The organism is Pseudomonas sp. 43A, assembly GCF_013363935.1.
Taxonomy (GTDB): domain Bacteria; phylum Pseudomonadota; class Gammaproteobacteria; order Pseudomonadales; family Pseudomonadaceae; genus Aquipseudomonas; species Aquipseudomonas crudilactis.
Window position 1 is genome coordinate 5,444,734 of sequence record NZ_CP054880.1, and the last position, 57,064, is coordinate 5,501,797.

General features: G+C 57.0%; 53 protein-coding genes and 1 pseudogene (2 of these 54 running past the window's edge). 22 read left to right on the forward strand and 32 right to left on the reverse strand.

Annotated features, from left to right (window positions below; genetic code table 11):
- On the reverse strand, positions 1 to 200 hold the 5' portion of the coding sequence (locus HUW52_RS23800) for a hypothetical protein (protein ID WP_157786318.1). Its footprint begins 139 nt before the window's first position; 200 of the gene's 339 nt are visible here — the first part of the coding sequence; it begins with the start codon at positions 198 to 200; its stop codon lies off the left edge, out of view.
- Positions 201 to 566: 366 nt separating this feature from the next.
- Here HUW52_RS23800 and HUW52_RS23805 point away from each other — a divergent pair, with 366 nt between their 5' ends.
- The 3 genes from HUW52_RS23805 to HUW52_RS23815 all read left to right on the forward strand — a co-directional run bounded on the left by HUW52_RS23805 (position 567) and on the right by HUW52_RS23815 (position 2,299).
- Positions 567 to 842, forward strand: a complete 276-nt coding sequence (locus HUW52_RS23805) for a hypothetical protein (RefSeq protein ID WP_016985949.1) — start codon at positions 567 to 569, stop codon at positions 840 to 842.
- A 260-nt stretch (positions 843 to 1,102) separates the two neighbouring features.
- Positions 1,103 to 1,687 carry a papain-like cysteine protease family protein gene (locus tag HUW52_RS23810; RefSeq protein ID WP_016985950.1) on the forward strand — a complete coding sequence of 195 codons (585 nt, stop codon included), beginning with the start codon at positions 1,103 to 1,105 and terminating at the stop codon, positions 1,685 to 1,687.
- 12 nt (positions 1,688 to 1,699) lie between these two features.
- Positions 1,700 to 2,299, forward strand: a complete 600-nt coding sequence (locus tag HUW52_RS23815) for a hypothetical protein (RefSeq protein WP_175555057.1) — start codon at positions 1,700 to 1,702, stop codon at positions 2,297 to 2,299.
- A gap of 51 nt (positions 2,300 to 2,350) precedes the next feature.
- On the opposite strand, the gene HUW52_RS23820 is transcribed toward HUW52_RS23815, so the two are convergent.
- Positions 2,351 to 3,691 (reverse strand): DEAD/DEAH box helicase, encoded by a 1,341-nt coding sequence (locus HUW52_RS23820; protein WP_007914470.1) that lies wholly within the window; start codon positions 3,689 to 3,691, stop codon positions 2,351 to 2,353.
- Between the two features lie 191 nt (positions 3,692 to 3,882).
- Here HUW52_RS23820 and HUW52_RS23825 point away from each other — a divergent pair, with 191 nt between their 5' ends.
- Positions 3,883 to 5,181, forward strand: a complete 1,299-nt coding sequence (locus tag HUW52_RS23825; RefSeq protein ID WP_175555058.1) for a mechanosensitive ion channel family protein — start codon at positions 3,883 to 3,885, stop codon at positions 5,179 to 5,181.
- 67 nt (positions 5,182 to 5,248) lie between these two features.
- Here HUW52_RS23825 and HUW52_RS23830 read toward each other — a convergent pair whose 3' ends face one another.
- From HUW52_RS23830 to HUW52_RS23880, 11 genes are all read right to left on the reverse strand, one after another.
- A complete protein-coding gene (locus HUW52_RS23830; RefSeq protein WP_175555059.1) occupies positions 5,249 to 6,712 on the reverse strand; it encodes a S41 family peptidase in 1,464 nt (487 codons plus the stop codon).
- Positions 6,713 to 6,740: 28 nt separating this feature from the next.
- On the reverse strand, positions 6,741 to 8,141 hold the full coding sequence (locus tag HUW52_RS23835) for a TolC family protein (protein WP_175555060.1): 1,401 nt from the start codon (positions 8,139 to 8,141) through the stop codon (positions 6,741 to 6,743).
- A 1-nt stretch (position 8,142) separates the two neighbouring features.
- Positions 8,143 to 10,233 (reverse strand): peptidase domain-containing ABC transporter, encoded by a 2,091-nt coding sequence (locus HUW52_RS23840; RefSeq protein WP_175555061.1) that lies wholly within the window; start codon positions 10,231 to 10,233, stop codon positions 8,143 to 8,145.
- Between the two features lie 12 nt (positions 10,234 to 10,245).
- A complete protein-coding gene (locus tag HUW52_RS23845; protein WP_102354168.1) occupies positions 10,246 to 11,496 on the reverse strand; it encodes an HlyD family secretion protein in 1,251 nt (416 codons plus the stop codon).
- 18 nt (positions 11,497 to 11,514) lie between these two features.
- Complete coding sequence (locus HUW52_RS23850) at positions 11,515 to 12,663, reverse strand: JmjC domain-containing protein (RefSeq protein ID WP_175555062.1); 1,149 nt, start codon at positions 12,661 to 12,663, stop codon at positions 11,515 to 11,517.
- A gap of 37 nt (positions 12,664 to 12,700) precedes the next feature.
- A complete protein-coding gene (locus HUW52_RS23855; protein WP_102354170.1) occupies positions 12,701 to 13,696 on the reverse strand; it encodes a radical SAM protein in 996 nt (331 codons plus the stop codon).
- 65 nt (positions 13,697 to 13,761) lie between these two features.
- Complete coding sequence (locus HUW52_RS23860) at positions 13,762 to 13,983, reverse strand: hypothetical protein (RefSeq protein WP_175555063.1); 222 nt, start codon at positions 13,981 to 13,983, stop codon at positions 13,762 to 13,764.
- A gap of 406 nt (positions 13,984 to 14,389) precedes the next feature.
- Positions 14,390 to 15,241 (reverse strand): GIN domain-containing protein, encoded by an 852-nt coding sequence (locus HUW52_RS23865; RefSeq protein WP_175555064.1) that lies wholly within the window; start codon positions 15,239 to 15,241, stop codon positions 14,390 to 14,392.
- 108 nt (positions 15,242 to 15,349) lie between these two features.
- Entirely contained in the window at positions 15,350 to 16,216 is an 867-nt protein-coding gene (locus HUW52_RS23870) for a carboxylate/amino acid/amine transporter (protein ID WP_016985954.1), read from the reverse strand.
- Positions 16,217 to 16,561: 345 nt separating this feature from the next.
- Positions 16,562 to 17,161, reverse strand: coding sequence for an FMN-dependent NADH-azoreductase (locus HUW52_RS23875; RefSeq protein WP_016985955.1), 600 nt, complete (start codon positions 17,159 to 17,161; stop codon positions 16,562 to 16,564).
- 230 nt (positions 17,162 to 17,391) lie between these two features.
- Entirely contained in the window at positions 17,392 to 17,706 is a 315-nt protein-coding gene (locus HUW52_RS23880) for a hypothetical protein (protein ID WP_016985956.1), read from the reverse strand.
- Between the two features lie 49 nt (positions 17,707 to 17,755).
- Between HUW52_RS23880 and HUW52_RS23885 the strand changes: the two genes are divergently transcribed.
- The 5 genes from HUW52_RS23885 to aqpZ all read left to right on the forward strand — a co-directional run bounded on the left by HUW52_RS23885 (position 17,756) and on the right by aqpZ (position 22,973).
- A complete protein-coding gene (locus HUW52_RS23885; RefSeq protein WP_007914443.1) occupies positions 17,756 to 18,679 on the forward strand; it encodes a LysR family transcriptional regulator in 924 nt (307 codons plus the stop codon).
- 14 nt (positions 18,680 to 18,693) lie between these two features.
- A complete protein-coding gene (locus tag HUW52_RS23890; protein ID WP_016985957.1) occupies positions 18,694 to 19,497 on the forward strand; it encodes an alpha/beta fold hydrolase in 804 nt (267 codons plus the stop codon).
- A 3-nt stretch (positions 19,498 to 19,500) separates the two neighbouring features.
- Positions 19,501 to 20,064, forward strand: coding sequence for a peptidylprolyl isomerase A (locus HUW52_RS23895; RefSeq protein ID WP_016985958.1), 564 nt, complete (start codon positions 19,501 to 19,503; stop codon positions 20,062 to 20,064).
- Between the two features lie 88 nt (positions 20,065 to 20,152).
- Positions 20,153 to 21,985 carry an ABC transporter ATP-binding protein gene (locus HUW52_RS23900; protein ID WP_175555065.1) on the forward strand — a complete coding sequence of 611 codons (1,833 nt, stop codon included), beginning with the start codon at positions 20,153 to 20,155 and terminating at the stop codon, positions 21,983 to 21,985.
- A 295-nt stretch (positions 21,986 to 22,280) separates the two neighbouring features.
- The gene (gene aqpZ, locus HUW52_RS23905) at positions 22,281 to 22,973 is read left to right on the forward strand and encodes an aquaporin Z (protein WP_175555066.1); all 693 of its coding nucleotides are present in this window, start codon (positions 22,281 to 22,283) and stop codon (positions 22,971 to 22,973) included.
- A 117-nt stretch (positions 22,974 to 23,090) separates the two neighbouring features.
- On the opposite strand, the gene HUW52_RS23910 is transcribed toward aqpZ, so the two are convergent.
- Positions 23,091 to 24,215, reverse strand: a complete 1,125-nt coding sequence (locus HUW52_RS23910) for a GNAT family N-acetyltransferase (protein WP_175555067.1) — start codon at positions 24,213 to 24,215, stop codon at positions 23,091 to 23,093.
- Positions 24,216 to 24,495: 280 nt separating this feature from the next.
- On the opposite strand from HUW52_RS23910, the gene HUW52_RS23915 reads away from it, so the two are divergent.
- Positions 24,496 to 25,818, forward strand: a complete 1,323-nt coding sequence (locus tag HUW52_RS23915; RefSeq protein WP_016985962.1) for a putative porin — start codon at positions 24,496 to 24,498, stop codon at positions 25,816 to 25,818.
- 153 nt (positions 25,819 to 25,971) lie between these two features.
- Here HUW52_RS23915 and HUW52_RS23920 read toward each other — a convergent pair whose 3' ends face one another.
- The 5 genes from HUW52_RS23920 to aceK form a co-directional block, all read right to left on the reverse strand.
- Entirely contained in the window at positions 25,972 to 26,211 is a 240-nt protein-coding gene (locus tag HUW52_RS23920; protein WP_175555068.1) for an anti-sigma factor, read from the reverse strand.
- Entirely contained in the window at positions 26,205 to 26,816 is a 612-nt protein-coding gene (locus HUW52_RS23925) for an RNA polymerase sigma factor (RefSeq protein ID WP_016986789.1), read from the reverse strand. The genes HUW52_RS23920 and HUW52_RS23925 overlap by 7 nt, the downstream gene beginning before the upstream one ends.
- Positions 26,817 to 26,951: 135 nt before the next feature.
- Complete coding sequence (locus HUW52_RS23930) at positions 26,952 to 28,073, reverse strand: beta-ketoacyl-ACP synthase III (protein WP_016986790.1); 1,122 nt, start codon at positions 28,071 to 28,073, stop codon at positions 26,952 to 26,954.
- Between the two features lie 328 nt (positions 28,074 to 28,401).
- Positions 28,402 to 32,313, reverse strand: coding sequence for an ATP-dependent RNA helicase HrpA (gene hrpA, locus HUW52_RS23935; RefSeq protein WP_175555069.1), 3,912 nt, complete (start codon positions 32,311 to 32,313; stop codon positions 28,402 to 28,404).
- Between the two features lie 269 nt (positions 32,314 to 32,582).
- Complete coding sequence (gene aceK / locus HUW52_RS23940; protein ID WP_016986792.1) at positions 32,583 to 34,304, reverse strand: bifunctional isocitrate dehydrogenase kinase/phosphatase; 1,722 nt, start codon at positions 34,302 to 34,304, stop codon at positions 32,583 to 32,585.
- A 398-nt stretch (positions 34,305 to 34,702) separates the two neighbouring features.
- On the opposite strand from aceK, the gene HUW52_RS23945 reads away from it, so the two are divergent.
- Positions 34,703 to 36,328, forward strand: coding sequence for a methyl-accepting chemotaxis protein (locus HUW52_RS23945; RefSeq protein ID WP_175555070.1), 1,626 nt, complete (start codon positions 34,703 to 34,705; stop codon positions 36,326 to 36,328).
- 85 nt (positions 36,329 to 36,413) lie between these two features.
- Positions 36,414 to 37,322 carry a DMT family transporter gene (locus HUW52_RS23950; RefSeq protein WP_175555071.1) on the forward strand — a complete coding sequence of 303 codons (909 nt, stop codon included), beginning with the start codon at positions 36,414 to 36,416 and terminating at the stop codon, positions 37,320 to 37,322.
- A gap of 121 nt (positions 37,323 to 37,443) precedes the next feature.
- Here HUW52_RS23950 and HUW52_RS23955 read toward each other — a convergent pair whose 3' ends face one another.
- Positions 37,444 to 38,307, reverse strand: a complete 864-nt coding sequence (locus HUW52_RS23955) for a DMT family transporter (RefSeq protein WP_175555072.1) — start codon at positions 38,305 to 38,307, stop codon at positions 37,444 to 37,446.
- 95 nt (positions 38,308 to 38,402) lie between these two features.
- Entirely contained in the window at positions 38,403 to 38,567 is a 165-nt protein-coding gene (locus HUW52_RS23960) for a hypothetical protein (protein ID WP_171057299.1), read from the reverse strand.
- 189 nt (positions 38,568 to 38,756) lie between these two features.
- On the opposite strand from HUW52_RS23960, the gene HUW52_RS23965 reads away from it, so the two are divergent.
- Positions 38,757 to 39,290, forward strand: a complete 534-nt coding sequence (locus HUW52_RS23965) for a hypothetical protein (RefSeq protein ID WP_016986796.1) — start codon at positions 38,757 to 38,759, stop codon at positions 39,288 to 39,290.
- A 273-nt stretch (positions 39,291 to 39,563) separates the two neighbouring features.
- Here HUW52_RS23965 and HUW52_RS23970 read toward each other — a convergent pair whose 3' ends face one another.
- A complete protein-coding gene (locus HUW52_RS23970; protein ID WP_093438167.1) occupies positions 39,564 to 40,502 on the reverse strand; it encodes an aspartyl/asparaginyl beta-hydroxylase domain-containing protein in 939 nt (312 codons plus the stop codon).
- Between the two features lie 184 nt (positions 40,503 to 40,686).
- Positions 40,687 to 41,661 carry a cysteine synthase A gene (gene cysK / locus HUW52_RS23975; protein ID WP_016986798.1) on the reverse strand — a complete coding sequence of 325 codons (975 nt, stop codon included), beginning with the start codon at positions 41,659 to 41,661 and terminating at the stop codon, positions 40,687 to 40,689.
- A gap of 127 nt (positions 41,662 to 41,788) precedes the next feature.
- On the opposite strand from cysK, the gene HUW52_RS23980 reads away from it, so the two are divergent.
- Positions 41,789 to 42,865: a DUF748 domain-containing protein gene (locus tag HUW52_RS23980; RefSeq protein ID WP_175555073.1), complete on the forward strand. Its 1,077-nt coding sequence runs from the start codon at positions 41,789 to 41,791 to the stop codon at positions 42,863 to 42,865.
- A 7-nt stretch (positions 42,866 to 42,872) separates the two neighbouring features.
- Here HUW52_RS23980 and HUW52_RS23985 read toward each other — a convergent pair.
- Positions 42,873 to 43,130, reverse strand: a pseudogene (locus tag HUW52_RS23985) (DUF2442 domain-containing protein); the annotation flags it as partial.
- Positions 43,131 to 43,409: 279 nt separating this feature from the next.
- Between HUW52_RS23985 and HUW52_RS23990 the strand changes: the two are divergent.
- Both HUW52_RS23990 and HUW52_RS23995 read left to right on the forward strand, forming a co-directional pair.
- The gene (locus HUW52_RS23990) at positions 43,410 to 44,255 is read left to right on the forward strand and encodes a MoxR family ATPase (protein WP_016986801.1); all 846 of its coding nucleotides are present in this window, start codon (positions 43,410 to 43,412) and stop codon (positions 44,253 to 44,255) included.
- A 12-nt stretch (positions 44,256 to 44,267) separates the two neighbouring features.
- A complete protein-coding gene (locus HUW52_RS23995) occupies positions 44,268 to 45,446 on the forward strand; it encodes a VWA domain-containing protein (protein ID WP_175555074.1) in 1,179 nt (392 codons plus the stop codon).
- A 92-nt stretch (positions 45,447 to 45,538) separates the two neighbouring features.
- On the opposite strand, the gene HUW52_RS24000 is transcribed toward HUW52_RS23995, so the two are convergent.
- The 4 genes from HUW52_RS24000 to HUW52_RS24015 form a co-directional block, all read right to left on the reverse strand.
- A complete protein-coding gene (locus HUW52_RS24000; RefSeq protein WP_175555075.1) occupies positions 45,539 to 46,462 on the reverse strand; it encodes a biotin-dependent carboxyltransferase family protein in 924 nt (307 codons plus the stop codon).
- A complete protein-coding gene (pxpB, locus tag HUW52_RS24005) occupies positions 46,459 to 47,163 on the reverse strand; it encodes a 5-oxoprolinase subunit PxpB (protein ID WP_175555076.1) in 705 nt (234 codons plus the stop codon). Before pxpB ends, HUW52_RS24000 begins: the two co-directional genes overlap by 4 nt.
- The gene (locus HUW52_RS24010; protein ID WP_175555077.1) at positions 47,160 to 47,912 is read right to left on the reverse strand and encodes a 5-oxoprolinase subunit PxpA; all 753 of its coding nucleotides are present in this window, start codon (positions 47,910 to 47,912) and stop codon (positions 47,160 to 47,162) included. The genes pxpB and HUW52_RS24010 overlap by 4 nt, the downstream gene beginning before the upstream one ends.
- Positions 47,913 to 47,974: 62 nt before the next feature.
- Positions 47,975 to 49,261 (reverse strand): MFS transporter, encoded by a 1,287-nt coding sequence (locus HUW52_RS24015; protein ID WP_175555078.1) that lies wholly within the window; start codon positions 49,259 to 49,261, stop codon positions 47,975 to 47,977.
- Between the two features lie 160 nt (positions 49,262 to 49,421).
- Between HUW52_RS24015 and HUW52_RS24020 the strand changes: the two genes are divergently transcribed.
- Positions 49,422 to 50,336 carry a LysR family transcriptional regulator gene (locus tag HUW52_RS24020; protein ID WP_175555079.1) on the forward strand — a complete coding sequence of 305 codons (915 nt, stop codon included), beginning with the start codon at positions 49,422 to 49,424 and terminating at the stop codon, positions 50,334 to 50,336.
- Between the two features lie 41 nt (positions 50,337 to 50,377).
- On the opposite strand, the gene HUW52_RS24025 is transcribed toward HUW52_RS24020, so the two are convergent.
- The 3 genes from HUW52_RS24025 to HUW52_RS24035 are packed head-to-tail and all read right to left on the reverse strand — an operon-like array spanning position 50,378 to position 52,222.
- Positions 50,378 to 50,920, reverse strand: coding sequence for a DUF2937 family protein (locus HUW52_RS24025; protein ID WP_016986807.1), 543 nt, complete (start codon positions 50,918 to 50,920; stop codon positions 50,378 to 50,380).
- 12 nt (positions 50,921 to 50,932) lie between these two features.
- On the reverse strand, positions 50,933 to 51,709 hold the full coding sequence (locus tag HUW52_RS24030) for a class II glutamine amidotransferase (protein WP_007911322.1): 777 nt from the start codon (positions 51,707 to 51,709) through the stop codon (positions 50,933 to 50,935).
- A gap of 15 nt (positions 51,710 to 51,724) precedes the next feature.
- Positions 51,725 to 52,222, reverse strand: a complete 498-nt coding sequence (locus HUW52_RS24035; RefSeq protein ID WP_016986808.1) for a hypothetical protein — start codon at positions 52,220 to 52,222, stop codon at positions 51,725 to 51,727.
- Positions 52,223 to 52,458: 236 nt separating this feature from the next.
- Between HUW52_RS24035 and HUW52_RS24040 the strand changes: the two genes are divergently transcribed.
- Complete coding sequence (locus HUW52_RS24040; protein WP_175555080.1) at positions 52,459 to 54,513, forward strand: S9 family peptidase; 2,055 nt, start codon at positions 52,459 to 52,461, stop codon at positions 54,511 to 54,513.
- 201 nt (positions 54,514 to 54,714) lie between these two features.
- Positions 54,715 to 55,188, forward strand: a complete 474-nt coding sequence (locus HUW52_RS24045) for a cyclic nucleotide-binding domain-containing protein (RefSeq protein ID WP_016984668.1) — start codon at positions 54,715 to 54,717, stop codon at positions 55,186 to 55,188.
- Here the strand turns inward: HUW52_RS24045 and HUW52_RS24050 are convergent.
- Positions 55,185 to 55,469: a hypothetical protein gene (locus HUW52_RS24050; protein ID WP_026000574.1), complete on the reverse strand. Its 285-nt coding sequence runs from the start codon at positions 55,467 to 55,469 to the stop codon at positions 55,185 to 55,187. The two genes, HUW52_RS24045 and HUW52_RS24050, sit on opposite strands and share 4 nt — an antisense overlap.
- Before the next feature lie 80 nt (positions 55,470 to 55,549).
- On the opposite strand from HUW52_RS24050, the gene HUW52_RS24055 reads away from it, so the two are divergent.
- The 3 genes from HUW52_RS24055 to HUW52_RS24065 all read left to right on the forward strand — a co-directional run.
- Positions 55,550 to 56,236: a spermidine synthase gene (locus tag HUW52_RS24055; RefSeq protein WP_007911335.1), complete on the forward strand. Its 687-nt coding sequence runs from the start codon at positions 55,550 to 55,552 to the stop codon at positions 56,234 to 56,236.
- A gap of 49 nt (positions 56,237 to 56,285) precedes the next feature.
- Positions 56,286 to 56,657, forward strand: coding sequence for a YajD family HNH nuclease (locus HUW52_RS24060; RefSeq protein WP_007911336.1), 372 nt, complete (start codon positions 56,286 to 56,288; stop codon positions 56,655 to 56,657).
- Between the two features lie 192 nt (positions 56,658 to 56,849).
- A protein-coding gene (locus HUW52_RS24065) for an RNA methyltransferase (protein WP_007911337.1) crosses the window boundary here: on the forward strand, positions 56,850 to 57,064 show its 5' portion. It continues 256 nt past the right edge of the window; only the first 215 of its 471 coding nucleotides appear in the window; it begins with the start codon at positions 56,850 to 56,852; its stop codon lies off the right edge, out of view.

Genomic DNA, 57,064 nt, shown 5'->3' on the forward strand with positions numbered 1-57,064 from the left:
ACATAGAAAACGTTAAAACAAAGCGCATCAACGTCTCGTAGTGAGATAAAACTCTGACCCTGTTCATCCAGCGTTTCATAAACTTTCAGCAGGCAATCGCTATCCTTCGCTGAACAACAAGCCCGGGTACTCTCGACGATGCAGTCAAACAACCCTCTGGTTAACGCCAACCCGAGACCATCTGCGATCGCTATGTACATCCCCATACATAACCTCAGAATTATGATTTTGTTTCAGAGGGGATAAATGCGCGCTTCGGCCAGAACGTCCAAAGCGATGCGAAAACGCCCACAGGGTAGCCTGCGAGAAGTCTGTTCGATCCCTCTATATCGATGTGAATGCGCGATGGTAGATTGCCATTATTCTAGCGTCAATAAGTCATACCGCAGCTTTTTCCACAACCGCTCTAAAGTGGACTTTTGCATCTCAATGCTGACGTTTCGCCGAAAAACGCTACCTGCTGATCGCATAAAGTGATGCCACTTCGGGCACTCGATACTGAACTTTTGGCTGCTTCAAACCCTCAACCGGTTAACCCGCCTTAACCGGAACTGAGGCCTGCCCCGATGAAAACCCTGATAAAGCTCACCCTCGCCGCCACGCTCGCCTGTGCCCTGCCCGTCTGGGCCTGCACGCCGGAAGAAGCCACCGCCAAACGCGAACAATTGGCCAAGGAAGTCTCGAAGCTGACCGAGCAGAATCCGGCCAAGGCCAAGGAGATCAATGCCGAATTGCAGAAGATGGATCTGGGCACGGCCAGCAAGGATCTGCCGGACAAGTGCCAGTTGATTGATCAGCGCTTGAAAGAACTGAATTCTGCCGAGAAGAAGACCGAGGGCTAACCAGCAAGATCAAAAGATCGCAGCCTGCGGCAGCTCCTGCACAAAACCCTGGAGCTGCCGCAGGCTGCGATCTTTTGCCACCGAAAATGCACTAGTGCATTTATCTATTTGCATTAACGCATATCACTGACTAGGGTTACATCGAGCAAGGAGATCGGAACCGGCCACAGAAGATGGCAACCGTTAAGCACCGATCGCTCAGCAACACCGCAACACCCACACAAGCTGGACGCTTGTTTTCACTCATGGAGGATTGAAAAATGTTAACCACAGCAGCAACACAACTCACCGGCGAATCACTGCCAAGGTGCCTGGCCAGTCACCTGCTCGACCCGCAACTCGCCGAAGTCGAAGCCGCTGAACAGCTCAGCGCCCGCGCCGCCGGCAGCCTCAACTTCAATATGCAGAAACAGACCCAGACCAACTGGTGCTGGGCCGCCGTGTCCGCCTCGGTCGGCAACTATTACGGCACCGGCAACTGGACGCAGTGCGGCGTGGCCAGCACGCAACTCGACCGCAATTGCTGCAATCAGCCGGGGCCGTGCAACGTCTACGGCTATCTGGATTCCGCCCTGCAAACCACCCGCAGCTATAACGGCATGAATCAGGGTTCGCTGCAGATGTCGGCCATTCGGAACCAGATCAGCATGGGCCGCCCGGTCGGTTTGCGCTGCGCCTGGTACGGCGGCGGTGCGCATTTCCTGACGATCTACGGCACCAATGGCGATTACCTGTTGGTGGCGGATTCGATTTATGGCTATTCGACCCGTGCACTGAACGCGTTCCCCCGTGCCTACAACGGCGGCGGCAACTGGACTCACACCTACTTCACCGTGAAAAACTAGGAGGGCGACATCATGCAACTGACTTATCCAAAGGCGCCTTCCAACGGCGTTCAGACTTTGCGCCCGGCGCTGCAAGCCGCACTGCAAACCCAAGGCTTTGGCGCTAATCGCCAATTCGCCAACGCAGCACCTGCGAAGATCAGCCTCAGTGAGGCCTATCGCGGCTACTCGTTGAACCTGGAGGACCTGAGCCAAGGCAAAGGTCTGCAAGACGCACGGATTGGCGACTGGCATTACCTGGTGTTTGCCGACGGCGTGACGATTGCCGATGCGCAATTGGCCGAGGTACGCGGGCATGTCGAGTTCGCCTCGTTGAACCACGGCGATCACGCCGCCGCTACGGTGGGCGCGCTGAAACTGGCGGAACAAGCGCCGCAACTTCGAGGCAAGACCGTTGAGTTGCGCGTGCTGTTTGTCTCGGCCCTGCATGTTGTGGCGATCTGGCTGCATGCCGACGGTGAGGACGTGCTGATCCCGATTGAGCCGAGCCCGAAAGAACTGGCGACCACTCGGTTGTACAGCGAGGGCGCCTTGCTCGCTGCGCTGAAACCGGCAGCGGATCAAGCCAAACGGCGCTTCGATGCCGACACCAGTGGCCAACTCGGCAACTGATGGCTAAAAAAAAACCGGACATTGTCCGGTTTTTTTATGCGCGTCTGAAGCTTACTCAGCCGCAGGTTCTGCTGGCTTGCGGCGCTTCAACGGGGCCATGCCGTCGCTGCTTACCAACGAGTCCGGCTTCGGACGGTTGGCGCTCTTGCGCTTGGTCGGCGTCTTGGCAGCGGTTTTCTTCTTGTCGCCCTTGGCGTCAGTCTTTTTCTTCTTCACGCCAACGGCTTTGCCCGAGGCCTTGACCTTTTTCGGCCCGCCGTAGGTGCCTTTGACTTCCTTGATGGTGCGGCGCTCGAAGCTTTGCTTCAGGTAGCGCTCAATGCTCGACATCAGGTTCCAGTCGCCGTGGCAGATCAGCGAGATCGCCAGACCGTCGTTACCGGCGCGGCCAGTACGGCCGATGCGGTGCACATATTCGTCGCCGCTGCGTGGCATGTCGAAGTTGATCACCAGATCCAGACCATCAACGTCCAGACCACGGGCCGCGACGTCAGTCGCAACCAGAATCTTCACGCCGCCCTGCTTCAGACGGTCGATCGCCAGTTTGCGATCCTTCTGGTCTTTCTCGCCGTGCAGCACGAACGCTTTGTATTCCTGAGCCACGAGGCGACCGTAGATGCGGTCGGCCATGGCGCGGGTGTTGGTGAAGACGATAGCCTTCTGATAGGTCTCGTTGGCCAGCAGCCAGTTCACAATCTGCTCTTTGTGCTGATTGTGGTCGGCGGTGATGATTTGCTGACGGGTGGTCGAGTTCAGTTGGCTGACCGCGTTGAGCTGCAAGTGCTCAGGGTTGTTCAGCACCTTGCCGATCATGTCGCGCAGGCCGGAACCACCGGTGGTGGCCGAGAACAGCATGGTCTGCTGACGGTTCGGGCATTCGTCGACCAGACGCTGCACGTCTTCGGCGAAACCCATGTCGAGCATGCGGTCGGCTTCGTCGAGTACCAGTACTTCAACTTCCTTCAAGTCGAGGTTTCCGGCGTTGAGTTGCTCGATCATCCGGCCCGGGGTGCCGATGAGGATGTCCGGCACTTTGCGCAGCATCGCCGCCTGGACCTTGAAGTCTTCACCACCGGTGATCAGGCCGGACTTGATGAAAGTGAACTGCGAAAAGCGTTCAACTTCCTTCAGCGTTTGCTGGGCCAGCTCACGGGTCGGCAGCAGGATCAGCGTCTTGATGCTGACGCGGACCTTGGCCGGGCCGATCAGGCGATTGAGGATTGGCAGAACGAAAGCGGCGGTTTTGCCGCTACCGGTTTGCGCCGTCACCCGCAGATCACGCCCTTGGAGCGCCAGCGGAATTGCCGCGGCTTGCACAGGCGTTGGCTCGACAAATTTCAGCTCGGCCACAGCTTTAAGCAGGCGTTCGTGCAGGGCGAATTGGGAAAACACGGGTGCTACCTCGAAGATATGCAAAAAAACAGCTGCATAGGTTACCGGTTTCGAGCGCTCAGGCCGAGTTTCTTTATACAAACGGACGCAATCAGTGGCTTTTTTGTTGCTCGATTTGTCTCCAACGGTAATACACGGCGGCTTAAATGCTCTAATCACCCATCGCGTCTTACAGAAGAATCGTTGCTCATATGGATTTCAAACAGCTCTGGCTCAACGCCCAGGACCTCTGGGGCACCCTCGAACAGCATCCGCTTTTGCAGGCGGGCCTCGCCCTGACGCTGCTGCTGGTGATCGCGCTGGTGCTCGGACGAGTGGCGCGATACCTGATCCTGCACGCCAGCCGCATGCTCGGCCGCCAGCCGGCGCTGCACTGGATCAATGACTTTCGACACAACAAGGTGTTTCAGCGCCTGGCGCAGATGACGCCATCGCTGGTGATCCAGTTCGGCCTGCATCTGGTGCCGGAACTGAGTAAAACCGCGATGACCTTTCTCGGCAATGTGGCGTTGTCGTTCACCATTCTGTTCCTGCTGCTGTCGGTCAGCGCCCTGCTCAATGCCCTGCTCGACATCTATGCACGCACCGAGCACGCCCGCACACGCTCGATCAAAGGCTACGTGCAACTGGCGAAAATGGTCTTGTACGTGTTCGGCGCGATCATCATCGTTGCCACACTGATCGACCGCTCACCGCTGTTACTGCTGTCCGGTCTGGGTGCGATGTCGGCGGTGATTCTGTTGGTCTACAAGGACACGCTGCTGTCGTTCGTCGCCAGCGTGCAACTGACCAGCAACGACATGCTGCGCGTCGGCGACTGGATCGAAATGCCGCAGGTAGGCGCCGATGGCGACGTGGTCGACATCACCCTGCACACGGTCAAGGTGCAGAATTTTGATAAAACCATCGTCTCGATCCCGACCTGGCGCCTGATGTCCGAGTCGTTCAAGAACTGGCGCGGCATGCAGCAATCCGGCGGACGGCGGATCAAGCGCAGCCTGTTCATCGATGCCAGCGGTGTGCGTTTCATCCGTGATGACGAGGAAGAAAAGCTCACCCAGGTGCACCTGCTCACCGACTACATGAGCCGCAAGAAAGCCGAACTCAAGGCGTGGAACGAGGCACAGGGCAATGTCGCGGCGATGTCGGCCAACCGCCGGCGTATGACCAACATCGGCACCTTTCGCGCCTATGCGCTGGCGTATCTGAAGAGCCATCCGGAGATTCAGCCGAACATGACCTGCATGGTCCGGCAGATGCAGACCACGGCGCAGGGCATTCCACTGGAGATCTACTGCTTCACCCGCACCACCGCGTGGGCCGATTACGAGCGGATTCAGGGGGATATTTTTGATTATCTGCTGGCGGTGCTGCCGGAGTTCGGGCTGAGTCTGTATCAGCAGCCGAGTGGTGGGGATTTGCGTTCCGGGTTGCTGCCGGCGGTGCTCGGCGCGGCAAGCATTCCAGAGCCGCAGAAACACCTGATGTAACCCCACAATCTCCTCCGGTAACGTCTGCCGAACTGTTGCGAGTTACCGGGGGCAAGGAACTGTCTGTTCAAAAATGACCAAGAACCCATTTTTGAACAGCAGCCGTGTCATTTATGTCGCCATCGAAAACATATCGCGGATCATAGCTTTGATTATTTCCCCGCACTCGACCTCTCCAGACTTTCAACGGCAACCAGAACTGGGCCCCGCTCGGTAGAACCTCAGCACCGATATCGATGTACACCGTGTCAGCACTCGTCGGTAACCCAAAGTGGATCGCTCCAGGAACAGCTAGAACGGTATCTGCAAAATCCAGACAAGCACTCGCACAGAACGAATCCGTCACCAGCACAAGTCGGCCCCTGAAATTCTTGTGGTTTGAATCTTTCGAACGGTCATGCTCGAGCGAAGACGTATCGGGCTGTTGCAACCACTCTCTCTTCTCAACCAGCGCAACGTTCATCGATTCACGCAAGCCTGCAACAAACGTGTAGGCATCGCTGCTCTTTCCGTAATCGCGTTCCGTACTGGCCAGGGCATTGTTGAGCGTTGAAAGTGCAAGAGGCGAAACTCGCCACATTGCATACGAACGGGAGGATCGATCCAGACTTTTGACATATTTGTCACCCAACAAAGCCGAGAGAATCCTGATCCCGACCAGGCTGTTGCCACCACGATTACCGCGCGTATCAAGTACAACCAACTGGGCATCATCGATTCTTTCGAGAGCCTCAAGCATTTTTTCGAGGGACGCATTCTCATCCGCCGAAGGTGCGAAATTCGACGCATGCACCCAATACCGTCCACCGCCGAGGTTCTGGACAGTCTGAGGCGGTTGAGGCTGAAGCAGAAAATCCGCCAATTGCCCGCTATCCTCCAGCCACAGCAGATCAAAGTTTTGCTTTAGTCCGCTCGGCAGAACAACTTGACAGTTGCTCGCCGGTTTTCTGCCCAGCACAGGATAGTCCGCATCATCAACAGTCAAATGCTTGGCCAAGTGATTCCAGGTAGATTTCAGATCCAGTCTGCGATCGACATAGGGTGATATCTCATCGGCCAATATTTCATGGAGCTCTTTCCCGTCACATGAGAGGACGCTGGAACCGATTGGAGGCAAGGAGGCTGGCCAGCCCTTTGCAACATGACTGACAACGAAGTCCTCCCCTCTCTTGTCCAGGATAAAACCGGCCCACGAAGATCTGCCTTTTTCAGAATGATAAATACCTACATGGCCATCCTTGAAGCCTGAAATATAAAAACCCAGAACAGCTTGAGCATCCCTTCTTGAGCTGACAAGCAGGCTGAGTTTCTTTGCTTGCAAATACCCGTATTCAACCCAGCCAGCAAAATTTGTATTTTCTTTATCTATGGCACCCGGATGAGAGGTGACTATAAGTTGGTGAACGGCAGAAAGGTCTCTGATTGCCGACTCTGCAAATCTATTCGTGCTCGCCTCATCAGCAACTACAGAACCCATAACACCGCCCCCCATCAGGACAACCGCCAGAACTCTATTCCATACATCAATCATGCAAATGCACCTAACCGAAGCAATATGATCACATGGAAATCCTCTGGTCATTGCGAACAAGGACACCAACACTCGCAGCCAATCGAATCCTGGCAGCTCTCCATCGAGCCAGCGACTGTACATACTGTTGGTTTGCGTTGGCGAGCGCTGTTTGAGCGTTCAACAACTCGATAATTGAGCCTACTCCCGCTCTGTACCGCCCTTTGGCTACTCCAGAAGATTCCTCGGCCGAACGCACCAGACTTTTCGCGATGTTGATGCTCTCGTTTTCTGTCTTGAGTTCCGAATAGTTGACCCATATAGAATTGGTAACATTCAGCTCAGCCTGTCTCAACAGTGCCTCCTGAAGCTGTATGTTTTCATACGCCTCGGAGATTCTGGAGTTATTACGGAAGCCTTCAAACAAAGGAAATGACAATTTCAGTCCGACTTCCATTGAGTTAAAGTCCTTGGCGTTCTCCTGGATATAGCGCTTCTCGGAATAGGAACTTACAAAAGACAGACTGGGTTTCCCCTCGGAGATGACGGTTTGCAGGTGAAACTTGCTTGCCTCCAATTGAGCTCTGGCAGAGCGAACGGATGGGTGCAGAGCAGTCGCCTCGCGAATCAGCAACTCCAGTGACTTATTCAAGTCATCAGAAAAAACAGACTCATCGAGGGTGTCAATTGTTATCTCAGCCCCCGGATCCACCCCTAGTGTATAAGCTAATTGCGCCACGGCCTTTTGGTAGTTCCCTTGTGCTCTCACGCGATCCAGGATGGCTTCAGAATGAGCTGTTTGAGCCTGCAGCAAATCTGCACGCGCGCCTACACCCGCAACATATTTAGCCTGAGCAGCCAGAAAACTTTCTTTTGCCGCTGATTCGTTGTTCAGGCTCGAGTCGATTACACCTTTGGCCGCCGCAACGGAAAAATAGTCTCTGGAAACATCTGACACCAGAGACAACGAATCTGCATCCTGAGCCAAAACTGCCGACAGTAATAAACTTCTATTCTCCTCAACACTACCGTGCCTTCCACCAAAATCCAGAAGAAGCCATGAGATATTCAACGAAGAGTCCCATGAGGATTTTTCATTTGAAGCAACCACATCCTTGAGTCCTTCACTGTTCAAATACAGTGTCGGCAAATAGGCAGACTTGGCCGCAGCCAGCTTATGCTTCTGGATTTGTACGTTTGCCCTCGCCTGTGACAACTTTGGATTCGCACAAAGCGCGAGCTCCAGTGCTTCGTCAATACTTAAGGATTCATCCCACTTACATCCAAAAGAAAAGTTTTCTTTTTTCTTTTCAGAGATACCGCTTCGCTTTGTTGAACCATCCAGATAGCCCACCTCTCCAGATCTTGAGAAATCGGAAACCTGTTCCGCACGACAAAACAAAGGCAGCAGAACAAGTACTGCCAATAATGGCGACAAATACTTGTACATATCAAGACCGCCTCATCTGAATCACACGATCAGCCGCTGCAATGGTATCAGGCCGATGAGCAACGATAATTCGCGTCATTTTCAAATTAGCCACAGCATTGTTTACTTCTTTTTCCTTCTCCAGATCGAGATGGCTCGTCGCTTCATCGAGCAAAAGAATCTTCGGACGCTTGTACAAGGCACGGGCCAAAAGGATCCTTTGCTTCTGACCACCGGACAGAACACTTCCCATATCACCAATAGACGTGTTGTATCCCATCGACATAGATTTGATGTCATCATCGATTGCCGCCATCCTCGCGCACGTCTCAATCCATTCTTGATCAGGTTGATGGTCGAAAAAACAAATATTATCGGCAATGGAGCCAGAGAATAGATCATCATCCTGAAGTACAGTACCGATCAATCCCCGCAGACGCTCGATTCCAACTTTGTTAATATCTACACCGCCAACCAGAACTTCTCCAGAAGTCGCCTTGAAAATACCAAGCAACAGATGCAGCAATGTTGTTTTACCACAACCAGATGGCCCGGTGATGGCTACAAATTCGCCCGGGCTGACCTTGAAACTGATATCGAACAGTACTTCCCTTTCATGGTCCCCATACTTGTAACTCAGTCCGGACACCTCAATACTGGGTTCAATAGTTTCACTATAGCCCCCGGCTTCTTCCATCATGTGCTCGGGTTTCGTCAGCACTATATCAGCAAGACGCTCCCCTTGAACCTGTAGCATCTTCACTTCGAAGCCTTTATTGATCAACGCAGTGAGCCGCAAGTTGAAAACTGACTTATAGGCAATGAACGCCATCAGGAAGCCGATAGAAAACTTTCCATCTATTACCATGCTGACACCGTAGTAAATGATCAATATGTTTTCTATACCGGTAATTACGCCTATCGCACCATGATATAAAATGTGAATCTGCTGGGTCTTCAAGTCCAGATTCACCTGACTGACAAGCATAGATAGCCAAGACGCCCTTCTGTCTTCCTGACGTTGAAATAACTTTATGGCACGTATACCCCTAGCCGTTTCCAGAAAGTGAGTTTCTTGCCGGGCAGAATGTATTATCTGCTGTTCTGTCGCCTTCTTCAAAGGCACAAACCATAAAAAGCGTATGGCCAGGTATAGTGCAAGCGCAGCAACGGAGATCGACGCGAGGAATACACTGTAGTAGAACATCATACAGACAATGGCTACCGACATTACACCATCAAGCAGAGCCTCCAACAGCGAGGTAGTCAGCGTCCTCTGAACTTGGTCAATGGAAGAGAACCTCGACGTTATATCACCCAGACTTCGCTTCTCAAAATATTCGATTGGCAAACTTATGAGATGCTTAAATACATTGGCCTTAAGCTGTATATTCAGGTGCGTACCAAAATACAAAAGCATTCTAGCTCTTATAAGCTTCATAAACTCCTGGGCCAACATCAGCCCCCCAAAACCAAGCGCCAGCATGACGAGTAGATCGACATCAAACGCCGGCAGGACATTGTCCAGAGTGAGCTGTAAAAACAACGGCGACATGAGTGACATAAGCTCTAAGGCTGACGCGACCGCCAGCACTTTTGCCGCCGATCGATAGGCGCCACGAACATTGCCGATGACCGAGCTTATGCCGACACGCGGCGGCTTTTCCTTTAGTTCAAAGCCTGGATTTGGCCACAGTTCAAGGGCTATGCCAGTGAAGAACTTTGAGACTTCTTCGTAGGTAACTGTACGCTTTCCGAGCGCAGGATCATGTATGACAAAACCCGTTTTTTTTATTTCAACCAAAACCACGAAATGGTCAAAATTCCAATGAAGAACACAAGGCAATTTGAGACTATTCAAACCGGCCATTTCCAGCTTTACAGGCCGGCTATTCAAATTCATCGCATTTGAAATCTTTACGAGCCCACGCAAAGTCAACCCTTGCTGGGAAACCGAAAACCGCTGACGGATTTCTCTTAGATCGGTGTGACATCCAAAATGGCTCGCTATCATCGCGACGCACACCAACCCGCACTCTGAACGCTCGGACTGATGAATGACAGGCGTACTGTTTCCGGAATGAAAATTTATTTTTCCAAGCAACTCTTTCATTGTCACTTCCAGTTATATCTTGCCTGTTATCGAATAGATTGGTTCTACAATCCACTCATATAACTTTCGCTTCTCGAGCATCACATCTGCGTCCAGCAGCATTCCTGCTCGCAAAGGAATGACATCGCCGTATGCTCTTACATATTGACGTTCAAGCTCAACCGTCACTCTATACATTGGTTCTTTACTGGACTCAGGATTCGCTATTGGCGGTATTTCTACAGGAAGAAGTGGAGCCTCGGATATTTCCAGAACTGTTCCTTTGGCCTGACCAAACTTCTGATAAGGAAAGGACTGGTATCTAACGCCTACTACTGCACCTTTACGGATAAAGCCTACTGCACGACTAGGAACATATAAATGAGCCTGAAACCTTGAATCACCGGGAACAATGGCAGCCAATGCCTCATCAACCTTTGCCGTCTGGCCAACGTTTCCTCTTATCGCTGTAACGATACCGTCGCTTGGGGCAGAGATGACCGTTTCATATTTAGCTTCATTTTCGACCATTTCCTGATCGACAACCTGTAAGCTTCGGGTAAGTTCTTCCCTGATATTCGATTGCGTAAGCGGTGTGCTTGAGATGTTTTGAACGACTGTCGCATATTTGTAATCAACATCTGCACGACTGCGCTCCAGGTCCTTCAGGCGTATTTTTTGTTCAAGCAACTCTTCTTGTTTCTGATCAAGTTGCTCTGGAGCAATGTAGCCTTGCTCCATCAAACCTTTGTAACGTTTTACCGAGCCTTCCGACAACGCCATCTTCTTGACAGCAAGCGATATCTGCTGATCAAGATTATCTCTTTCACGCGTCAACGTAGAGGCATTGTTACGTAATGCCTCCATCTCAAGTGCGTGAATATGCTCTGTTGTCTTGATTGCAGACGCCAAGCTACTTCGCTTGTCCTGAAGAGCCGCATTTATGGTTTCTTGTATGGCCTGCTTTTTTTGGCTTTTTCGATCACTGGACAAAACAAATAATGTGTCACCGGCTTTGACTTTCTGTCCTTCGCTGACAGATCGGCTCTTGATCAATCCGCTTTGGATTGCATAGACCTGGGTAACCCCGCTCTCCGGAATCAACTCCCCATGCGCTGTCACTCGTTTTGTGTAATACCCACCGAACAGAAACGCAGCTGTTACCAATGTACACACAACGGCAAAAACAGATATCAGCGTATGATTGATCGGACTGGCGAGGATAATTTCGCCGTAAACTTCATTTTTGCTCGCCTTGGCAATCAGAGCCTCTTTCCTGAACATAATATTACTCGTGGCGACTTACGCACTGGCGCGATACAGAACATCATGAAACATCAATGAGCTTACGATTTTTCTCATTGACGCAGGCGGAACTCGGAGTTTCACCGACAGTTCATCGATCGATAGACCACTCTGCTGCGAAAGCAGCTTTACTACTTTCCACTCAAGGCTATCGGCCGGTATTTTTATTCCGTTGACAACACAAGTTTCATCAATAACAGCTGCATAATGACTACTCAAACTCAACTTCTCACTACCGCACAGACCATCACCACGCCCGAACACATTCGCCGCTACATCAAACTTCGTGCTGGTCCGGCCTGAGGAAACGATTGTCTGTTTGAACAGACTGAAATTTTCCTCGCTCATGACTTCCTGCCTGACCCTTTCAAAGGCCGACTCGATATCATGTAAATCGGTTTCCGAAAAGCCAATTCTTTTACGGCATTCAAGATGTTTTTCAAGGAACTTGTTACACACCCATTCAACATAGGTACTTATATGTGTCGTATGCACCCCCACCGCAACATGGAACGTTGGCTCGCCCACGGCTATCGCACTGTGCCACCATCCGCGCGGCACATATAAAAGATCACCAGCCTCCAGCACCGTATCCAGGACGGGAGTTTCCGAACACTCACTCTTGAATTCCTTACTGGTCTGCCCCGGCATTGGGAGTTCGAAGGTGGGCGGGTATATCCTCCACCTTTTCCTTCCCACCAACTGAATGGCAAAAACATCATGACAATCCCAGTGGTTTCCGAAGGCAGCCTGCGGATTGAATGCCAGATAGCCGTTTCCCAGTGTCTCTTGACTCACCACACCGGCAATTTCCTTACAGAGGCTGTCAATATATAGAGAGCTTTTCTGCACCCTGTTTAGAATCAGCGTTGCCCCTTCCTGCATTAGTTTGTAGAACTTTGGCTTGATGATCGTCTTTCGCGGCTTTCCTACTTCGTTATAGGTAAAGACATACTCACTTTCCGGGATGAATGTTCCATTATGGAGATTGACACTGGGGGCTTCAGGTTCGATCGTACCCAGAATATTATCTATATCGGCGAGCGTGAAGGCATCGGTTTTGACCGCTCCGCGACGAAGGTAAAAGTTTTTTTCCTGAATTGTATTCAAGAAATACTCATTCGACACTCCAAGATCAATAAGCATTCAAATCTCTCAACTGCAACAGGATGACAATTATTGGTTAGCTGGCATTTACGACTGGAATCAGGTTCGGTATTTTTGGTAAACCGACAGCTGGACAACTTAGAGTTTTCTTGTCGTCAGAGTACCCCCTCATCCACAAGTTCATCCGCTCCGAATCAAGCTTGACGGTTCCGTTCTCGTTTATTTTGCCGACGGAATTCCTGTCATCTGAAAGCATCACGGTACACTTCTGTATCGTTCCATCCGCTCGTATCGCAAGGGAGTTAGGGCGCGATGCATAGCAAACGTAAAGGCCGTTATCGGATTTGCTGACCGTTTTCTCGTTCAACAACTCATTCAACTCTGCAAGCGTTGCGAGTCTTTCGTTTTTTGAAAGCAAAACGCCTGACGTGTCGTTCGGCCCGCCCAGGTTTTCAATTGTCTTCAGGAACACCTTGAATCTTCGATCAGACAAGAACGTTTTCTTTATTTCTTCAGCCAGTCGCTTTACGGACGAGACGTTTTCCTTGGTGAGATGAACCCGCAGGGTGACGTTGAAATCCAGGTTTGACCCCTTCAAAGCCAGGAGATTTGACCATATTCTGTTAAACGTGCCAGCGCCTGAAGCAAGTTTTCTGGTTTTGTCATGACCGCTCTCAAACCCGTCCAGCGAGATTTGATAGTTTCGCTGATTCAGGTCACAAAGCTTTTCTGCCAGATCAAGTGTCAGGAGATACCCATTGGTAGTCAGGGATCCACTGAAGTTAACACCGGCCTGATCGCAAGCTTTTTTTGCGAACTCGCTCAACTCAAGAACTAGATCTTTCGCTGCAAGTGGCTCGCCACCAAACCACTGGAGGTGAAGGTTATCCAGTTTCGGCAATCGCCTGGCGATGAGATTCCTTATGCCCTCCTGGGTTTTTTCATCCATTCGCCCTATCAGAAAATCTTCATAACAGTAGGTACACCTGAAGTTGCACTGCTCAGTGGGATAAAGAATGAGCTCGAGACTCTTCGGATTGAGTGTTGCCAGAATATTTTTATCTAGATCCATCTAACTTACTCATTCTATTTATGTGAGTGGAGTACCAGACTGGTACTCCACGTTCATCACATCAATCAACCATCCTGGTCATCACCACAACTCGAGTTGACAGGCGGCGAACCGCAACCGCCGTTCACGGGAGTGTCGCCACACTTGGCATTGACCGAGCCGCCGTTACAACCAATGTTGACTTCCCATCCGCCGGCTACAGCATCCAGTACTTCCAAGTCTTTAATTTCATACGATCCATACTCGTCAAACTCAACGAGCTCAGTACCACTGGCTTTATTTTCCACGGCTATTCCTTGCTGTCTTAATGTTGCGGGCACGCTTAAGCTTGGCTAAAACACGCCCATTTATTTCGTGAAAACAGTTCCACGAAAAACTTTTATATAGAGGTTGATTTCTGAACACAGGCAAACCGACTCATAGCATGTGCCTGGAGTCGGAATATGTGTGGTAGTTAGATATACTGAGAGGGAGTCATAGCCAATCCTTAGCTAATAGAGGTGTCGTTCAAGACGACTGGTCCGAGGCGCGGGATCATAATTGCGTTACAAGTCGAAGGCAATACCGCCCGATAGTAATTATTGCTAATTTTTTCAAGAACTAGTGATCGCTCACCTTCCACTCCTACAACGCCTAGCAAAGCCGACTGACCTTTAGCAAGCGTATTCGTTTAAAACCTCAAAAACTTACAATTTACTTTACACTTTTACTGACGAATCGATAGTTCCCCGATCCGTTCTTCGAACTTTGCAAGCTCACCGGGTTTCCCAAGACTGTAATGTCGCCCGAACCTTGTAGCGTCGACTGCAGTTGCTCCTTGACCGCGACAGTGACGTCACCCGATCCCTGAGAAAGGATCGAAACCCTGTCCGCCGGCATCTTCGTCGTGTTTAGATCACCCGAGCCATGAATCTGGATCATCAACGACTTAACCCTCCCATCGGCCGAAATGTTTCCAGAACCGTGGATGCTGAGAACGAGTTGCTCCTGACTCACGTTCATGACTTTTACATCGCCACTGCTCTCGACTTTGATTTCAGGGATTTTCCTGACACCGATCCTCACCAGCGGGCACGGAGCTGTCTTGCTTTCCCCTTGTGTATTGATAACCACAACCCCGCCTGTCAGATCCGTCGATGCAGAGGCGTTCCCGCACGAGAGCAATCGGGAATTGCCCCGCTTATGGCTGAGTATCAGGTTACCTTCTGCGTAGTCCGCTTTTATCGAGTCAATGAGCTCCTGACTTTCGCCCACGACCTCGAAAACAGCACTCTCGGATTGGAAAACTTCGACATCAACAATGGTTGCTACGGTTAACGACCTTACCGTCTGCAATAAACGGGCATCCATGATCCTGGAGGGGATCGCCATTGACCGGATTCGCGGGGTTTCTGGCGTTATTGCATTTCCGGCCGCCGATTGCCCCTCCTCAAACTCTGCCGAACTTGCCTTATTGCCTTGATGGATCACTCCTATATAGCCAAACCCCGTCAGGCTGCCCACGAGGGAAGCAGCCAAAATCACTTTGCAGTACGCAGATCTCACGCAGTCAATCCTTTAGTCCGGTTGTCCATGAATGCCCGCAAGGTTCGTAACCACCGGTTGTGGTGTTCCTTGGTCCATCAAAATCAAATCCTGCGCCAACGACGATGCCTACCTTGATTGAGGAACGTGCCTGTTCCCCAACCGGCTGATCCACACGGCTGCCAGTATCACGCTGCCGCCGAGAAACAACCGCCCCAATTCCTCATGCTGATTCCAGATCAGCAAGTTCAGCAGCAAGCCCACCGGCACATGCAGGTTGTTCATCACCGCCAGCGTGCCGCCGTTGACCATGCACGCGCCCTTGTTCCACCAGTACATGCCCAGCGCGGTCGAGACCAGGCCGAGGAACAGCAACACGCCCCATTGCAGCGGCGCTTCCGGGAGGAAGTTGGCTTTGCCGAACATCAGGAATGCCGGTAGCACCACCGCCAGCGCGCCGAGGTAGAAGAAGCCGAAACGGCGGTAATGCGGCAGGTCGCTCGGGTGTTTCGCCACCAGATGCTTGTACATCACCTGCCCGGCGGCGTAGGTGAAGTTGGCCAGTTGCAGCAGCAGGAAGCCCATGAAGAAGTCCGGACTGACGCTGTCGAAACGAATCACCGCCGCCCCGCTCACCGCCACCAGCGCAGCGATCAGCGCCCACGGGTTGAAGCGTCGGTTCAGCGCATCTTCGATCAGTGTCACGTGCAGCGGTGTGAGGATGGTGAACAGCAACACCTCGGGCACCGTCAGCACACGGAAGCTCAGATAGAGGCAAACGTAAGTCACACCGAACTGCAACGCGCCGATCACCAGCATGCCGCGCATGAACGAAGGTTCCACCGAACGCCAGCGGGTCAGCGGGATAAACACGAGCCCCGCCAGCACGACGCGCACCAGCACCGCGAAATAACTGTCGACGTGACCGGCGAGGTATTCGCCGATCAGGCTGAAGGAAAACGCCTGAATCAGCGTGACAAAAAGTAGATAGCCCATGCTCGCCTCGAAATCGAATGGCGGCGACGATAGCGGTTTTTGCGCAAGACCGCGAACCCTCGAACAACGCCGATTCCTGTGGGAGCGAGCTTGCTCGCGAAGAGGCCGTGTCAGTAAACATCGTTGCTGAATGAAATATCGCTTTCGCGAGCAAGCTCGCTCCCACAGGGATCTGATGACATTCAACGAATCGCAGGCAAAAAAAAGCCCGATCTCGCTAATGCGTTCAATCGGGCTACAGCACTCAGGAGCAACAAGTGCAAAGGGAGGTTCGATGCGCGTAGAGCCTTGAAGGGGTTGCGCCAGGTCACTTAAACAATCGGCGATTATCTGGCGATTAACATATCAAGCGACCTGGGACAGCTTGGCGTTGGCCTGATTCAGACCTTTCTCCTGGAAGTCGCCACCGAGATTCATGCCCTCGGCGTGAATGAACGTCACGTCGTTGATGCCGATGAAGCCCATGACCTGACGCAGGTACGGTTCCTGATGATCCGCCGGGCCGCCGGCGTAGATACCGCCGCGAGCGGTGAGTACGTAGGCACGCTTGCCGCTGAGCAGACCTTGCGGGCCGGTTTCGGTGTATTTGAAGGTCACACCGGCACGCAGCACGTGGTCGAGCCAGGCCTTGAGGGTGCTCGGGATGGCGAAGTTGTACATCGGCGCCGCCATCACCAGTACGTCGACGGCGAGCAACTCATCGGTCAATTCGTTGGAACGATCAAGCGACGATTGCTCGTTGGCGTTGCGCTGCTCGGCGGGTTTCATCCAGCCACCCAGCAGGTTGCTGTCCAGGTGTGGTACCGGGTTCGCGGCGAGGTCACGTACGGTGATCTGATCGTTGGGATGCGCCGCTTTCCACTGACTGATGAAGGTCTGGGTCAGTTGACGGGATACCGAGTCTTGCTGGCGGGCGCTGCTTTCGATGATCAGAACGCGGGACATGGTGTGTAGCCTCCATCCGAGAATGTTGTAAGTCGATGGAGTGAAGGTTAAACAGAGTTGAATCGATGAAAAAGCGCAAATAATTGCTGCAAAGTATCGAATAATTCGTTTACATGCTGAACCATGCTCTTGTAGGAGTGAGCCTGCTCGCGATAGCGGTGTGTCAGGCGATATTGATTTATCTGGGACACCGCTATCGCGAGCAGGCTCACTCCTACAGGAGGCGACTGTTATTTCGGGGTGCAGGTCAGTTTGATGCGCAGTTTGATGATCTCGCGGGTGAACTTGGCCGTGGCGTTTTTATGTTTGCCGGCTGCCACTTCGATGTTGCGGGTGCGCGGCGCCTCGGGGCCATTGGTGAAGACGGCCTTGCACACTGCGTCGACATCACCGTAGTTAGCCACCCGAATCGAGCCGATGTCGTTATCGGTGTCGAAGGTCTCGTAGTCGATCTTCATGCCGTTGAGGTCTTTCTGCACATCAATCGGGTACGCGAAAGCAGTCAACGGAAGCAGCGCCAGCAGCACACAACAGAATTTTTTCATTCGGCAGTCTCCATGAGGGACGGCCAGCTTAGGACAAGAGGAGCTATTGATGAAAGCGCCCCGCGTGACCCTTGATCAATGGCGAACATTGCAGGCCGTGGTCGACCACGGCGGATTCGCTCAGGCCGCCGAGGCCTTGCACCGTTCGCAATCGTCGGTGAGTTACACCGTCGCCCGCATGCAGGACCAGCTCGGCGTGCCGTTGCTGCGCATCGACGGGCGCAAAGCCGTGCTCACCGAAGCCGGCGGCGTGTTGCTGCGTCGTTCGCGGCAATTGGTGAAACAGGCCAGTCAACTGGAAGATCTTGCCCATCACATGGAGCAAGGCTGGGAAGCCGAAGTGCGGCTGGTGGTCGACGCCGCCTATCCAAGTGCGCGCATCGTCCGCGCGTTGACCGCGTTCATGCCACAGAGTCGCGGCTGCCGCGTGCGTCTGCGTGAGGAAGTATTGTCGGGTGTCGAAGAAGTGCTGCTTGAAGGCGTGGCTGATCTGGCCATCACCGGCCTGAGCATTCCCGGTTATCTCGGCGCGGAATTGAGTGACGTCGAGTTCGTCGCTGTCGCTCACCCCGATCACCCGCTGCATCGGCTCAATCGCGAACTGAGTTTTCAAGATCTGGAAACCCAGATGCAAGTGGTCATCCGCGACTCCGGCCGCCAGCAGCCACGGGATGTCGGCTGGCTCGGCGCCGAGCAGCGCTGGACCGTTGGCAGCCTCGCCACGGCGGCCACGTTCGTCAGCAGCGGCCTCGGTTTTGCCTGGCTGCCACGACATATGATCGAACGAGAACTGAAAGATGGTTCGCTCAAGCTGCTACCGTTGGACAGGGGCGGCAACCGCAACTCCAGCTTCTATCTGTATTCGAACAAGGACAAACCCTTGGGCCCGGCCACGCAAATCCTCATCGAACTGCTGCGCACCTTCGACACTTTGCCGCTGGACGCCCCGTTCGCCGCCCCTGAACAAGCCTGACACGGAGTTGACCGATGGCCTGGTTCGAGCACGAAGGTTGCAACCTGCACTACGAGGAATATGGCCACGGCACGCCGTTGCTGCTGGTTCACGGGCTCGGCTCGAGCACACTGGACTGGGAAATGCAGATCCCGGCGCTGGCCGAGCATTACCGGGTGATCGTCCCTGACGTACGCGGCCACGGGCGCTCGGACAAACCCCGTGAGCGCTACAGCATCGCCGGTTTCAGCGCCGACATGGTTGCGCTGATCGAGCACTTGAACCTCGGTCCGGTGCATTACGTCGGGCTGTCGATGGGCGGGATGATCGGCTTCCAGTTCGGCGTCGATCATCCGCAAATGCTCAAGAGCCTGACCATCGTCAACAGCGCGCCCGAAGTCAAACTGCGTAGCCGCGATGACTACTGGCAGTGGTTCAAGCGCTGGAGTCTGATGCGCGTGCTCAGCCTCGCCACCATCGGCAAAGCCCTGGGCGGCAAGCTTTTCCCTAAACCGGAACAAGCCGATCTGCGGCTGAAAATGGCCGAACGCTGGGCAAAAAACGACAAACGTGCTTATCTCGCCAGCTTCGATGCGATTGTGGGCTGGGGGGTTCAGGAACGACTTTCCCGGGTGACCTGTCCAACCCTCATCGTCAGCGCCGACCGTGACTACACACCTGTCGCGCTGAAAGAAACCTATGTAAAACTGCTGCCCAATGCGCGGCTGGTGGTGATCGACGATTCGCGCCACGCCACCCCGCTCGATCAACCAGAACGCTTCAATCAAACGCTGCTGGAGTTCCTCGCCGCAGCCGATATTCAATCTCAGGATCACTGACCCATGTTGAAAAAAATCGCCCTCGCCGCTGGTACTGTGCTGTTTGCCGCCAACCTGATGGCTGCCACGCCGGCCAAAGCACCGCACGTGCTGCTGGACACCACCAACGGCCAGATCGAAATCGAACTGGATCCGGTCAAGGCGCCGATCAGTACCAAGAATTTTCTGGATTACGTCAACAGCGGCTTCTACACCAACACCATTTTCCACCGTGTGATCCCGGGCTTCATGGCTCAGGGCGGCGGTTTCACCCAGCAGATGCAACAGAAAGACACCAAGGCACCGATCAAGAACGAAGCCAGCAACGGCCTGCACAACGTTCGCGGCACCTTGTCGATGGCACGCACCTCCAACCCGGATTCGGCCACCAGCCAGTTCTTCATCAACGTGGCTGACAACGCGTTCCTTGATCCGGGCCGTGACGCCGGTTACGCGGTGTTCGCCAAAGTGGTCAAGGGCATGGACGTGGTCGACATCATCGTCAACTCGCAAACCACCACCAAAAGCGGCATGCAAAACGTGCCTGTCGACCCTGTGATCATCAAGTCGGCCAAAGTCATCGACTAAGCTGCACAGGGCGTATCGAGCGGCGTGAATTCAACCTCACGCCGCTCACACCGATAAAAGGAGAGCCCGTACTCCGGGCGGTTATCTGATGCTCTATCGCCGTTTCGAACAACTGATCGACATATTCCGTGACGCCCCGACGGCGTCTCCGCCGGACCGCGTTCTCCCCTTCTACACCTATTACCTCAAGCAGGTCTGGCCGAGTTTTGCCGCCCTGCTCGTCGTTGGCCTGTTTGCCGCGCTGATCGAAGTGGCGCTGTTCAGTTATCTGAGCCGCATCATCGACCTGGCCCAAGGCACACCCAACCCGAATTTCTTCAGCGACCACGCCCTCGAACTGACGTGGATGCTGGTGGTTGCCCTCGTGCTGCGACCGATCTTCTTCGGCCTGCATGACTTGCTGGTGCACCAGACGTTGAGTCCCGGCATGACCAGCATGATCCGCTGGCAGAACCACAGCTACGTGCTCAAGCAGAGCCTGAATTTCTTCCAGAACGACTTCGCCGGACGCATCGCCCAGCGCATCATGCAGACCGGCAACTCTCTGCGTGACTCGGCAGTGCAAGCGGTGGATGCGCTTTGGCACGTGGTGATCTATGCGATCAGCTCGCTGGTGTTGTTCGCCGAGGCCGACTGGCGCCTGATGATCCCGCTGTTGACGTGGATCGTCGCCTACATCGGTGCGCTGTATTACTTCGTACCGCGGGTGAAAGACCGTTCCGTGGAAGCCTCCGACGCGCGCTCGAAGCTGATGGGGCGCATCGTCGACGGTTACACCAATATCGCCACGCTGAAGCTGTTCGCCCATACCAATTTCGAACAGCATTACGCCAAGGAAGCCATCGAGGAACAGACCGTCAAAGCACAAATGGCCGGCCGCGTCGTCACCAGCATGGACGTGGTAATCACCGCCATGAACGGCTTGTTGATCGTGGGCACCACAGCGCTGGCGCTTTGGTTGTGGACGCAGTCGTTGATTACCGTTGGTGCGATTGCCCTGGCCACCGGCCTGGTGATTCGCATCGTCAACATGTCCGGCTGGATCATGTGGGTGGTCACTGGCATTTTCGAAAACATCGGCATGGTCCAGGACGGTCTGCGCACCATTTCACAACCGGTCAGCGTCATCGATCACGAGCTGGCCAAACCGCTGGAAGTGGCTCGTGGCGAAGTGCGTTTCGAGCACGTGGATTTCCACTACGGCAAGAAGCGCGGGATCATCGGCGACCTCAACCTGAACATCAAACCGGGCGAAAAAATCGGCTTGATCGGGCCGTCCGGCGCAGGCAAATCGACGCTGGTCAACTTGCTGCTGCGCCTGTACGACGTCGAGGGCGGACGGATTATGATCGACGGCCAGAACATCGCCGAAGTCGGCCAGGAAAGCCTGCGTGCGCGCATCGGCATGATCACCCAGGACACCTCGCTACTGCACCGTTCGATCCGCGACAACTTGCTGTACGGCAAACCGGATGCGACCGACGCCGAGTTGTGGGATGCGGTACACAAGGCGCGCGCCGATGAGTTCATTCCGCTGCTGTCTGACGCTGAGGGCCGCACAGGCTTTGATGCGCATGTCGGTGAGCGCGGGGTCAAGCTCTCCGGCGGCCAGCGCCAGCGCATCGCTATTGCACGCGTGCTGCTCAAGGACGCGCCGATCCTGATCATGGACGAAGCCACCTCGGCACTGGATTCGGAAGTCGAAGCGGCGATTCAGGAAAGCCTGGAAACCCTGATGCAGGGCAAAACCGTGATCGCGATTGCGCACCGGCTCTCGACCATTGCGCGGATGGATCGGCTGGTGGTGCTGGAGAACGGCAAGATTGCCGAGAGCGGCACCCATGCTGAATTGCTTGCCCATCGCGGGTTGTATGCACGGTTGTGGGCGCATCAGACCGGGGGATTTGTCGGCATCGATTGATGCACTGGATTTCCCTGTGGGAGCGAGCTTGCTCGCGAAGGCGCCGTGTCAGTCGATAATTGCGTTGCTGATCCACCGCTTTCGCGAGCAAGCTCGCTCCCACAGTGGACATGCGACAACTCCAAAAACCGCCACAGCCCTTTAACCACGGGCGCTGGCGGTTTTTTTGTGGCTGCTGGAAATCCACCAAAACCCTGCTGTACTCAGCCAAGGTTCCGGAATGGAGCCTGTCGTAAGTCTGCAAGGACGCACAACTCGATGCAGTCTCGATAGCGAAGCTATCAAGGACGCTCTCATGTCTCTGTTCAAACGTTCAGTCACTGAGTTGTTGGGTACGTTCTGGTTGGTATTGGGTGGATGCGGCAGCGCGGTGATCGCCGCGTCTTCACCGCTGGGAATCGGCGTGCTGGGGGTGGCCCTGGCGTTTGGTCTGACGGTGCTGACCATGGCGTTTGCCATCGGCCACATCAGCGGCTGTCATCTCAACCCGGCCGTGTCGGTCGGTCTGTTCGTCGGCGGCCGGTTTCCGGCCAAAGAGCTACCCGCTTACATCATTGCCCAAGTACTCGGCGCGATTCTCGCGGCGGCGCTGATCGCCCACATCGCCAGCGGCAAGGAAGGTTTCGACATCGCCGCTGGCCTGGCGTCCAACGGTTATGGTGAGCATTCACCGGGCAAGTACTCAATGGTGGCGGGGTTTGTCACTGAGCTCGTGATGACCGCAATGTTTGTGATCATCATCCTCGGCGCCACCGATAAACGCGCACCGCCGGGACTGGCACCGATCGCCATCGGCCTGGGCCTGACGCTGATTCACCTGATCTCGATTCCAGTGACCAACACCTCGGTGAATCCAGCCCGCAGCACGGGGCCGGCGCTGATGGTCGGCGGCTGGGCGATTGCGCAGTTGTGGATGTTCTGGGTCGCGCCGTTGATGGGTGCGGTGGTCGGTGGCGGGATTTATCGATGGCTGGGCAAGGAAGACTAGACAAGGCATACACACATCAAATGTGGGAGCGAGCTTGCTCGCGAAGGCGGTGTGTCAGCTGATATCAATGTCACTGAAACTCCGCTTTCGCGAGCAAGCTCGCTCCCACAAGGAGATCTATGTCTGGCGATAGGGCAAGGCGGTTTTCGCTTCTTCGGCATACGCGAGGATGCCGGCGCGCTCCTGTTGCAGGAAATCTTTCACCGCCGCTTTCAGCCCCGGATGCCGCAGGTAATGCCACGAATGGGTGATCACCGGTTCGAATCCGCGAATCAACTTGTGTTCGCCCTGAGCCCCGGCATCGAAACGCTGATAGCCCTGGGCAATTGCATACTCCATCCCCTGATAAAAACAGGTCTCGAAGTGCAGCCGATCGAACTCCGCCAGACATCCCCAGTAACGCCCATAGAAACTGTCGCCACCGACCAGACTGAAGGCCATTGCCACCGGCCGTGAGCCCTGTTTGGCCAGTACCACGCGGATCGCTTCGGGCATGCGCTCGGCCAGCAGACTGAAAAATTCCCGCGTCAGGTATGGCGTCTGACGCCGCACCGCATAGGTATTGGCGTAACAGGCGTAGACAAAATCCCACTGCGCCTCGTCCAGCTCACGCCCTTCCAGCCATTCAAACTCAAAGCCCTGCCCCGCCACTTGCTCGCGCTCCTTGCGCATCTGTTTGCGCTTGCGCGAACTGAGCGCGTCGAGGAAATCCTGAAAGTCGCGATAACCGCGATTCTGCCAGTGATATTGACAGCCAATGCGTTGCAGCCAGCCCGGCTGTTCGGCCATCGCCGCGTCGGTGAAAGCGTCGGTGAAATTGATGTGGGCGCTGGAAAGCCCTTCGATTTCCAGATAGCCGGGCAGACTCTTGAGCAGCTCAAAACCGTCTTCGACATTGGCCGCGAGCAAGCGTGGGCCGCTGACCGGACTGAACGGCACAGCGGTCAACAGCTTGGGGTAGTAATCGATGCCGGCGCGGGCACAAGCGTCGGCCCAGCCATGATCGAACACGTACTCGCCGTAGGAATGCCACTTGCGGTAACTGGGTAACGCGGCGATCAGACGGTCATCTTCGATGTGCAGCAAATGCTCCGGCTGCCAGCCACTGTGGGGGCCAACGCTGCCACTGTCTTCCAGCGCACTGAGGAAGGCATGGCGCAAAAATGGCTGGCTTTCAGGCACCAGTGCATCCCAGCTTGCCGAGGCGATTTGCGACAGGTTTTGCAGGCGTTGCAACGGCATCAACAAGCTCTCCACAACAGGACTTCAGCGCCCGGCGAGTATCGCCGATTGCGCGACATTGCACACCCGCAATCGGCCGACAGCGCTCTAGATCAATAGTTCAGGGCGAATCGATATCGTCATCATCCTGCCATCACTGTGCCACTGCTCTGTCATAAACCATCGCGATACTGGCGCCTGTTTTTAGAGCGCCGGGTTCTACCCGGACACTGTTTTCCGACCGTATGCGTCGGTTGTGCCCGGGATGGTTCAGCCATCCCTCTCATCTTCGGAGATTGCTATGCGTCTTGCTTCCACGAAAACTGCGGCGGCCCTGTGCGGTGGCTTGTTGCTGGCCATGAGTGTTCCGGCCAGTGCTGCAGTCGACGCCAAACTGCTCGACATGCTCAAGGCTAACGGTTCCATTTCCCAGGCGCAGTACATCGAACTGCAAACTGAACTGGCCAAGGATCAGAAGGCTCAGCAAATCGCGCAGCAGGCGCAGCAAGAGACCAACGAACAAGTCGCCGCCGTTGCGAAGAAAACCAACGAACAAAGCGTCTTCGACCAGAAACTGGCCTGGGCGGCCAAGACCCAGTTCAAGGGCGATGTGCGTATCCGCCAGGAAACCATCAAGATCGACGGCGAGCCAAACAACGGCGGCCGCGACAAGGATCGTCAGCGCATCCGTGCCCGTCTGGGTGCCTACACCGAGATCAACCCGCAGGTCGACACCGGCATCCGTATCGCCACCGGCGGCGGCGACGATGCCCGTTCGACCAACCAGGACCAGGACAACTACTTCGACAAGAAGCAGATCTGGCTTGACCTCGGCTACATCGACTACCACCCCGATCAGATCAAGAACCTGCACATCATCGGCGGCAAGATGCTTCAGCCGTGGGTCAGCATGGGCGACGTGATCTGGGATAGCGACATCAACCCGGAAGGTCTGGCCGTTACTTACAAATACCCTCTGGGCGGCAGCGCCGAACTGTTCGGCAGCCTGGGTAACTACAACCTCAAGGACAACGTCGACGGCGATGGCGTGCAATTCCGTCACGACTTGCGTCTGACCGCCGGCCAGTTGGGTAGCCGCTTCAACATCACCGACAACCTGAAAGTCACCTTGGGCGGCAGTGTCTACGCCTACCAGAACGACGAAGACAGCCGTTGCACCGGTACTTCCACGCCGTGCGCGCTGGCGGTCAACGGCAACTCGGCCAACAACGAATTCCGTCTGTATGAAGGGTTCAGCCAGGTCGACATCGGCGGTCTGCCGATGCCCCTGTCGTTCTACGGTCAGTACGTGAAGAACAACGATGCCGTGACCGATCAGGACACTGCATGGCTGTTGGGTGCCAAGTCGAAAGTCTTCGGCCTGAACCTCGATTACAACTATCGTGACGTGCAGCGCAACGCCGTGGTCGGCGCCTTCACCGACTCCGACTTCGCCAACGGCACCACCGGTTCCCGTGGCCACAAGTTCAAGGTCGGTTACGACATCGACAAGAACTTCGCCATCGGCGCTACGTACTTCCTGACCAAGGCCGATTTCGCCAGCCGTACTCAGCGTGATGCTGACGCCAACACCCTGCAGCTGGACGCGGAAGCCAAGTTCTAAAACGCTTCACCCTATAGCCCGGTGCGGGCGGGACGATCCCCATCATCCGTTCGTTTCACCCGCGCTGGGCTATTTCCTATGTAGGAGCTGCCGAAGGCTGCGATCTTTTGATCTTGTTTTCAAAGATCAAAAGATCGCAGCCTTCGGCAGCTCCTACAGGGGATTATCTTTTCGTCGTTGCTCGGCCAGACGCTCAGCCAGCGCATCCACCCCGTCCTCCGGTTTCTCCGGCATCGCCTTCAAGGTGGCTTGCATCAACCGCATCTGACGAATGAAACGCCGACAGTTCGGGCAAAACATCAGGTGATGACGCACCATCAGCTTTTCGCGAAAGCTCAATTGGCCATCGAGATAATCGCTGGAGCGCGCCACTTGTTCCTTGCAGGTCAGCATTCCCCGGTCTCCTCAAAATGCTCCACGGTCGCGAAGACCTTCAAACGTGCCCGATGCAGCAGCACGCGGACATTGGAGAGCGAGATCTCCAGAAGATTACAGATCTCCTCCAGCTCCAGCCCCTGCCGTTCACGCAACAGCAAAACGCTGCTTTGCAGTTCCGACAGATTCAACAGGGTGTGCTCCAGACATTCGCGCAATTCGCTCTCGGTCAGCAGCGCTTCCGGTGTGTCCTGGTGCCAGGCGAACGGGGCGACCAGCCAATGGCCGTCACCGGGAGAAAAGCGGTCGTCATCAATGGTGCCGTGGGGCGATGGCAAATCATCCATCAACACTTCGCGGCGATTGTGTTTATAACGGCTTTTCGCTGAGTTGGCGGTGATGGTCAGAAGCCAGGTCTTGAGACTGGAGCGACCTTCGAAGCTGCCGATGTGACGCACCACTGACAGCCAAGCGTCCTGCACCACTTCTTCGACATGGCGCTGCCCGACAATCGCATACGCCACAGCGCGCATGGCGCTCTGATACGTCGTCACCAGTTCCTTGAAAGCCTGTTGCTCACCGGCCAGCAGGCGCGCAAGCAGTTGGGTGTCGTCAGCCGCCATCCATCAATCTCCTGTTCCCGATTCCGAAAATGACAGCGGCAGGTCTTCACCTGCCGCCATTTCCGAAAATTACAGCGTTTGAGCCGATTCGGATGTAGGAAAGGTCGGCGCGATTAAGGGGAAATTAAACCCTTTTCAACGCTTGCGCAGAATCACGCTGCCGATCGAATAGCCAGCACCGAACGAACTCAACACCGCCAGCGAACCGGCAGCCAGATCGTCCTGATATTTGTGGAAAGCAATCACCGAACCTGCGGAGCTGGTGTTGGCGTAGGTGTCGAGAATCACCGGCGCTTCTTCTTCGGTAGCCTCGCGGCCGAGCAGTTTGCGCACTATCAGGTGGTTCATGCTCAGATTGGCCTGGTGCAACCAGAAGCGTTTCACGTCGCCGACGTTGAGCTGGTTCTCTTGCAGATGCTCGCCGATCAGCTCGGCAACCATCGGGCAGACATCCTTGAACACCTTGCGGCCTTCCTGCACGAACAGCTTGTCGCGGGTACCGATACCCTCTTCCGCTGCGCGGTTGAGGAAGCCGAAGTTATTGCGGATGTTGTTGGAGAACTTGGTCAGCAGTTTGGTGCTGACTACATCGAACTGGTGCTTGGACGTTGCGGTGTCAGCGCGCTCGATGATCACCGCAGTTGCGGCATCGCCGAAGATGAAGTGGCTGTCGCGGTCACGGAAGTTCAGGTGACCGGTGCAGACTTCCGGGTTGACCATCAGGATCGCCCGGGCCTGGCCCAGCTGCACGCTGTTGGCTGCGGCTTGAATACCGAAAGTCGCCGAGGAACAGGCCACGTTCATGTCGAAACCGAAACCCTGAATGCCCAGAGCTTCCTGGACTTCGATGGCGATGGCCGGGTAGGCACGCTGCAGGTTGGAGCAGGCGACGATCACGCCGTCGATGTCAGCGGCAGTTTTGCCAGCGCGTTGCAGGGCCTGTTCGGCGGCGCCGATGGCCATCTGGCAGAGCACCGACCATTCGTCGTTGGAACGCTCTGGCAGGCGCGGAGCCATGCGTTGTGGATCGAGGATGCCGTCCTTGTCCATGACAAAGCGGCTCTTGATGCCGGAAGCCTTTTCGATAAACGCGGCGCTGGATTCGGTCAGGGCCTGGACTTCGCCGCTGGCGATCGCGTCGGCGTTGTCGGCGTTGAACTGGGCGACGTAGGTATTGAAAGACTGCACCAGCTCTTCGTTGGAGATGCTGTTGGCCGGGGTGTACAGGCCGGTGCCGCTGATGACGACATTATGCATGGTCGTTTCTCTAATCTGTTCAGGCAGAAAGTGCTGGAACCGTCGTACCAACACACAAAGGGTCTATTCCCGTCCCGGGGACGCAAACCTGGCATCGCTTTATTCCGTCTCGCACCACGGCCGAAGGCTCTGGGTCGCGAAACCGGCGTTTATGGTCGCGAAGTTTGCCATAAACGTGGACTTTTGGCGCCTTTCTCAAGCACAACCCAAATCCCAATGTGGGAGCGAGCCTGCTCGCGATTGCGTCGTATCAGTCGCTATTGAGTTGACTGACACTCTGCTTTCGCGAGCAAGCTCGCTCCCACAGGGGATAGCGCATGGCTCAAGGTCAGGGTTCGACCTGGGTCCACTGTTTGTTCAGACGTTTATCGGAGATCGGGACCTTGGTGCCCAACTGCTGGGCGAACAGCGACACCCGATATTCCTCGAGCCACCAGCGGTACAACTCAAGCTGCGGATCGCGTTTGCCTTCCTGCGCATGTTTCGCTGCGCGCGTCTGGTATTGCGCCCAGAGACCGGCGAGTTCGCCGCTCCAGACGCGATCCTTCTGCACTTGCGCGCCGAGTTTCTCGAAACGCTGCTCGATGGCTTTCAGGTAACGCGGCAGTTCCTTGAGCCACTGCATCGGCGTCTCGCGGACAAAACCCGGGTAAACCAGATTGTTGATCTGCTGCTTGATGTCATTCAGCGCCACAGCCTGGGCCAGATCAATCTTGCCCTTGAAGCGCTTTTGCAGACCGTGCCAGACCTTGAGGATCTCCAGCGTCAGCCGCGCCACCCGTTCGGCATGCTCAGTCCAGCTGCCACGTTTGCGCTCGGCCAGTGCCGCCAACCCGGCGCCATCACGGGGCAACGGGTCTTCGCCCTCAAGAATGCAGCTGTCGAGGCTGGCCAGCAGAATGTCTTCAACCAGCGCATCAACGCGGCCCAACTCGCGATAGAGCAAACCCAGCTCAGTCTGCCCCGGCAACTTGCCACGCAGGAACTTGGCCGGCTCGGCCAGTTGCTGCATCAACAACCGCTGCAAGGCGCGACGATGCTGGAATTCAGCCTCGGCCGGGGTCGAGAAACGCCCTTCCTTGACCGTACCGCCTTCTTCGACCAACGCTGGATACACCGTCATCGACAGCCCGGCGATCTTCTGTTGAGTCTTTTCCGCCACCGGCGCAAAGACTTTCGCCTCCACCGGTTGCTGACTTTTCGCGCTCTGCGGCACCGCCAACGCGGCCTGGCTGGCTTCGGCAAACCGCGCGGTCAGCTCGGCCAGATCGCGCCCCTCACCGAGGAACTTGCCCTGGCCGTCGACGATTTCCAGGTTCATCCGCAGATGCCCTTCAACCCCTTGCTCAGCCTCCGCCCACGCCTCATCGCTAACCCGCGCGCCGGTCATGCGCAACAGCTCACGGCCCAGTGCTTGCGGCAATGATCCTTCAGCAAAGGTCATGCGTTGCAAGGCAGCCTTGATGAAGTCCGGCACCGGCACAAAATTCTTGCGCAGCGCTTTCGGCAGGTTGCGCACAAGGGCGATGCACTTGGCCTCGATCAGGCCCGGCACCAGCCATTCCAGACGCTCCGGCGGCAACATCGGCAGCAGCGGCGCCGGCACGCGCAGGGTCACGCCGTCGCGCGGGTGATTGGGCTCGAAGTGATAGGTCAGCGCCAGCTCCAGATCGCCGATGTGCAACGTGTCCGGATAATCGCGCGCAGTGACTTCACTGGCCTCGCGGGCCAACACGTCTTCCTCGCGCATGATCAACAGCTGCGGGTTCTTCTGGCTGTTGATGCGATACCAACTGTCGAAGGTTGCGGTCTGGTGAATCTCCGCCGGCAGCCGCGCATCGTAGAACGCGTACAAGGTTTCTTCGTCGGCGAGAATGTCGCGGCGACGAGCCTTGGCTTCCAGTTCGTCGAGCTGTTCCAGCAGTTGCTGGTTGGCCGTCAGGCACTTGGCTCTGGATTGAATCTCGCCACGCACCAGACCTTCGCGAATAAACAGCTCTCGGGAAACCACCGGATCCACCGGGCCGTAATGCACCGGGCGGCGGCCGACCACGATCAGCCCGAACAGGGTGATCTGTTCAAACGCCACGACTTGGCCGCGCTTCTTCTCCCAGTGCGGTTCGAAGTGATTTTTCTTGATCAGGTGCCCGGCCAGCGGCTCGATCCAGTCGGCGTCGATCTTGGCGACCATGCGCGCGTAGAGCTTGGTGGTTTCCACCAGTTCGGCGGTCATCAGCCATTGCGGACGCTTCTTGCCGATGCCCGACGACGGATGAATCCAGAAACGCCGCTGACGCGCGCCGAGGTAATCGCCGTCCTCGGTTTTCTGACCGATCTGGCTAAGCAAACCGACCAGCACCGCTTTGTGCAGTTTCGGATAATCCGCAGGCTCTTTATTCAGGCTCAACTGCATGTCGCGGCAGATCAGGCTCAACTGGCGATGGGAATCGCGCCACTCGCGCAGACGCAAATAGTTGAGGAAATTCTTCCGGCACCAGTTGCGCAACGGGCTGGCCGTCAATGCTTGGCGCTGCTCTTCAAAACCCCGCCACAGATTAACCAACCCGGCGAAGTCGGAATCAACGTCTTTCCATTGTGCATGCGCCTGATCGGCAGCTTGCTGACGCTCCGGCGGACGCTCGCGCGGGTCCTGAATCGACATTGCACTGGCGACGATCAGCACTTCCTGCAAACTGCCGAGCTTGGCTGCTTCAAGCAGCATACGGCCCATGCGCGGGTCGACCGGCAAGCGCGCCAATTGCCGACCGAGCGGGGTCAACTGACTGTTGCGATCCACCGCCGAGAGCTCTTGCAGCAGGTTGAAACCGTCGCTGATCGCCTTGCCATCCGGTGGCTCGATAAACGGGAACGCGGTGATCTCGCCGAGACGCAGATGCAGCATCTGCAAAATAACCGCGGCGAGGTTGGTGCGCAGAATCTCCGGATCGGTAAATTCCGGGCGACCGAGGAAATCTTCTTCGCTGTACAAGCGAATGCAGATGCCCGGCTCGACCCGGCCGCAGCGACCTTTACGCTGATTGGCGCTGGCCTGGGAAATCGCTTCGATCGGCAGGCGCTGCACCTTGGCGCGATAGCTGTAGCGGCTGATGCGCGCGGTGCCGCTATCAATCACATAACGGATGCCCGGCACGGTCAGCGAGGTCTCGGCGACGTTGGTCGCCAGCACCACGCGACGGCCCGGGTGCGACTGGAAAATCCGCTGCTGCTCGGCCGGCGACAGGCGCGCGTACAACGGCAGGATTTCAGTGTGTTTGATTTGCGCCTTGCGCAACATGTCGGCGGCGTCGCGAATCTCGCGCTCGCCGGGCAGAAACACCAGCACATCGCCAGGACTGCGGCGTTCGCTGCGTTCATAAGCAGCGATTTCGTCGAGGGTCGCGAGGATCGCCTGATCCACCGTCAGGTCGTCTTCAACGCGGTTGCCCTCTTCGTCCTGCTCCAGCGTCAGCGGGCGATACCAGGTGTCCACCGGGAAGGTACGACCGGAGACTTCAACAATCGGCGCGTCATCGAAGTGCTTGGAGAAACGCTCCAGATCGATGGTCGCCGAGGTGATGATGACTTTCAGATCCGGACGACGCGGCAGCAGGGTTTTCAGGTAACCGAGCAGGAAATCGATATTGAGACTGCGTTCGTGGGCTTCGTCGACGATGATCGTGTCGTAGCGTTCGAGGTAGCGATCGTTCTGGGTTTCCGCGAGCAGGATGCCGTCGGTCATCAGTTTGATCAGGGTGTTGGAATCGCTTTGATCCTCGAAACGCACCTGATAGCCGACCAGCGAACCGAGTGGCGTGCCGAGCTCTTCGGCGACCCGGCTGGCGACGCTGCGTGCAGCGATTCGACGCGGTTGGGTGTGGCCGATCAGACCATGCTGGCCGCGACCGATTTCCAGACAGATTTTCGGCAACTGGGTGGTTTTACCCGAGCCGGTTTCGCCGGCGATGATCAGCACCTGATGCTGCTCCAGCGCCTTCTTGATTTCGTCGCGCTTGGCGGCAATCGGCAAACTGTCGTCGTAACGAATCACCGGCAGGCTCGCCTTGCGCGCCAGCACCTGATCACAGGACGCCTGCATGCGCGTCACCCACTGGGCCAGCTTGGCCTCGTCGGGTTTCTTGCGCAGCTCAAGCAACTGCCGCCGCAGCCGGTGACGGTCGGCAAGCATGGCGTGATCGAGGTTTTTCAGCAGTTTGTCGATGGAGGGCGATTCGTCGGTCATCGGGTAGGCAATTCGGTCGTCTGTATGTGCAGGGGGCGGATTGTCGCAGATTTGGCGGATTTGTGGCGTGTCAGGGGGATTGCTGCCCTCACCCTAGCCCTCTCCCCGAGGGAGAGGGGACCGATTGGGGGATGCTTCAAAGGTACATCGACCTGAAAGAGCTTTGCCGAATCCATAATCGCCAAAATCTTTCAGGTCGGCGTTTGACCCAAGACACCTCGGTCGGCCCCCTCTCCCTCTGGGAGAGGGCTGGGGTGAGGGTTTCTGGCTTATTCGTTATCCAAGCCTTTGCGGCGGTACGGAAAGACATCAATGACTTTCCCCGCGCGAATCGCCTCCTGCAAGCCCTTCCAGTAATCGGCGTTATACAACTCGCCGTGCAACTGATCGAACAACTTGCGCTGCCCGGAATCGGCAAACAGAAACGGCGGAAACTCCTCGGGAAACACATCCAGCGGCCCGATCGAATACCACGGTTCAGAGGCCATTTCGTCCTCAGGCGTGCGCGGCGCGGGGATGTGGCGAAAGTTGGCTTCAGTCAGAAAACAAATTTCGTCATAGTCATAAAACACCACCCGCCCATGCCGGGTGACGCCAAAGTTCTTCAACAGCATGTCGCCGGGAAAGATGTTCGCCGCCGCCAGTTGCTTGATCGCCAGGCCGTAATCCTCCAGCGCCTCACGCACCTGCGCATCGTTGGCGTTTTCCAGATAGAGGTTGAGCGGGGTCATTCGCCGCTCGGTCCAGCAGTGGCGGATCAACACGGTGTCGCCGTCGACTGAAACCGTCGACGGCGCCACTTCCAACAATTCCTCCAGACACGCCGGATCAAACTTGCTCAGCGGAAAACGGAAGTCGGCGAACTCCTGGGTATCGGCCATGCGCCCTACCCGGTCGACACTTTTCACCAATCGGTACTTCTCGATCACTGTGGCGCGGTCGACGTTTTTCGACGGCGAAAAACGGTCCTTGATGATTTTGAACACGGTGTTGAAACCCGGCAGGGTAAACACGCTCATGACCATGCCGCGCACGCCCGGCGCCATGATGAACTGGTCATCGGTGTTGGCCAGATGATTGATCAGTGCGCGGTAGAACTCGGATTTTCCGTGTTTATAGAAGCCGATCGAGGTGTACAGCTCGGCGATGTGTTTGCCCGGCAGAATGCGCCGCAGAAAACCGATAAATTCCGCCGGCACCGGCACGTCGACCATGAAATACGAACGGGTGAAGGAGAAGATGATCGACACATCGGCTTCGTCGGTGATCAACGCATCGATCTGAATCCCGCGCCCTTCGCGGTGCAACAGCGGGATCACCAGCGGCCACTGCTCGTCGCGGGTGTAGATGCGTCCGACCAGATACGCACCCTTGTTGCGGTAGAGCACCGAGGAAAACAACTCGACGCTGAGCTCAGGATCCTTGCACACCCAGTCCGGCAGGTTCTCGCGCAGTTGCGCTTCGAGGCGAAGCAAATCGCCGGGCAGATCGGCGTAATCCTCGCTGAAACGATAGTCGGCAAAAATGCTCGCGAGCATCCCCGACAACTGCCCTTGCGGTTTGTAGGTACGGGTTTGCGCGGCGCGGGCACGGCGCAGGCTCGGGCGCGTGGTGTGAATGAACATGCAACCGTCGCTGATCAGGTCGTGGCTGAACAGCCCGCAGAAAATCGAGTTGTACCAGGTCTCGGACAACTCATCATCGAAGCGCAGGTCGATGACACTGATGTAGGCGCTTTTCACCAGCGGCCAGCAGCTGACATTCATCAGCGTGTCGTCGTCGAAATACTCGCGCAGACGGGCGATGGTTTCGCCGACCTTGTCTTCGTAGAGGTTGATCCGCGCTGCCGACGCCGTTTGCGTCTCCTGCCAGCGCGCCTGTTCGAAGCGTTCCCGGGCGCCGTCGGTGATCCGCCGGAAATGCTCGCGGTAATCGTCAAAGCCATCGAGGATCATCCGGGCGATGTCGGTGGCTGGCCATTGCTGCGGCATAGATAAGACCTCGGCGTGCGTGGGGAAATCTGTGCCTGAGCTTAGCTACGGAAGCGGCCGCAGGTGAAGTGCAATTTCTGCCAAATCTGCGCCGGGGTTGTACGCCAACCGCGTTTTTGCAAAGTTTTTTTAATCAACCGTTCGGTCAGTTAACGCCTGAGCGGTTCTTCTTGCCGCCCTGCGCCAGCCCGCGAATTCTCTGGGTTTCGGATCCAATAGCGAATACACGTGTCTAGCCCGTGGCTTTGCTGCAACTGCGCGGATCGTCAGCGACGACTCCAGATTGGTCTTACCAAAATAGTGGCACTTTGATATACAGCCCGCCAACACCCCCGCCTCATAACAAGATCCTCGCTGACGAGGACGACCTCCCCCTTAAAAGATCAAGGAGCACACTGATGTCTATCCGGAATCTGCGCATAGGTTTGCGCGCCAGTTTGAGCTTTGCCGTTTTAGCCAGTCTGCTGGTGGTGGTCGGCCTGTTTGGGCTGGGCCAGATGAAAACCCTGCGCGAAAGTGCCACGGTGATTGAAGAATCCTGGATGCCGAGCATCGAGAGCATCCATGACGCGGCGGCGAACATCGCCAGCATCCGTCTCGAGTCCTTGCGCTTGATCACCAGCACCCAGCCTGCCGTGCGCGACAGAAGCAAAGGCATCATCAAGGCGCAGCGCGAAGAATTGCTCAAGCGCCTTAACGATCACAAAACCCTGCTCACCAGCGAGGAAGAACGGGTGATGCTCGACGGTTTGAATGCCAACACCGCCAAGTACATGAGCATCCTCGAACAAATCATCGGCCAGATCGACGCCGGACAGAATGAACAGGCCTACACGCGTCTTAACAATGAATTGGCACCACAGGGAACGGTACTCGACAAGGCACTCGAGCAGATGATCTCGTTCAATCAGCAAGGCGCCGATGCCGCTGCTGATGCCGCCGCCGCGATGTACCAACGGGCACTGTGGATCGTCGCAATCATCATCGTGGTCGCCCTGATTGCCACGCTGCTGTTGGCCTGGCAACTGACACGCAGCATCACCACGCCGATCAATCAGGCACTGGATGTGGCGCGGCGCATTGCTGCCGGCAATCTCAGTGGCGAAATCATCAGTAGCGGCAAAGATGAGGCATCGCAGTTGCTCGACGCCTTGGCCGAGATGCAGGGCAATCTGCGCTCGACCATTCGCGGTATCAGCGAATCGGCGCAGCAATTGGCGTCCGCGGCCGAGGAAATGAGTTCGGTGATGGAGCAAAGCACCCGCGGCCTGCAACAGCAGAACGATCAGATCGAACAAGCCGCTACAGCAGTCACCCAGATGAGCACGGCGGTGGACGAAGTCGCCGCCAACGCTGTGTCCAGCGCCGAAGCGTCCGCAGCCTCCAACGAAGACAGCAAGCACGGCCATGTACAGGTCAGCGAAACCATCAGCTCGATTCAGCAACTGGTCGATGCGGTACTCGGCGCATCGGAGCAAGCTGAGGGCCTGGCCACTCAGGCGCAGGACATCAGCAAAGTGCTGGAAGTGATTCGCGGGATCGCCGGGCAGACCAATCTCCTGGCCCTCAATGCGGCGATCGAAGCGGCTCGGGCCGGTGAGGCCGGGCGCGGCTTTGCCGTGGTCGCCGATGAAGTGCGTTCGCTGGCCCAACGCACGCAAAATTCCACCGAAGAAATCGAGCTGATGATCAGCAGCATCCAGCAAGGCACCGGGGCAACAGTGGGTGCGTTGCAGAGCAGTGCCGAGCAGGCGGGTCAGACGTTGCGCCGCGCCAACAGTGCCGGTCAGGCGCTGGAGAAAATCACTGCGTCGATCTCGCAGATCAACCAACGCAACCTGGTGATCGCCAGTGCGGCCGAGCAGCAGGCATTGGTGGCGCGTGAGGTCGATCAGAATCTGGTGACCATCCGTGACCTCTCGACCCAGACCGCCGCTGGCGCCACTCAGACCTCGGCCGCGAGCCAGGAACTGTCGCGTCTGGCCGTCGATCTCAACGGCCTGGTGACACGCTTTGTGATCTGAGCAAAAAGTTGAATGCCCGAATAGCGGTTGCCTTCGTCAGGGCGCTCGGCAACACTCTCGTCCCGATCAAGGAAGGAGACCCGCCGTGAGCCCTGTCGATATTTTCCGTATGTTGTCGCTGGCGGCCATCTGGGGCGCGAGTTTTCTGTTCATGCGCATTATTGCGCCGGTGATTGGCACGATCCCGACCGGGTTCTTTCGCGTGTCGATTGCAGCCGTTGGCCTGTTGGTAATCCTCGGGCTGATGCGCGTGCGCTGGGATTTCAAAGGCAAACTGAAAACCGTGATGCTGCTGGGCGTGATCAACTCGGGAATTCCGGCGACGCTGTATTCGGTCGCAGCCCAGGTGTTGCCGGCCGGCTATTCGGCGATTTTCAATGCCACTACGCCGCTGATGGGCGTGCTGATTGGCGGGTTGTTTTTCAGTGAAAAACTCACCGCAGCCAAGTTGGGTGGGGTGTTTCTCGGGCTATTCGGTGTTGGCGTGCTGACCCGTGCCGGCCCCGTGGCGTTCGACTTGCAGCTGTTGATGGGCGCCGTCGCCTGTCTGCTCGCAACCACTTGTTATGGTTTTGCCGGATTCCTCGCGCGGCGCTGGCTGGATCAGGCCGGCGGACTGGACAGCCGTTTGTCGGCGCTGGGCAGCATGCTCGGTGCGACGTTGTTCCTGTTGCCGTTGTTCGGGTACAGCGTAATCACTTCACCGCCTGTCAGTTGGGGCGGCTGGAATGTCTGGCTGTCGCTGCTGGGCCTGGGTCTGGGCTGCACAGCGTTCGCCTACATCATTTACTTCCGCCTGCTCAGTTCGATCGGTCCGGTGAAATCGATGACCGTGACCTTCATGATTCCGCCGTTCGGCGTGTTGTGGGGGGCGTTGTTGCTGGATGAGCCGCTGTCGATGGCGCATGTCTACGGCGGGGTGTTGATTGCGGCGGCGTTGTGGCTGGTGTTGAAGCCTGCTGTGGTGAAACCTTCGCAGGTGACAGCCCGCTAGACTTCTGGCGCTGCTGAAATGGCTATCGCGAGCAGGCTCACTCCTACAATTGGAATGCGTTCCCCTGTAGGAGTGAGCCAGCTTGCGATCGGCGGCCTAAAAGCCGCCACCTGACGATCTGTTAGCTGGTTTTACGGAATACAAACGCCAGACCGACAATGATCAACAGCATCCCCAGCACACTCAACGCTGCCAGGCGATTGCCGAAAATCAGATAGTCCATCACCACCGTCACCGCCGGCACCAGATAGAACAAACTGGTGACATTCACCAGATTGCCCCGCGCGATCAGCCGATACAGCAACAGCGTCGCCAGCACCGAGACCACCAGCCCCATCCACAACACTGGCACGATGAAACCTGTGCTGTGTTCAAAATGAAATGGCTGGAACGGCACGAAAATCCCGCACAACAACAGCCCGGCCAGATACTGCACCGGCAGCGTACCGAGGGGATTGTCGGTGATGCGCTTCTGCATGATCGAACCCAGCGTCATGCTCGCGAGCGCCAGCAGACCAAACAGCATTCCCGCCCAGGACATCCCGGCCAGACCGATGCCCTGGTACACCACCATGATCAGCCCCACCAGGCCCAGCGCCAGACCGAACAAGCGGCTGGCCGAGCGCTGCCGCTCCATCAAGACCACGGTGAGAATCGGCTGCACGCCCATGATGGTCGCCATCACCCCCGGGGTGACTTTAGTGTTGAGCGCCAGCAGATAGAAAATCTGATAAGCCCCCAACAACACCACGCCGGTGGCGATCGCATAAAGCATTGGTTTGCCGCCCTTGGGCAACTTCAGTTTTAGCAGCGGCGCCAACAGCAGAAGCCCACACAGGGCGATCACAAAGCGAATCAACAGAAAGGCAAACGGCGAAGCGTGGGCCAGGCCCCATTTGGAGAAGATCGCCCCGCTGCTCCACAGCAGAACGAACAGGCTCGTGGACGCAGCCGCGAGCGCAGATTTTTTCGAAAGGACAAACATGAATACCACCTGTAGTCAGGCAAGAAGCCAACTCAGCCGAAGCTGAAATTCAGTAGGTTTTTCTGGCGGGCGCAGGGGTCAGCAAAAACTGCCGATCAGCCCGAAACGCCAACGCCCGGCGGCGATACGACTGCGCACACCGGCGTGCTACTGACAGGTGGTGGGTAATGACTGATCTGCTTGGGCTGCTGATCCGCGCACGGCACGACGCCAGCGTTGACCGCTGAATCGACTACCGCGTTGATGAGGGATGCAGGCATTTGGGCAGATCTTTTTTGAAGGGTTGGAGGGTGAGGCATACGACTCACGTGCGCCGACTATAACCAGCGTGGGACATGGATTGCAATGATTTGGGCAAAGGGCCGGCAGGGACAGTTGGGCGCGAGGTGAATAGGCTGGATTGCAATTGCGACACCCAACCATCGAGGACAAGGAATGCACGGGATCACATGCCAAGGGAACGGACGTATTTGCGCTACCAGGTTTACAAATCACAGGCCAGGAAACAGGCTGGGGTTACTTTCGCAAAACTGCACAGAGACTTGTTGCTGCAAGGGATAGTGGATGTTGATCACTCCAGAGTTCGTTTCGAAGCAATCGATGCTCAAGCGCTGAGTGCCTATGAAGAATGGTTTGATCCTCATTTCTCTTGGCAAGATGTTGTCAGGTGGAAGGCCAAAGAACCACTTAGCTTCGATTTAGCAATCTGGTTTGATCTGGAGTTATGCGGACTTTGCTTTGCAAACCCTAATCAGAGCCGGTTGCGAGTGAAAATTGTGCGCCTGGAAGGAAAGCCCGATGACGATCACCCTCTCAAAAGCCGAGTAGCGACATTTGCTTTGACCGCCGTGACTCACTTCGCGCGAATCATCGGCAGTACACAAATTGAAATTCAGGAGCCTCTCCCAGGGGTGATTTCTCTTTACCGGCAGCTGGGTTTTGAATTCGATTCGGAGGGTAGGCTTGTGAAGCTAATTTGGTAAGACTAGTATCGGACAACTGCTCATTTAATGATCAACGCCGGAGGCATCATGAAGGCTGCCGTTGAAAAAAAAGCGCCAGGCGCCAGATCGATAAAAGCTGATAGAAAACGCTCTTCCGGAAAGTTGTCTGAACGGGAGTTGCACCGAATCAGAGAAGCATTGGTGAACCCAGCCGCGGAAGAGCCAGGAGGCGTCCTCGCTGGCGCCTCATTCACCTTCTCTTCATAAAAAAAACCGCTCACAAGAAGCGGTTTTTTATTGCCTGATCCAGCCTCAACCAAACAGCCAATACCCCAACAACGTCAACACCACCACTGCCAACACCGGCCGCATCACGCGGTAGGCTTTCGGATGACGGCGTTTCCACTGTTTGACCACGCCACTGAACTTGTCACTGAAGTTCTTGCTCCAGGCGTAAGCCTGATTGATCCCGCCGACGCGTTCATCATCAAGGTTCTGCGGTGCGGTGGCACGGCCGAGCCAGGCGCTGATCGAGCGGTTGATGCGGGTCATGAGGCGGTTGCTCAGCGGACGCTCGACGTCGCAGAACAGGATCACGCGGGTTTGGTCGGTTTCGTTCTTGACCCAGTGCACGTAGGTCTCGTCGAACATCACATCCTCACCGTCACGCCAGGCGTAGACCTGGCCGTCGACGAAAATCCGGCAATCGTCGGAGTTTGGCGTCGACAGGCCGAGGTGATAGCGCAGCGAGCCGGCAAAAGGATCGCGATGCGGGTTCAAGTGGCTGCCACCCGGCAACAGCGCGAACATCGCGCCTTTGACGTTGGGAATCGCGCTGACCAGAGCCACGGTTTTCGGGCACAGGGTTTCAGCCGACGGCAGCGGTTTGTCGTACCACTTGAGGTAGAAACGCTTCCAGCCCTTCTTGAAGAACGAGCCGAAACCGGCGTCGTTGTTCTTTTCCGCCGCGCGAATATAGCCTTCGTCGAACAGGTGCATGGCCTCGTCGCGAATGGTTTCCCAGTTGTCGCGCAGTACGTCCAGTTCCGGGAATTTGCTGCGATCCAGATACGGCTTCGACGGCACGCCGGAAAACAGGTACATCAAGGCGTTGTACGGAGCGAACAGCGCCGAGTGGTTGACGAACTGGCGCAGAACCGGCAAACGCGCCTTGCCGCGCAAATGCACATAGAGGATGCTGCCCACAAACAGCAGCAGCACCAATACCTTGGCGGCTAACGAAAAGGTCATCAACGACTCCTTGAATAAAGACAACGCTGCGCAATGCCTTTTACCCGGCATGGCAGCCGGCCATGATAAACACTACCGGCTTCGGGAAAAACCCGCCTGACACAAGATTCAGTGTTAAGAATTGCGCAACAAAGCATTTATTAGCATAACGTTCCTGAACCCTGGCTGACCTGAATCAACTGGATTACTGCTCAGTCTCCTGTTCAGTGAACAGATCGCTGAACAACATGCTCGACAGATAACGCTCACCCGAGTCCGGCAGAATCACGACGATGGTCTTGCCCTGCATCTCCGGCGTCTCTGCCAGACGCACAGCAACTGCCATCGCGGCACCACAGGAGATGCCGCACAAAATCCCCTCTTCCTGCATCAAGCGCAGAGCCATCGCCTTGGACTCTTCGTCGGTGACCTGCTCGACCCGGTCGACCATTGACAGATCCAGGTTCTTCGGCACGAAACCGGCGCCAATCCCCTGAATCTTGTGCGGGCTCGGCTTGATCTCTTCGCCGGCCAGCGCCTGGGTGATCACGGGTGACGACATCGGCTCCACCGCCACCGACAGGATCGGTTTGCCCTGGGTATTCTTGATATACCGCGAGACGCCGGTGATGGTTCCGCCAGTACCGACGCCAGCAACCAATACATCGACAGCACCGTCAGTGTCGTTCCAGATCTCCGGGCCGGTGGTCTTTTCATGGATGGCCGGGTTGGCCGGGTTATCGAACTGTGCCGGCATGAAATATTTGTCGGCATCGCTGGCGACGATTTCGGCCGCCTTCTCGATTGCGCCTTTCATGCCTTTGGCCGGCTCGGTCAAGACCAGTTCGGCGCCCAGAGCCTTGAGAACCTTGCGGCGTTCGATGCTCATCGAGGCCGGCATGGTCAGCATCAATTTATAACCACGGGCAGCGGCAACAAATGCCAGGCCAATGCCCGTGTTACCCGACGTCGGCTCGACAATGGTCATGCCCGGTTTGAGTTTGCCGCTGCTTTCGGCGTCCCAGATCATGTTGGCGCCGATCCGGCACTTGACCGAATAACCGGGGTTGCGCCCTTCGATCTTGGCAAGAATGGTCACGCCACGCGGCGCGATGCGGTTGATCTGCACCAGCGGCGTGTTGCCGATGGAATGGGCGTTGTCAGCGAAAATACGGCTCATGGCTGGGTCCTTATGCAGCATTGAATTCAGCCTTCCAAGGTATGCCTGTTGCCTGGCGCAGTCCAGTCGGGTCGAACGACTGCGTCAGGCAATAGTCAATCGCTTACATCGTCAGGGAATTGCCGTCATGAAGCGTCGCTACAGTTGGCCACTAGGGGTTTTCGCCGTCGTCGTTGTGTTGCTGATCGCGCTGCACATCGCCCTGCCCTACATGGTGCGCGACTACCTGAACGGCAAACTGGCGGACATGGGTGACTATCGGGGCCAGATCACTGATGTCGATCTGGCCCTATGGCGCGGCGCCTACAAGATCAACGGGCTGAAGATCGTCAAGGTCGACGGCAAGGTGCCGGTGCCGTTCGTCAATGCACCGCTGATCGATCTGGCGGTCAGCTGGCATTCGCTGTGGTACGACCATGCCGTCGTGGCGCAGGTGAGATTCGTAAATCCTGAAGTCAATTTCGTCGATGGTGGCGCTAACAAACAGAACTCACAAACAGGTCAAGGCACCGACTGGCGCGCGCAACTGGGCAAATTGCTGCCGATCACTCTCGACGAAGTACAGATTCAGGACGGCAAGATCAGTTTCCGCAACTTCAATTCAAAACCTCAAGTGAACATGAACGCCACCAACGTCGACGCGAGCATCTACAACCTGACCAACGTGGTCGACAAGCAGGGTAAACGCGATGCCCGCTTTGAAGGCAAAGCCCTGCTGCTGGGGCATGCACCACTGGAAACCACCGCAACGTTCGACCCTCTGAGCAATTTCGAAGATTTTGAATTCCGCCTGCGCGCCAAAGACATCGAACTCAAGCGCATGAACGACTTCGCCTCGGCCTACGGCAAGTTCGACTTCAACGCCGGCCACGGTGATGTGGTGATCGAAGCCCAAGCCAAAAAAGCCCAGGTCAACGGCTACATCAAACCGCTGCTGCGCGACGTCGAAGTGTTCAACTGGCAGCAGGACGTGGAAAACAACAACAAGAGCATCTTCCGCTCGGTCTGGGAGGCATTGGTGGGCGGCACGGAAACCGTGCTGAAGAACCAGGCGAAAAACCAGTTCGCCACCAAGGTAGAACTCAGCGGCAACGTGCATCAGCAAAATATCAGCGCATTCGAGGCGTTTTTGCAGATTTTGCGCAATGGTTTCGTACAGGCTTTCAATGCGCGATATGAGCGGCCGAAGCCGGATGCGGGTTAGGGTTCATTTCTGGAAAAGCATCCAGATATAGAGTATCGGCGCCAATCTGAATATCCGGGGCCGGCCATTCAACGGTCCAACCTTTATCGCCCAAGATGGCAGTCGCAAAGACTTGGGGATCAAGCAAGGGCTGCAACTGCTTATACGTTTGAATATCTCGACTCAAATCGAGTGTCAGCGCGCGACCATCAACAAAGCAGAGTGCAAGCCGACTATCAGAGAGCGCAGTAACTGCCGCCAAGCGTGGTCGTTTCATGGATAACATCAATTCAGCGCCTCCGGGCAGATGGGGACTGCTTCGCAGCCCAGCGGGAGCAAGCTCCCTCGCCACAGATTCAGTGGACATCCTGAAGGCTATCGCCAAATCGGCGATACCTGAATACTGGCCATCGGCCGAGACTGAGTCAACATGTGACGCCCCATTCAGAGACTGAATAAGCCGTCTGCGTTCACAGTCGACCGGGCTGCGCGTTATAGTCGGGCATCCGATTATTTCGCCCCCGCCCTGCCCATCAGGTCGGCGTTACCGTTCGAGGATTAGCAGATGAAGTTCGAAGGCACCCAGGCCTACGTCGCCACCGATGACCTGAAGCTGGCGGTCAACGCCGCCATCACCCTGGAGCGGCCGCTGCTGGTCAAGGGCGAGCCGGGCACCGGCAAGACCATGCTCGCCGAGCAACTGGCCGAATCGTTCAATGCCAAGCTGATCACCTGGCACATCAAGTCCACCACCAAGGCTCATCAGGGCCTCTACGAGTACGATGCGGTCAGCCGTCTGCGCGACTCGCAACTGGGCAATGAAAAAGTCCACGACGTGCGCAACTACCTGAAGAAGGGCAAGCTCTGGGAGGCGTTCGAATCCGAAGAACGGGTCATTTTGCTGATCGACGAGATCGACAAGGCCGACATCGAGTTCCCCAACGACTTGCTGCAAGAACTCGACAAGATGGAGTTCTACGTTTACGAGATCGACGAGACCATCAAGGCCAAGAAGCGCCCGATCATCATCATTACCTCCAACAACGAAAAAGAGCTGCCGGACGCGTTCCTGCGCCGCTGCTTCTTCCACTACATCGCCTTCCCGGATCGCACCACCCTGCAAAAAATCGTCGACGTGCACTACCCGGACATCAAGAAGGATCTGGTCAGCGAAGCGCTGGACGTGTTCTTCGACGTACGCAAAGTGCCAGGCCTGAAGAAGAAGCCATCGACCTCGGAACTGGTCGACTGGCTGAAGCTGCTGATGGCCGACAACATTGGCGAAGCGGTGCTGCGCGAACGTGATCCGACCAAAGCCATCCCGCCGCTCGCCGGTGCGCTGGTGAAGAACGAACAGGACGTGCAACTGCTTGAGCGCCTCGCGTTCATGAGCCGTCGCGGCACCCGCTAAGAGGCTGATGCCATGTTGCTCAACCTGTTCAATGAAATGCGTGCAGCCAAGGTGCCGGTGTCGGTGCGCGAGCTGCTCGACCTGATCAACGCGCTGAAACAGCGCGTGACCTTCGCCGACATGGATGAGTTCTATTACTTGTCGCGGGCGATTCTGGTCAAGGACGAACGCCATTTCGACAAGTTTGACCGCGCGTTCGGCGCCTACTTCAATGGCCTCGAAAAGCTCGATGATCACTTGCAGGCGCTGATTCCCGAAGACTGGCTGCGCAAGGAGTTCGAGCGCTCGCTGAGCGACGAGGAACGCGCGCAGATCCAGTCCCTCGGCGGTCTGGACAAGCTGATCGAAGAGTTCAAGAAGCGTCTGGAAGAACAGAAGGAACGCCATGCCGGCGGCAACAAATGGATCGGCACCGGCGGCACCAGCCCGTTCGGCTCCGGTGGCTTCAACCCGGAAGGCATTCGGGTCGGCGATGCCGGCAAGCGCCAGGGCAAAGCGGTGAAAGTCTGGGATCAGCGCGAGTACAAGAATCTCGATGATTCGGTGGAACTGGGCACGCGCAATATCAAAGTCGCCCTGCGTCGACTGCGCAAGTTTGCGCGTCAGGGCGCGGCAGAAGAGCTGGACATCGACGGCACCATCGATCACACCGCCAAAGATGCGGGCCTGCTGAACATTCAGATGCGCCCGGAGCGCCGCAACACGGTGAAGCTGTTGTTGCTGTTCGACATCGGCGGTTCGATGGACGCGCACGTGAAAATCTGCGAAGAACTGTTCTCGGCCTGCAAGACCGAGTTCAAACATCTGGAGTACTTCTACTTCCACAACTTCGTTTATGAGTCGGTATGGAAGAACAACATGCGCCGCACCTCCGAGCGCACTTCGACTCAGGATCTGTTGCACAAGTATGGCGCCGATTACAAAGTGATTTTCATCGGTGACGCCGCCATGGCGCCCTATGAAATCACCCAGGCCGGCGGCAGTGTCGAGCACTGGAACGAAGAGCCGGGTTACGTGTGGATGCAGCGCTTCATGGAGAAGTACAAGAAGCTCATCTGGATCAACCCGTATCCGAAAGATACCTGGGGCTATACCTCATCGACCAATATCGTGCGGGATCTGATCGAGGATAAGATGTATCCGTTGACATTGCGCGGGCTTGAGGAAGGGATGCGGTTTCTTTCCAAATAACCTGCTTTGTCTGGACGGACGCTATCGCGAGCAGGCTCACTCCTACATTTGGAATGCGTTCCCCTGTAGGAGTGAGCCTGCTCGCGATGCTTCTAGCTATCTTTGAAGCGCTGCAGATATTTGGTGTGTTCACGGTGCGCAACCTCCTGCACCACCGGCCGCAACCGCACCTGCGCCCCCGGCAGACACTGCGCCAACCGCGCCAACGCCATCGGCGTCAACGCGCCCAATCGCGGATAACCGCCAATCGTCTGCCGGTCATTGAGCAACACAATCGGCTGGCCGTCCGGCGGCACTTGCACCGCGCCTAATGGAATGCCCTCGGAAATCATCGGTTGCCCCTGATACTCAAGCGCCTTGCCCAGTAAACGAATGCCCATGCGATCAGCGCGACTGTCCAGCGTCCAGGCACTGTTGAATGCATCGAACAGACTCTGCCCGCTGAACTGGCCAATCTGCGCACCGAGCACCAGATCCAGTGGTGCAGTCGATTTCAGATCCGGCCGTAACGCCGATGGCACTTCGCGAACCAATAGCGATTCACCGTGATAACTCAGCGTCGATCCCTTGGCCAACGGCAAGCCCATGCCATTGAGCCCACCGAGCTCTTCACGTACCACAGTTGCGCTACTACCCAACACCTTCGGTGCATCAAAACCACCGGGCGCCGCCAGATAGGCCCGAGCCCCAAGCAACGGCTGCGTGAACTGCAATTTCTGCCCTTTGCCCAATTTGAAACTGTGCCACGGCGCCAGCGCTTGCCCGTCAACCTGCGCGCCAAGATCCGCCCCGGCCAGGGCCAGCAAGCAGTCGTCCTCAGCGATTACGGCAAAGCCGCCAAGCGTGACCTCAATCACCGGCACATCAAGCGCATTGCCGAGCAACCAGTTGGCCCAACTCATCGAACACCAATCCGCCGCGCCGCCCTGGGTCACACCCAGATGCCGCACGCCGAAACGTCCTGCGTCCTGCAACAGGCACAGCGGCGTACTCGCCTCAATCCTCAGTCGGCTCATGCCTGCGCCTCCAGTGGCGTGTCATCACCGCCCAGATTGATGAACTCGGCATGACTGACCGCTTCGAATCGCACCGTGTCGCCCGGTTGCATGAGGCTGTAGCCATCACGGTTGCGGTCGAAGAGTTTGGCCGGAGTGCGACCGATCAGGTTCCAGCCACCGGGTGATACCACGGGATAGGCAGCGGTTTGGCGCTCAGCAATACCGACGCTACCGGCCGCGACTTTCTTGCGCGGAGTGCTCAAGCGTGGCGCCGCCAGAATCTCTTCGACCAGGCCCATGAAGGCGAAACCCGGAGCGAAGCCGAGAGCAAACACCTGATATTCGCGACCACTGTGGCGACGTATCACCTCCGCCACCGCCAGGCCGCTGCGCTCGGCCAGCAAGCTCAATTCCGGTCCGACGCTAAGGTCGTACCAGACCGGCAACACATGACATTGGCCGCCAGTTCGTGCATTTGGCGACAGGTCGATCAACGCTTCGGCGATCAACTCCCGCGCCTGACCCGGACTTAGTGAAGTCAAATCGTAATGCACCATCAACGTCGTATAGGACGGCACCAGATCGATCAGTTGCTCACCGAATGCAGTACGCAAGCGCTCACTGGCGGCGAGCATCCACGGCATGTTGGCTTCGGCGATTTCATCGAACAGACGCAACATCAGACAATCCAGTGCCACCACTTCAATCCTTGGGTTCATGATGCACTCTGCTGGTTCAAGGCCTCGCGAATGCGCTGCACGGCGGCCACCGAACCGGCGTTGTCGCCGTGCACGCAAAGAGTGTTGGCGTGCAGGCGCAAGGCGCTGCCATCGCTGGCGGTGAGGTTGTCGCCACGGGCGATGGTCAGGGCTTGCTCGATAATGGTTTCGGCATCGTGATGCACCGCGCCCGGCAGTTGTCGCGAGACCAGTTTGCCGGCGCTGTCGTAGGCGCGGTCGGCGAAGGCTTCGAACCACAATGTCACGCCGTACTCATCGCCGATTTGCTGCGCAGCCGAATTGTCACGGGTAGCCATGAGCATCAACGACAGACTGCGGTCGTAAGCGGCCACCGCCTGAATCACCGCCCGCAGTTGCGCGGGGTTGGCCATCATGTCGTTGTACATCGCGCCGTGGGGTTTGACGTAACTGACGCGGCCGCCCTGGGCTTTGCAGATGCCATCGAGGGCGCCAATCTGATAATGCAGGATGTCTTGCAGCTCTTGCGCCGAATACGCCATGGAGCGACGGCCGAAACCGACCAGATCCTGATAGGCCGGATGTGCGCCGATCTGCACGCCGTGGCTCAACGCCAGGCTGACGGTCTTGCGCATGATGCTCGGATCGCCGGCATGGAAACCGCAGGCGACGTTGGCGCAATCGATGAAGGGCATGACCTCGGCATCCAGACCCATGGTCCAGCTGCCGAAACTCTCGCCGATGTCGCAATTCAATAGCAGGCGGCTCACGGTGAACACTCCTGTAGGTGCTTGTCTTTTTATCTGTAGGACTGTGCTGCGCAGGTTATCAGTTACTGCGCGTCCAGTTGCTTGCCGCGCGTTTCCGGCAGGCTCAACGCCGCGATAATCACCACGCCGTACGACACCGCTGCAAAGGCGCCAATACCTACGCTCAACGGTACTGTCTGGCTGAGCAGGCCGATCAGCAGCGGAAACAGGGCAGCCAGCGCCCGACCGATGTTGTAGCAAAAGCCCTGCCCCGAACCGCGAATTCGCGTGGGGAACAGTTCAGTCAGAAACGCGCCCATGCCGCTGAAAATCCCCGAAGCAAAGAAGCCCAGCGGGAAACCCAGCCACAGCATCACACCGTTGCTCACCGGCAACTGCGTATAAAGCAGAACGATGGTGAACGAGCCGACTGCGAACAGGATGAAGTTCTTTTTCCGTCCCAGCAGATCAGTCAGATAGGCGCTGATCACGTAACCGACGTAAGACCCGACAATCACCATCGCCAGATAACCGCCCGTGCCGAGTACGCTCAAGCCGCGCTCGTTTTTCAGGAAGGTCGGCAGCCAGGAAGTGATCGCGTAATAACCGCCCAGCGCACCCGTGGTCAGCAGCGAAGCGCGGAACGTGGTGAAGAGCATGCCGGGGGCGAAGATCTCGTAAAACTTCGACTGAGTCTCCGGCGTTTGTTGGGCCTTGGCCTCGCGATAGATCTCCGGATCCTTGACCAGACGACGCACGAAGATCACGAAGATCGCCGGCACGATGCCAAGGATGAACAGCGCACGCCATGCGTCTTCCGGCGGCAACACCGAGAACAGCAGCGCGTACAGAATCGCCGTCAGCCCCCAACCCAGTGCCCAACCGGACTGCACCATGCCCACCGCTTTGCCGCGATCCTTGGCGCGAATCACCTCGCCGATCAGCACAGCGCCAGCCGTCCACTCGCCGCCGAAACCGAAGCCCATCAAGGTTCGGGCGATAAGCAACTGTTCGTAGTTTTGCGCGAAGCCGCAGAGGAAGGTGAAGAAGGCGAACCACAGCACGGTCAATTGCAGGGTGCGCACACGACCGATGCGGTCAGAGAGAATCCCAGCGACCCAACCGCCAATCGCTGAAGCAATCAGCGTGCTGGTATGAATCAGCCCCGCTTCACCAGTAGTGATGCCCCACATCGCGATCAGCGTCGGCACGACGAAGCTGAGCATCTGCGTGTCCATGCCGTCCAGACCGTAGCCGATCTTGCAGCTCCAGAACGTGCGACGCTCCTGCTGGTTGATGTTGCGATACCAATCGAACGGCCCCGGACGCGCCGTGGCCTTGGGTACTTCTAGGGTGTCGGGAGCACGCATGGCTTATCTCCGCAGGTTTTTTTATTGGTCTTGTTCGTAGCCCCGACGACGCCTATCGTGGGGACCGGATGCGTCGATTTTTCGTCGCGCGGCCCTGCTGCGTCCAACGAATAAAAACCCGCCTTAGCCATAAGAAAAATTTGTCACCCGAGCCTTGCCCATGAACCTGAAGTTTCTCGAGACCTTTGTCTGGGTCGCCCGACTGAAGAGTTTTCGCCTGACCGCCGATAAGCTGTTCACCACCCAGGCGTCGATTTCCAGCCGCATCGCGGTGCTGGAAGGCGAGCTGGGGGTGAAGCTGTTTTTGCGCGATTCACGCGGTGTCAGCCTGACGCCTGAAGGCTTGAAAGTGCTGGACTACGCCGAGCAGATGCTCGACACGATGTCAGCGCTCAAGCAATCGATCGAGACTCGCTCGAGCAAGGTTGGGCGCGTGCGTATCGGCGTGATGGACACGGTGATCCACACCTGGCTCAGCCCGTTGGTGGCGCAAATGACCGACCTGTATCCACGGGTGGAAATCGAACTGGTGGCGGATACCTCGCTGAACCTCTGCGATCAGCTGCAAAAAGGCTTTCTCGATATCGTTCTGCAAACCGATCTGATCCGCCATGAAAGCGTACGCAGCCTGGAGCTGGCCAGCCATCCTCTGGGCTGGATTGTCGCGAGCAATTCGATCTACAACCGCGACTATGCCGACCTCGCCGAACTGGCACAGGAGCGGATCATCACTTACTCGAAAAACTCCCGACCGCATCAAGACCTTTGGGCGTTGATGCAGGCGAACGGCGTACTGGCGCCACGCTTGAACTGCGTGAATTCGGTGTCGGCGATTACCCGATTATTGCGTGATGGATTTGGGATTGGCGTGCTGCCACCGGTGCTGGTGGCTGAGGAATTGGCGCGGGGGGAATTGACCTTGCTCGACATCGATCAACGACCGCCGAATCTGCAGGTGGTGGTGTCGTGGCGGGTGGGGGTTGAGTGGGTCGAGGAGATTGTGACGTTGTGTCAGCAGGTGCTGGAGGGATATGCGACCAAGGTGGGCACTGACTACATCGTCCTGACACTGTGATCGTTCCCACGCGCGTGGGAACGATCCTTACTGCGCTGACCTCAGAGGCCGCGCACGTCGCGGTCTTCGATCGGCCGACTCTGGCGCAAGCGCCGGCCACCGAGAACAACCCAGTCAATCAAGCGGAACAGGCATTCAATGCCGAACGACAGCAGCAACGCGCCGCTCATGCCCCAGACCATTGCTTCCGGAGTCAGCAGAATCTGGTAGCTGTAACCGTTCCAGGTTTCCTTGCGGATATCCGGATCAGCGGCCAATACCACTTGCAGGAAGCGGATGTACCACGGGCCTTGCATCGCCTGGAACTGCTTGTCCAACGCCACTTGACGCGTGAGCAAGGTGTTCAGACTGTCGGCGTCGCTGCGGAAGATCGGATCTTCACTGGCGCGGTAATGCGCGACCAGCGCTTGCATATCGCCTTTGAAAAACTGCTCGGCAGTTCCCTGAAAACCGCGCAAGCCAGTCTGCGCCTCGATCAAATGCGCCTCGACCCGCTTCGCGTAATCATTGATGAATCCCGGCACCTGGACACCGATCAACAGGCCCGCCGCAAACAACACCAGCCGTACATAACTGAGCAACATCGGGGTAGATCCTTATTCGGTCTTGCCCTGGCTGACGCATTCGCCGCGTCGCCACAGGCTCCATTGGCCCGGTTCATAGCGGGTCCAGGTTTCATTTTCGGTCAACGGTTCGGTGGCGATCACCGTCACTACGTCGTTGGGCGTGGTTTCCGCCTGGAAATCGACGATCACGTCGACATCCTTCAGACGCGCCGGGCCGAACGGGGCACGTCGGGTGATCTGTGCGAGTTTGGTCGAGCAATAGCAGAACAGCCAGTCGCCATCGCTGAGCAGGCAGTTGAACACGCCTTTGCTGCGGTATTCAGCGCACGCGGCGACCAGATCCGGCAACAGCTCTTCTATATCGACCGGCTCCGGGAATGCTGCACGCACGCGGTTGAGCAAATCGCAGAACGCCGCCTCGCTGTCGGTATCGCCGACCGGGCGGTAGAAGCTTTTGATCGGGGTGAAATCGGCGAGCTGGCCGTTATGCGCGAAACACCAGTTGCGCCCCCACAGTTCGCGGACGAACGGATGGGTGTTGGACAGGCAGACCTTGCCGACGTTGGCCTGGCGGATATGACCGATGACCACTTCGCTCTTGATCGGATAGCGCTGCACCAGATTGGCCACTTCCGACTCGCAACTCGCCGCCGGGTCCTGAAACAGACGCAAGCCACGGCCCTCATAGAAGGCGATGCCCCAACCGTCGCGGTGCGGACCGGTGCGACCGCCGCGCTGCATCAGGCCGGTGAAGCTGAACACGATATCGGTCGGCACGTTGGCACTCATGCCCAGTAATTCACACATGTGCGGACTCTCGGGTTACAGACGCGGCTCGACCCGCATGCGCTGCGGATTGTTCGGCAGAGGTGGACGGCCATAACGGTCATCGCCGGCGCCGCCAAACGGTAGATCGTCGTCGCGGTCATCGGCGCGTGCGGCGGCCTTGGCGGCTTCGGCCTGTTCCCGACGCGCCTTCGAAGCACGTTCGAGCGGGAAGCGGATCAACACGAAAACCAGGTAGATGCCGAACGCAATCATGCCGTACATGAACAGATCGGAGACTGCACGCCAGGCGTTGTTGCCGACCTTGAAGGCCAGATCCAGCGCGGTGATGGCGATGGCCGGCGCGACCTTTTCCTTGACCGGGTCAATGATGGTCGGGCTGAAGAGCAACACCGCCATCAGCACGCGCAGCGGCTCGCGCAACCAGCGCCACATCCAGGTTGTCAGGCGCATCCATACCAACAGGCAGCCCACAGCGGCAAAGGCGTAGAGGCCCCAGGCGATCAGATAGTCGTTCTCGGTCATGGTGTCCATGGCAAGGCAGGCAAAGAGGCGCTTATAGTAACGACTTTTCGCCCGTGCGGCTTGTCCCAATACCAGACGGCCAGCAGCAAACCCTGTGGGTGCGAGCTTGCTCGCGAAAGCGGTGGGTCAGTGAAACAAATGTCATCTGACCGGACGCTTTCGCGAGCAAGCTCGCTCCCACAGGGGAATGCGACGGTTTCCAGCGCTGCGAAAACCCTATTCCGTAAATTGTCCGAGAGCCTTCCATGCCCCAATCCGCCAACGCCAACAGTGCCCCGATTGCCCACAAGGCGCCCGGTGCCGACCCGTATGCCTGGCTGCAGGAACGCGACACCGACGCGGTGCTCGATTACCTCAAGGCCGAAAACGCTTATCAGGAAGCGCAAACCGCCGATCAGGCCGAGTTGCGCGAAACGCTGTTCGAAGAGATCAAGGGCCGAATTCTCGAAACCGACCTGTCCCTGCCCTCGCCGTGGGGCCCGTACCTGTATTACACGCGCACTACCGCCGGTGACGAATATGCCCGGCACTACCGCTGCCCACGCCCGGCAGACGACAGCCTGAGCCTCGACGAAAGCCGCGAACAATTGCTGCTTGACCCGAATGAACTGGCCAATGGCGGTTTTTTCTCACTGGGCGCCTTCAGCATCAGCCCTGATCACCAGCGTCTGGCCTACAGTGTCGATGCCTCGGGCGATGAGATCTACACGTTGTTCGTCAAGGAACTGGCCAACGACAAAGTCAGCGAACTGGAATTCGAAGAGTGCGACGGCAGCATGACTTGGGCCAATGACAGCCTGACGCTGTTTTTCGGCGTACTCGACGACACCCATCGCCCGCACAAACTGTTCCGCTATCGCCTCGATGGCACCGCTGCCGAAGAAGTTTTCCATGAGCTGGACGGGCGTTTCTTCCTGCACTGCTACCGTTCCAGTTCCGAACAGCAATTGCTGTTGTCACTGGGCAGCAAGACCACCAGCGAGGTCTGGGCGCTCGACGCCAATCATCCGCACCAGCCTTTCACCTGCTTGGCGGCACGGGTCGAAGATCATGAATACGATGTCGATCACGGCCTGCTCGATGGCGTGTGGACGTGGTTTATCCGCACCAACCGCGACGGCATCAACTACGCCCTGTATCAGGCGCCGGACACCGGCACCGCGCCGACCGAAGCCGAATGGCAGAACCTGATCCCCCACAGCGACACAGTGATGCTCGATGGCGTCAGCCTCAACACCGAGGCCATGACCCTGAGTCTGCGCGAAGGCGGCCTGCCGATCATCGAAGTTCACCCACACGGTCTGGCGCCGTATCGCGTGCAATTGCCGGACGCGGCCTACAGCCTCTATGTGCAAAACAGCCTGGAGTTTGAAAGCGACCGCATTCGTCTGCGCTACGAGGCGTTGAACCGCCCGGCGCAGGTGCGCCAACTGATCCTTGCCAGTGGCGAACAAGCGGTGTTGAAAGAAACCCCGGTGCTCGGCCCGTTCGACGCCGACGCTTACGTCAGCCAGCGCCTGTGGGCCACTGCGCCAGACGGCACGCAAGTGCCGATCAGTCTGGTGATGAAGCGCGAAATGGTTGGCAAAGCAGTGCCGCTGTATCTTTACGGCTACGGCGCTTACGGTTCGAGCCTTGATCCGTGGTTCTCCCACGCCCGTCTGAGCCTTTTGGATCGTGGCATGGCCTTCGCCATCGCCCACGTGCGCGGCGGCGGTGAATTGGGCGAAGCCTGGTATCGCGCCGGCAAGCAGGAACACAAGCACAACACCTTCAGCGATTTCATTGCCTGCGCCGAGTTTTTGATCCTCAACGGCATTACCACGGCTGAAAAACTGGCGATCAGCGGCGGCAGCGCGGGTGGTTTGCTCATCGGTGCCGTGCTCAACCAGCGTCCGGATCTGTTCGGCGTGGCGATTGCTGAAGTGCCGTTCGTCGATGTGCTCAACACCATGCTCGACCCGGATCTGCCACTGACCGTCACCGAATATGACGAGTGGGGCAACCCCGAGGAGCCGGAGGTTTACGAACGGATCAAGGCTTACGCGCCGTATGAAAACGTCAGCGCGCAGGATTATCCGGCGACGCTGGTAATCGCCGGCTACAACGACAGTCGCGTGCAGTACTGGGAAGCGGCCAAGTGGGTAGCAAAACTTCGCGCCACCAAGACCGACAACAATGTGCTGCTGCTCAAGACGGAACTGGGCGCCGGGCATGGCGGGATGAGCGGGCGTTATCAGGGATTACGTGACGTAGCACTCGAATACGCATTTGTTTTCAAGGTTTTGGGCCTGGCCTGAGGAACTCCATCGGTCACTTGGGTCTTAATTGCAGACCCAAGAGGCCGATACCCCACAGATCCCTGTAGGAGCTGCCGAAGGCTGCGATCTTTTGATATTGATTTTTTCAAAGGCAAGATCAACAGATCGCAGCCTTCGGCAGCTCCTACATGGGGACCGTGTGTAGCCTGAAATCCGAGACAATAAAAAGACCGTGACGACATGTCAGAACCGACCTTCCTGAACAACGAAATCCGCGACTGGCTGATGGACTGTGGCCTGTTCGATCAATTGCAACTGGCCGACTTTGCGGCCGCTTCCGGCTACTTCAGCATCAGCACCGTGGCTGAAGGCGAGGCGATTTTCCGCGAGGGCGATGCCGGCAGTTTCATGTGCATCCTCCACACCGGTCAGGTCGCCGTGCAGAAAACCGGGCCCGATGGTCAGGTGATCACCATGGCCACCCTGCGCAGCGGTCGCGCGTTTGGTGAAATGGCCGTGCTCGACGGTGAACGCCGCTCGGCCACCTGCATCGCCGCGACTAACTGCCAGCTATTGAACCTCGGCAAGGATTCGCTGGAAAAAATGCTCAACGACGCGCCGAAAATCGCCGCCAAGATCATTCGCGCCCTCGCCGTCTCGCTGTCGAAACGCCTGCGCATGGCCGACGGTCAACTGGCGGCGCAACAGGTTTAACCGCCGGGAGATTTTGCCTTGGTGCCGCTCGGTTCAATGCCCGGCACCGGCTGATCCTTGCTCGGTGGGCTGGGCATTTCGATCGGCACCAGCGGTGGACTGCCACTGCCGGAGCCGGACTTGGGAATGTTGATCGGCGTGATCTGCGGATACGGCGTCGGTGTCGCAGTCCCGGGCGAGCCGGGTTGCGGCGCCGGGCTGACCGGTATTGTCTGTTGCGCCTGCACTGCAGTAATCGAGAGCGCGGCCAGGGCAATGACCGTTAGAATGGTGCGCTTCATCAAGGGCTCCGTTTGGCCTCTAGTCTGCGCTCAGGCTACTCCCAACGGGCCTGCTTGCCTTCCCCCTTGTAGAGATTTCCATGAAACGTTTCGTTCTGCTCGACACCACCCCGATCCCTGAAAGCGGCGGTGCCCTGTGCCTGTTCGAGTATGGCGAAGACTTCGTCATCAAGATCCAGGGCGGCGACGGCGGGCAATTGATGAACACGCGCATGCACGGTTCCGAAGATGCACTGGCCGAAATTCCTTGCCGCAAGGTCGCGGGCCGGCCGGATTCGCGGGTGCTGATCGGCGGTCTGGGCATGGGCTTCACCCTCGCCTCCGCGCTCAAGCATCTGGGCAAGACCGCTGAAGTAGTGGTCGCCGAATTGGTGCCCGGCGTGGTCGAGTGGAACCGTGGCCCGCTCGGCGAAAAGTCCGGTCGTCCGCTGCTCGATCCGCGCACAGTGATCCGTCAGGAAGACGTGGCCAAGGTGCTGCAAAGCGAACCGAACGGCTTCGACGCGATCATGCTCGACGTCGACAACGGCCCCGAAGGACTGACGCAGAAAGCCAACAGCTGGCTGTACTCCGCCGCCGGTCTGAATGCCTGCGCCAAGGCCCTGCGCCCGAAAGGCGTGCTGGCGGTGTGGTCGGCCAGCGCCGATCGGCTGTTTTCCGACAAATTGAAGAAGGCCGGATTCAAAGCCGAAGAGGTCCAGGTCTTCGCCCACGGCAACAAGGGCACGCGCCACACGATCTGGATTGCCGAGAAGCTCAAGGGCTGAGCTAAACTCTGCGCATAACCGTCATTAGTCTTTCTACAAAGGTGAACCCATGAGTTCGTCCACTCCAACCAATACGTCGAAGCTGGATCGCATCCTCGCCGACAACCAGCGCGACAAGGAAATGGGCTACCGCGACAAGGCCCTGAAGATGTACCCGCACGTCTGCGGCCGCTGCACCCGTGAGTTTTCCGGCAAGCGCCTGAGCGAACTGACCGTGCACCACCGCGACCACAACCACGACAACAACCCGCAGGACGGCTCGAACTGGGAATTGTTGTGCCTGTATTGCCACGACAACGAACACTCGCGCTATACCGATCAGCAGTATTTCAGCGAAGGCTCGCTGAGCACGCCGAAGATTGCCAAGGCGACGCATAACCCGTTTGCTGCCCTCGCCGGCCTCATGAAGAAAGAAGATTAAAGTTCTTCATTGGCCTGACTGGCCCCTTCGCGAGCAAGCTCGCTCCCACAGTGGTTTTGTGTATGACACCGATCCAGTGTGGGAGCGAGCTTGCTCGCGAAGGCGGCCGCTCAGGCACCGCCAATCCATGATCTGACCACAACCGCCCAATCCCCGTATAATCGCCCTCTTTTTCCCGAAGGCACCCCGCTCGTGGCAGACAAACGGTACAGCTGCATTGGTTTGTATAACCCCAAATCACCGGAGAACGTCGGTTCGGTGATGCGCGCCGCAGGCTGCTACGGCGTGGCGTCGGTGTTCTACACCGGCAAGCGTTATGAACGCGCCGCCGACTTCGTCACCGACACCAAACGCGTGCACTACGACATCCCGCTGATCGGCATCGACGATCTGAAAAAGATCCTCCC

Bases quoted from the DNA above. Each gene is read 5' to 3' on its own strand.
- HUW52_RS24030 (WP_007911322.1), bottom strand. From the start codon at position 51,709: ATGTGTGAATTACTGGGCATGAGTGCCAACGTGCCGACCGATATCGTG.
- HUW52_RS24035 (WP_016986808.1), bottom strand. From the start codon at position 52,222: ATGGACACCATGACCGAGAACGACTATCTGATCGCCTGGGGCCTCTAC.
- HUW52_RS23965 (WP_016986796.1), top strand. From the start codon at position 38,757: ATGCCAAGGGAACGGACGTATTTGCGCTACCAGGTTTACAAATCACAG.
- HUW52_RS23890 (WP_016985957.1), top strand. From the start codon at position 18,694: ATGGCCTGGTTCGAGCACGAAGGTTGCAACCTGCACTACGAGGAATAT.
- HUW52_RS23895 (WP_016985958.1), top strand. From the start codon at position 19,501: ATGTTGAAAAAAATCGCCCTCGCCGCTGGTACTGTGCTGTTTGCCGCC.
- HUW52_RS24020 (WP_175555079.1), top strand. From the start codon at position 49,422: ATGAACCTGAAGTTTCTCGAGACCTTTGTCTGGGTCGCCCGACTGAAG.
- HUW52_RS24025 (WP_016986807.1), bottom strand. From the start codon at position 50,920: ATGTTGCTCAGTTATGTACGGCTGGTGTTGTTTGCGGCGGGCCTGTTG.
- HUW52_RS24055 (WP_007911335.1), top strand. From the start codon at position 55,550: ATGAAACGTTTCGTTCTGCTCGACACCACCCCGATCCCTGAAAGCGGC.
- HUW52_RS23945 (WP_175555070.1), top strand. From the start codon at position 34,703: ATGTCTATCCGGAATCTGCGCATAGGTTTGCGCGCCAGTTTGAGCTTT.
- HUW52_RS23910 (WP_175555067.1), bottom strand. From the start codon at position 24,215: ATGCCGTTGCAACGCCTGCAAAACCTGTCGCAAATCGCCTCGGCAAGC.
- HUW52_RS23960 (WP_171057299.1), bottom strand. From the start codon at position 38,567: ATGCCTGCATCCCTCATCAACGCGGTAGTCGATTCAGCGGTCAACGCT.
- HUW52_RS23930 (WP_016986790.1), bottom strand. From the start codon at position 28,073: ATGCATAATGTCGTCATCAGCGGCACCGGCCTGTACACCCCGGCCAAC.
- aceK (WP_016986792.1), bottom strand. From the start codon at position 34,304: ATGCCGCAGCAATGGCCAGCCACCGACATCGCCCGGATGATCCTCGAT.
- HUW52_RS23855 (WP_102354170.1), bottom strand. From the start codon at position 13,696: ATGGATCTAGATAAAAATATTCTGGCAACACTCAATCCGAAGAGTCTC.
- HUW52_RS23875 (WP_016985955.1), bottom strand. From the start codon at position 17,161: ATGTCCCGCGTTCTGATCATCGAAAGCAGCGCCCGCCAGCAAGACTCG.
- HUW52_RS23970 (WP_093438167.1), bottom strand. From the start codon at position 40,502: ATGACCTTTTCGTTAGCCGCCAAGGTATTGGTGCTGCTGCTGTTTGTG.
- HUW52_RS24000 (WP_175555075.1), bottom strand. From the start codon at position 46,462: ATGAGCCGACTGAGGATTGAGGCGAGTACGCCGCTGTGCCTGTTGCAG.
- aqpZ (WP_175555066.1), top strand. From the start codon at position 22,281: ATGTCTCTGTTCAAACGTTCAGTCACTGAGTTGTTGGGTACGTTCTGG.
- HUW52_RS23920 (WP_175555068.1), bottom strand. From the start codon at position 26,211: ATGCTGACCTGCAAGGAACAAGTGGCGCGCTCCAGCGATTATCTCGAT.
- HUW52_RS24040 (WP_175555080.1), top strand. From the start codon at position 52,459: ATGCCCCAATCCGCCAACGCCAACAGTGCCCCGATTGCCCACAAGGCG.
- HUW52_RS23850 (WP_175555062.1), bottom strand. From the start codon at position 12,663: ATGCTTATTGATCTTGGAGTGTCGAATGAGTATTTCTTGAATACAATT.
- HUW52_RS23885 (WP_007914443.1), top strand. From the start codon at position 17,756: ATGAAAGCGCCCCGCGTGACCCTTGATCAATGGCGAACATTGCAGGCC.
- cysK (WP_016986798.1), bottom strand. From the start codon at position 41,661: ATGAGCCGTATTTTCGCTGACAACGCCCATTCCATCGGCAACACGCCG.
- HUW52_RS23825 (WP_175555058.1), top strand. From the start codon at position 3,883: ATGGATTTCAAACAGCTCTGGCTCAACGCCCAGGACCTCTGGGGCACC.
- HUW52_RS23955 (WP_175555072.1), bottom strand. From the start codon at position 38,307: ATGTTTGTCCTTTCGAAAAAATCTGCGCTCGCGGCTGCGTCCACGAGC.
- HUW52_RS23845 (WP_102354168.1), bottom strand. From the start codon at position 11,496: ATGTTCAGGAAAGAGGCTCTGATTGCCAAGGCGAGCAAAAATGAAGTT.
- HUW52_RS23840 (WP_175555061.1), bottom strand. From the start codon at position 10,233: ATGAAAGAGTTGCTTGGAAAAATAAATTTTCATTCCGGAAACAGTACG.
- HUW52_RS24015 (WP_175555078.1), bottom strand. From the start codon at position 49,261: ATGCGTGCTCCCGACACCCTAGAAGTACCCAAGGCCACGGCGCGTCCG.
- HUW52_RS23830 (WP_175555059.1), bottom strand. From the start codon at position 6,712: ATGATTGATGTATGGAATAGAGTTCTGGCGGTTGTCCTGATGGGGGGC.
- hrpA (WP_175555069.1), bottom strand. From the start codon at position 32,313: ATGACCGACGAATCGCCCTCCATCGACAAACTGCTGAAAAACCTCGAT.
- HUW52_RS23925 (WP_016986789.1), bottom strand. From the start codon at position 26,816: ATGGCGGCTGACGACACCCAACTGCTTGCGCGCCTGCTGGCCGGTGAG.
- HUW52_RS24045 (WP_016984668.1), top strand. From the start codon at position 54,715: ATGTCAGAACCGACCTTCCTGAACAACGAAATCCGCGACTGGCTGATG.
- HUW52_RS23835 (WP_175555060.1), bottom strand. From the start codon at position 8,141: ATGTACAAGTATTTGTCGCCATTATTGGCAGTACTTGTTCTGCTGCCT.
- pxpB (WP_175555076.1), bottom strand. From the start codon at position 47,163: ATGAACCCAAGGATTGAAGTGGTGGCACTGGATTGTCTGATGTTGCGT.
- HUW52_RS23990 (WP_016986801.1), top strand. From the start codon at position 43,410: ATGAAGTTCGAAGGCACCCAGGCCTACGTCGCCACCGATGACCTGAAG.
- HUW52_RS23980 (WP_175555073.1), top strand. From the start codon at position 41,789: ATGAAGCGTCGCTACAGTTGGCCACTAGGGGTTTTCGCCGTCGTCGTT.
- HUW52_RS23880 (WP_016985956.1), bottom strand. From the start codon at position 17,706: ATGAAAAAATTCTGTTGTGTGCTGCTGGCGCTGCTTCCGTTGACTGCT.
- HUW52_RS23995 (WP_175555074.1), top strand. From the start codon at position 44,268: ATGTTGCTCAACCTGTTCAATGAAATGCGTGCAGCCAAGGTGCCGGTG.
- HUW52_RS23900 (WP_175555065.1), top strand. From the start codon at position 20,153: ATGCTCTATCGCCGTTTCGAACAACTGATCGACATATTCCGTGACGCC.
- HUW52_RS23870 (WP_016985954.1), bottom strand. From the start codon at position 16,216: ATGGGCTATCTACTTTTTGTCACGCTGATTCAGGCGTTTTCCTTCAGC.
- HUW52_RS23815 (WP_175555057.1), top strand. From the start codon at position 1,700: ATGCAACTGACTTATCCAAAGGCGCCTTCCAACGGCGTTCAGACTTTG.
- HUW52_RS24060 (WP_007911336.1), top strand. From the start codon at position 56,286: ATGAGTTCGTCCACTCCAACCAATACGTCGAAGCTGGATCGCATCCTC.
- HUW52_RS24050 (WP_026000574.1), bottom strand. From the start codon at position 55,469: ATGAAGCGCACCATTCTAACGGTCATTGCCCTGGCCGCGCTCTCGATT.
- HUW52_RS23810 (WP_016985950.1), top strand. From the start codon at position 1,103: ATGTTAACCACAGCAGCAACACAACTCACCGGCGAATCACTGCCAAGG.
- HUW52_RS23915 (WP_016985962.1), top strand. From the start codon at position 24,496: ATGCGTCTTGCTTCCACGAAAACTGCGGCGGCCCTGTGCGGTGGCTTG.
- HUW52_RS23805 (WP_016985949.1), top strand. From the start codon at position 567: ATGAAAACCCTGATAAAGCTCACCCTCGCCGCCACGCTCGCCTGTGCC.